Source organism: Ensifer sp. R-19 (assembly GCF_049905105.1).
In the GTDB taxonomy this organism is placed as follows: Bacteria; Pseudomonadota; Alphaproteobacteria; order Rhizobiales; family Rhizobiaceae; genus Ensifer.
This window is the reverse complement of record NZ_CP184569.1, coordinates 1,460,244-1,516,062: the sequence shown is the minus strand read 5'-3', so window position 1 is coordinate 1,516,062 and position 55,819 is coordinate 1,460,244. Positions and strand designations below refer to the sequence as shown.

The following is a 55,819-nucleotide window of genomic DNA, read 5'->3' as shown; positions in this document are numbered from 1 at the left end:
CCAGATATTTCGCCACCATCCACCGAAGCCAACAAACCATCCGCAACTTGTAGACGAAGGAAACCGGTGGCAAGTTTTGCAGAAACAGCTTTACCTCAACTGCGGTTGAGGTCGTATCAGAACTGCTCCTGCAAAATATCACGAGGAAGCATGGCCCATGGATCTGGCCAAGGATCACCACATCAAGACAGGCCCGAACGCGGAGCCGCAAGCGGATGGCCGCTGGAGCGAACTGCTCCGGCCCGACTATCTGGCGGCAACGGTCACACTTTGCCTTGGGGTCGCACTCTTTGCGTTCAATGAATTTTTCATTTCGACGGCGCTACCGACGGCTGTCGCGCAGATCAGCGGCGCCACGCTGCTTTCATGGGCGGTTACGCTCTATCTCGTCTTTGCGATTCTCGGCGGGGCGCTTGCCGCCAATCTGAAGGCGAGGTTCGGCGCACGTGGCACGCTGATTGCTGCCGCCGTCGTATTTGTCGCCGGAACCATGATCGCGACGACCGCGAGCAGCATGCCGCAGGTGCTTGCCGGACGGGTGTTCCAGGGATTCGGCGAAGGTATCATCGCCGCGGTCTGCTACGCACTGATCCCGGAACTCTTCCCGCCGCGGCTGGTGCCGAAGGTCTTCGGAGCCGAAGCCATCGTCTGGGCGATGGCTGCCTTTGGCGGTCCGCTCGTCTCCGGCTTCCTGACGGAACATTGGTCCTGGCGGGCGGCCTTCGGCGTCAATATTCCGGCAGCCGCAATCTTCGTCGTGCTCGTCCTCGCCATCGTGCCGGCACAGAAGATACCAACCACGAAATCACGTCCGATCCCGCTTCTACGGTTGGTCATCGTCGGCACCGGCATATTGCTGATATCGGTATCGACCACGGCCAGAAGCGTCCCCTTGATGGTCGCAGCGCTAGCGACAGCGCTAACGATCCTCTGGGCGGTGGTCCAGACCGACCGGCGCGCAGAACATTCGATCCTGCCTGCCGGCGCTTTCACGCTCGCAAAACCGCTCGGCACCGGCCTTTGGGTGGTGCTGCTGATGCCGCTGGCGCAGGCATCCGGCTCGATCTACCTCATCTACGGCCTGCAGCACGTGTGGAACTTCAGCCCGACGGCCGCCGGCTTTTCCGGCGCGCTGATGGCGATCTCCTGGAGCCTGACCGCAATTCTCGTTGCGAGCCTGCGCTCACATGATCTGCGCGTGAAGCTGATCCAGGCCGGGCCGGCTCTTCTCAGTATCGGACTTGCCGGCCTGACGATCGCGGTCGCCATCGACGAATTCCGCCTGGTCTTTCCGAGCCAGATCGCGATTGGCGCCGGCTTTGGCATCTCCTGGGGCACGCTCAGCCAGTTGATGATGGATGTGTCGCCGCATAAGGAACGCGACAAGACGTCAGCCTTTTTGCCGACGCTGCAATCGGCCGGCTACGCCATCGGTGCTGCAATCTGCGGGCTTACCGCAAATCTCCGCGGCTTTGACGAGAAGGCAAGCGTGGCGACGATGCATGGCGCATTGTTCACCGTCTTTGTGGTCGCATCCGTGATATCGACGGCATCGCTCTATTTCGGCGTCAGAACCGTGCGGCTTGCAGACAAACGATCACGGCACGCCCAAGGAGGAGCGGCGCTCGGGGCGCTCGCAGGAGACTAGAGCGCCGTGCGTTCAGACAGATGACGTTCTAGGCAGCTGCGTGGAGCGGCGTACCGACGTGACGGCGCCCAAGAAGCGCCCGTTGCTCGCCGCCGCGCCCGATCGATGGCACGATCGTTGCGAGCAGCCTGCGATTGCTGGAGAAGACTTCGACCTTCAGCGATCCATAGTCCGCGTCGCGGCCGATCTTGTCGGCGATGCGCTGACCATAATAGAGGGCCGAGCCCTCATCGAAATGGATGATGCCGTCCTCGTCGACGAAGTGCTCGTCGCCGCAATGCAGATCGAAGAAATAGAGTTGCACGATCTTGCCCCATATCGCGCCATGCCGGAGGTTTCTCCGATCCCGAAGTGCGCAGGCGTATAAGAGCATGGTGCGGAAGAATGCAGGCTGAACCGCTCGTTCATCGGGCATTCAGCCGGAGGTGCCGGACATAGGTCGCGCCATACGGCATCCCACACGGACGATCGTTTCGCGGGGAGCGAAAACGGCGCGCGAGATTGTCGCGCGCCGCTCGTCGTATCAGGCCTTGAAATAGCTCTGCAGCGGACGCACTTCGAGGCTGCCGGCCTTCAGCGCCTTGATCGCATGGGCTGCCGCTTCCGCGCCGGCCATGGTGGTGTAGTAGGGCACCTTCTGCATCAGCGTCGCGCGGCGAAGCGACTTGGAGTCCGAGATCGCCTTGTTGCCGTCGGTCGTGTTGATGACGAGCTGGACGTGACGGTTGCGGATCGCGTCTTCGACGTGCGGCCGGCCTTCCTGGACCTTGTTGACCTTGGTGGCGGCAATGCCGTTTTCACCGAGGAAACGCGCGGTGCCGGCCGTGGCCATGACCTTGAAGCCGATATCGACGAGAATGCGGATCGCCGGAAGAACCCGGGTCTTGTCCTCGTCGCGCACCGAAACGAACACCGTTCCATCGCGCGGCAGGTCGACGCCTGCGCCGAGTTGCGACTTGGCGAAGGCCAGCGCATAGTCGGTGTCGAGACCGATGACTTCGCCGGTCGAGCGCATTTCCGGACCGAGTAGCGTGTCGACGCCGGGGAAGCGGGCGAAGGGGAAGACCGCTTCCTTCACCGCAATGTGCTTCAGGTTGCGCGGATCCGGCTTCTCGCCATAGGCGGCGATCGCGACGTCGAGCGTTTCGCCGGCCATCACGCGGGCTGCGATCTTGGCGATCGGCGCGCCGATCGTCTTCGCGACGAAGGGCACGGTACGCGATGCGCGCGGGTTGACTTCAAGCACGTAGATCGTGCCGTCCTTGATGGCGAACTGCACGTTCATCAGGCCGCCGACATTGAGCGCCTTGGCAAGCGCTGCCGTCTGGCGTTCGAGTTCGTCGACCATGGCCGTGTCGAGCGTATGCACCGGCAGCGAGCAGGCGCTGTCGCCCGAGTGGATACCGGCTTCCTCGATGTGTTCCATGATGCCCGAGACGAAGACGTCCTTGCCGTCGCAGAGGCAGTCGACGTCCACTTCCGTGGCATTCGTCAGGTAGCTGTCGAAGAGCAGCGGGTTCTTGCCGAGCAGCGTGTTGATCTGGCCGGTCTTGTCGTTCGGGTAGCGCTGCTTGATGTCTTCCGGAACCAGGCCCGGAACCGTGTCGAGCAGATAGGTCTGCAGCATGCTTTCCGAATGAATGATCTGCATGGCGCGGCCGCCAAGAACGTAGGACGGGCGCACGACCAGCGGGAAGCCGATCTCGGCAGCGACCAGGCGGGCCTGCTCGACCGAGTAGGCGATGCCGTTGCGCGGCTGGTTGAGGTCGAGCTTCATCAGCAGCTTCTGGAAGCGGTCGCGGTCCTCGGCAAGGTCGATCATGTCGGGTGCCGTGCCGAGGATCGGGATGCCGTTCTTTTCCAGCGCTTCGGCCAGCTTCAGCGGCGTCTGGCCGCCGAACTGCACGATGACGCCGACGAGTTCGCCATTTTCCTGTTCGGCGCGCATGATCTCGATCACGTCTTCGGCCGTCAGCGGCTCGAAATAGAGGCGATCGGAGGTGTCGTAGTCGGTCGAAACCGTCTCCGGGTTGCAGTTGATCATGATCGCTTCGTAGCCGGCATCCTTCAGCGCGAATGCCGCGTGGCAGCAGCAGTAGTCGAACTCGATGCCCTGGCCGATACGGTTCGGACCACCACCAAGGATAACGACCTTCTTGCGGTCGGAAACCCCAGCTTCCGACCGGGCGGCACCGACGAAGGGCGTTTCGTAGGTCGAGTACATGTAAGCGGTCGGCGAGGCGAATTCGGCGGCGCAGGTATCGATGCGCTTGTAGACCGGGCGAACATTCAGCGCGTTGCGCAGTTCGGCCACTTCCTTCGGGCGCTTGCCGCCGAGCGTAGCGAGGCGCGCATCGGAGAAGCCCATGGCCTTCAGCATGCGCAGGTTCTCGGCATCCTGGGGCAGGCCGTGCTCGCGGATGCGTGCCTCCATGTCGACGATCGCCTTGAACTGGGCGATGAACCACGGATCGATCTTGCTCGCCTCGTGAACATCTGCCTCGCTCATGCCGAGGCGGAGCGCCTGGGCAACCATACGCAGCCGGTCCGGCGTCGGCGTGCCGATCGCGGCGCGGATGGCGTTGCGGCCATCGCCGTTGTCGTCCATGTCGGGGATTTCGATTTCGTCGAGGCCGGTGAGGCCGGTCTCAAGGCCACGCAGCGCCTTCTGCAGCGATTCGGCAAAGGTGCGGCCGATCGCCATGACTTCGCCGACCGACTTCATCGCGGTGGTCAGGACCGGCGAGGCGCCCGGGAACTTCTCGAAGGCGAAGCGCGGGATTTTGGTGACGACGTAGTCGATCGAGGGCTCGAAGGAGGCCGGCGTCGCGCCGCCGGTGATGTCGTTGTCGAGTTCGTCCAGCGTGTAGCCGATGGCGAGCTTCGCCGCGATCTTTGCGATCGGGAAGCCGGTCGCCTTGGAGGCGAGCGCCGAGGAGCGCGATACGCGCGGGTTCATTTCGATGACGACCAGACGGCCGTCCTTCGGGTTGACGGCAAACTGCACGTTCGAGCCGCCGGTCTCGACGCCGATCTCGCGCAGAACCGCGATCGAGGCGTTGCGCATGATCTGGTATTCCTTGTCGGTCAGCGTCAGCGCCGGAGCAACGGTGATCGAATCGCCGGTGTGCACGCCCATCGGATCGATGTTTTCGATCGAGCAGATGATGATGCAGTTGTCCGCCGTGTCGCGGACGACCTCCATTTCGTATTCCTTCCAGCCGAGCACCGATTCTTCGATCAGCACTTCGGTGGTGGGCGAAGCGTCGAGGCCACTGCCGACGATGTCGAAGAATTCCGTGCGGTTATAGGCGATACCGCCACCGGTGCCGCCGAGCGTGAAGGACGGGCGGATGATCGCGGGCAGGCCAACATCGTCGAGCGCCTGCGCGGCGATCGCCATCGCATGGTTCAGATAGCGCTGCTTGCGGTCGCCTTCACCGAGGTTCCACTGGTTCTCCAGCTCGTCGAGCGCCTTGTCGAGGTCCGGGCCGGACAGTCGGCCCTTCAGTTCGGCGCGCTCGGCCTCATGCACCTTGCGGTCATGGTCCTTGATGTCGGTGGCGTTCGCCAGCCGCGACTTCGGCGTCTCCAGGCCGATCTTCGCCATCGCCTCGCGGAAGAGGGCACGGTCTTCGGCCTTGTCGATCGCGTCGGGCTTGGCACCGATCATCTCGACATTGTAGCGGTCGAGAACGCCCATACGGCGCAGCGACAGTGCGGTGTTGAGCGCGGTCTGGCCGCCCATGGTCGGGAGCAGCGCGTCCGGGCGCTCCTTGGCGATGATCTTGGCGACGACTTCCGGGGTGATCGGCTCGACATAGGTCGCATCGGCGAGGCCCGGATCGGTCATGATCGTCGCTGGGTTGGAGTTGACGAGGATGACGCGGTAGCCTTCCTCCTTCAGCGCCTTACAGGCCTGGGTGCCGGAATAGTCGAATTCGCATGCCTGACCGATGACGATCGGCCCCGCGCCGATGATAAGAATGGACTTGATATCTTGGCGCTTCGGCATGGTCGGTCATCCGTTTCTAGCTGCGCGAAAAACCGGCCAAAGTGGGAGGTCACCGGCCGGGCACGCATTGATGGTCTTTTCAGGCTAGAAGCGGCTTATAGGCAAATGTATCTGCAAGCGAAACCCCGAAAATACCGGAATCGACAAGAAGCCGGCATATTTGCGCGTCCTCTGCTTTATCGCTCGCTCGGCGGCACTAAAACCGCGCCAAAGCGTCAGGCGCCGACGGCGCGCACTGGCGGCTTCGACCCGGACGAGCAGGTCGTGCGGATCGGGCCGGGGCTTGTGCACTTCTTCCACGCCGAGGCGACCGATTCCTTCAAGCCGCAACGCCTTCACGAAGGCTCCGCCTCGTCCCGCTCTGCGGGTGGCTTAGGAGCGGCAAAGCGACTTTATGTCAAGGAGAGCGGAGCAGACTTCAGCCGGCGGAGTTTTCGCTGCCGATATCCGTAGCGGGAGCTAGCAGCCGCAGCAAAAAGTTTGGCCAGATCGCGAACTTACGGGCGGCGATTGCGTTTTACAACGACGTTGGGCGCATCTTATAAAAGAGCAAACCGACAACGCCCTTTTTACAGAGGCTGGGAGGACAGATCATGGAATGGAAAGGCCGCCGCCAATCCGAAAACATCGAAGACCAGCGCGGCGCGAGCCCGGGTGGCGGCAATCCGTTCGGGCGCGGCGGTGGTTTCCGCATGCCGGGCGGCGGAGGCGGTATGCGGCGCGCCGGCGGCGGCATGAGCTTCGGAACGATCATCTTCCTCGTCATCCTCTACTTTATCCTCAAGGCCATGGGCATCGACATGCTGCAGGTGCTGGAAGGTGGCGGCGGTCAGGTACAGTTGCCCGGTTTCGAGCAGAGTGACGGCTCGCCGGCACCGCGCGGTTCGGCCCAGGAAGAGGAAATGAAGTCTTTCATGGCGACCGTGCTCGCCGAGACCGAGGATACCTGGAACGGCATTTTCCAGGCGAGCGGCAAACAGTACGAAGAGCCCAAGATGGTGCTCTTCCGCGGCCAAGTGCGCTCCGCCTGCGGCTTCGCGTCTGCCGCCTCCGGGCCGTTCTATTGCCCGGGAGACCACAAGGTCTATCTCGACATGAGCTTCTTCGATGAACTCGCCCAGAAGTTCGATGCATCCGGCGACTTCGCCCAGGCTTATGTGGTTGCGCACGAGGTCGGCCACCACGTCCAGAACCTGATCGGCGTCTTGCCGAAATTCAACCAGATGCGCCAGTCGATGAGCGAAACCGAAGCCAATCAGATGTCGGTGCGTGTCGAACTGCAGGCCGATTGCTTCGCCGGCGTCTGGGGCAAATTTACCGAGCAGAAGGGCCTGCTCTCGCAAGGCGACCTCGAAGAGGCGCTGAACGCCGCCACCCAGATCGGCGACGACACGCTGCAGAAGCGGATGCAGGGCTACGTCGTTCCGGAGAGTTTCAACCACGGCACCTCCGAACAGCGCATGCGCTGGTTCAAGCGTGGCTTCGACAGCGGCAAGATGTCGGCCTGCGATACCTTATCGGGCGCCGTCTAGCCGCTTCTAAACAAGAAAACCGTCAGGGCCGGCACGATTGCCGGCCCTTTCGTTTGTCGGGTCAGCGTTCGCTGTCCATATGGGCGAGTTGGGCCTCGGGATAGCGGGCGCCCGAGGCGGCATCTTTCGGAACCGCCTGTTCGATCACCGCCAGATCGCCGGCACTGAGATCGACATCGCGCGACGCGAGGGCTTCCGCCAAGCGGTCGCGCCGGCGTGCACCGATCAACGGCACGATGTCCTTGCCCTGGGCGGCTACCCAGGCAATCGCGATCTGAGCCACCGAAACGCCCTTCTCTTCAGCGACCTGCCTCAGCGCTTCGACGAGGGCGAGGTTCTTGTCGATGTTGCCCTCCTGGAACCGCGGGCTCATGGCGCGGAAATCGCCCTTGCCAGCCGCGCCTTTCTGCCAGTGGCCACTGATCAGGCCGCGCGACAGCACGCCATAGGCGGTGACGCCGATACCGAGAGCGCGGCAGGTCGGCAGGATCTCGCTCTCTATGCCGCGTGAAATCAGCGAATACTCGATCTGCAGATCCGAGATCGGGTGGACGGCAGCGGCGCGGCGGATGGTCTCGGGCCCAACCTCGGAGAGGCCGATATGGCGGACATATCCAGCCTTCACCATGTCAGCGATCGCACCAATGGTATCTTCGATCGGAACGTCGGGATCGAGCCTTGAGGGACGATAGATGTCGATATGATCGACGCCAAGCCGCTGCAGCGTATAGGCGAGAAAGTTGCGAACCGCCTTCGGCCGGCAATCATAGCCAGCCCAGTTGCCCGCAGCATCGCGCAATGCGCCGAACTTCACACTCAACAGCGCCTTGTCGCGCCTACCGCCCTTCAGCGCCTCGCCGATCAGCATCTCGTTGTGGCCCATACCATAGAAGTCACCGGTATCGAGCAGCGTGATGCCGGCCTCCAGCGCGGCGTGGATGGTGGCGATGCTTTCGGCACGGTCGGCCGGGCCGTACATGCCGGACATGCCCATGCAGCCGAGTCCGAGCGCCGACACCGAGGGGCCGGTCTTTCCGAGTGAAACGTAATCCATTCTCGTTCTCCTTCGACATGGCCGAAATCCGCCGGCCGTTGATCGGTCTCTTGTTTACTTCCTTTGGCGTCGTGCGATAATCCGACCTCAATCGAACGACTTGTACGAAATTCCGCACAATGAACGACCTGCCGCTTGCAGATCTCGATGCCTTTACCGCCGTTGCCGCGACGCGCAGCTTCCGCGCCGCTGCCAAGAAGCGCGGCGTTTCCGCGTCGTCGCTGAGCGAGGCGCTGCGACGGCTCGAAGCCAAGCTGCAAGTGCGCCTGCTCAACCGCACGACCCGCAGCGTGACACTGACGGAGGCGGGCATGCGGTTGCTGGATCGGCTGACGCCGGCGCTCGGCGAGATTGCCGGCGCGCTCGATCAGGTCAACGAGATGCGCGACAGTCCGGCGGGAACGCTGAAACTGAATGTCCCGACCATCGTTGCCCGCGAAATCCTACCACCGATCGTCGGCCGCTTCCTCAGCAAGCATCCGGCAATCTCCTTGGAAGTGACGGCGGAAGATGGGTTCGTCGACGTTCTGGCGGCGGGTTTCGACGCTGGCGTTCGCTATGAGGAACGGGTCGAGCGCGACATGATCGCCATACCGATCGGGCCGAGCCGGCAACGCTACGTCACCGCGGCGGCACCGGATTATCTCGCCAGGCACGGCGTGCCCCAACATCCACGCGATCTGCTTGACCATGGCTGTATTCGCCACCGTTTCGCCAGCGGCATTTCTCTTCCCTGGGAGTTCGGTGAAGGGGAGGCGGCGCTGACGATCGCGCCTCCTGCCGTCGTGACCGCCAATACGATCGACCTCGAACTCGGCGCTGCCCTTGACGGGCTTGGCATCATCCGGACCTTCGAGGAGTTCGTCGCGCCGGCCATCGCGGCAGGACGGCTCCGGCCCATTCTTGAAGACTGGACGACGAGTTTTTCCGGACCGTTTCTCTACTATGCGAGCCGCAGGCATATGCCGACGCCGCTGCGCGCCTTCGTGGATTTCTTGAAGCTTGAACAGCGGCGCGACAACGGGTGAAGGCAGATGCACGTCACCCGTCACTTCAACCATTGCGATAGTCCCATCAGATAATTTGAGACGTTCACGGATTGTTTCGCGCGAAATGATCCGTTACACCTAAATTGGTAGCGTTGTTCACGTTCTGTCCCGCATCCCGGGGCAGGCCGCTCGGGGGAAGGGATCGCATGCGCGACGAGAAGTTTGTGCGACGCGGCCTGTTCCTCGTCTTCCTCATCCTGTTCCTGGATATCATCGGCATTGCGATCATCGTTCCAGTGCTGCCGACCTATCTGGAGGAACTGACCGGCTCCGATATCAGCGAAGCGGCAATCGACGGTGGTTGGCTGCTGCTCGTTTATGCGGCGATGCAGTTTCTCTTCGCGCCGCTGATCGGCAACCTCAGCGACCGATTCGGCCGCCGTCCGGTGCTGCTCGCATCGGTCTTCACCTTCGCACTCGACAATCTGATCTGTGCGCTCGCCACCAGCTATTGGATGCTGTTCATCGGCCGTGTGCTCGCCGGCATCAGCGGTGCAAGTTTCGGCACCGCATCGGCCTATATCGCCGACATCAGCCATGACGGAAACCGCGGCAAGAATTTTGGGCTGATCGGCATCGCCTTCGGGACCGGCTTCGCCCTCGGCCCGGTGCTTGGCGGTCTGCTCGGCGAATTGGGGCCACGCGTGCCGTTCTACGGTGCCGCGGCGCTCTCCTTCGTCAGTTTCATTCTCGGCGTATTTCTGCTGCCCGAGACGCTGGATCGCGCCAATCGCCGTCGCTTCGAGTGGAAGCGCGCCAATCCGCTCGGCGCCCTCAAGCAGATGCGCAACTACCCAGGCATCGGCTGGGTTGGGCTCGTCTTCTTTCTCTTCTGGCTCGCCCACTCCGTCTATCCGGCGGTCTGGTCCTTCGTATCCAACTACCGCTATGGCTGGAGCGAGGGGCAGATCGGGCTATCTCTCGGTATCTTCGGCATCGGCGGCGCGTTCGTCATGGCCGTCATACTGCCGCGCGTCGTGCCACGGCTTGGCGAGTGGCGGACGGCGGTACTGGGACTGACCTTCACCACCCTTGGCGCCATCGGCTATGCGGGTGCCTGGCAGGGGTGGATGATCTATGCGGTGATCATCGCAACCGCGATCGAAAGCCTCGCAGATCCGCCATTGCGCAGTATCGCTGCCGCCCACGTGCCGCCATCGGCACAGGGAGAACTTCAGGGCGCGCTGACCAGCATCGGCAGCATCACCACGATCATCGGCCCGCCGGTCTTCACCCAGGCTTTCGGCTATTTCACCAGCCCTAGCGCTCCCGTCGCCTTCGCCGGTGCGCCCTATGCGCTCGCGAGTTGCTTCCTCGTCGGCGCGCTCGTCGTGTTCCTGTTGAAGATACCCAGAAGCAGGGCGGTAGGACCGCAAGGGCTGGAGGAGGCTATCGAGCCGGCTGCGGTTGCAGCAGCGGAAGAGGCTGAAGGGATCGAACAGCCAAGAATGCACGGAAATTGATCAATTTTCGTGATCTATCGATGAAAGTTTGAGCAACCTCGCCCTTGCGGCTGGCTCTTTGCCCGGGGGTATTCTATCTCCGGTTTTCCTCCCTCCGACCTTTAGTTGCGGCCGAGGCCGCATCGACCGCCAGGAATCTGCCATGCTGACCGCGAATGCGAGCCCGAAGCCGTTGACGACCGACAACTCCTGGCGGATGCATTATCGCGCGATCTTCTATCTCGGCGTGCCCTTTATCGGCGCCCAGCTCGCCCAGCTCGCGATCAACACGACGGACGTCCTGATGGTGGGCAAGCTCGGCGCCACCGAACTCGCGGCGATCATTCTTGCGACGCAGATGTATTTCACCGTCTATGTTTTCGGGAACGGCTTTGCCAACGCGGTGGTTCCGATGGCAGCCCAAGCCGTTGGTCGAGGCGACAAGGTTTCGGTGCGCCGCTCCGTGCGCATGGGCATGTGGGTCGTGCTGCTCTACGGGGTGCTGACGGCGCCGGTGCTCTGGATGGCCGAACCGATCCTGCTTTTCGCCGGTCAGCAACCCGAGGTCGCAGCCCTTGCAGGGGAATACATCCGCATCGCCCAGTGGGCGATCTTTCCCGGCCTGATTTTCATGGTGCTCAGAGCCTTCTTGAGCGGCCTCGAGCGGGCAGGAATCATTCTCTACGTGACGCTGGCGACTCTCGTACTCAATGCCGCTCTTTGTTACGTGCTGATCTTCGGCCATTTCGGCTTCCCGCAGCTCGGCATCTTCGGTGCAGCGGTAGCGGCGCTCGGCGTTGCGTTGCTCGGCGCGGCGCTGACGATCGGCTACATCAAGAGCAAGCCTGAGCTCAACCAGTACCAACTGTTCGTCCGATTCTGGCGGCCTGACTGGACGGCGTTCTGGGAGGTCGTGTCTCTCGGCATTCCGATCTCGCTGACGATCCTTGCCGAAGTGAGCCTCTTCACCGTCGCTTCGCTGCTGATGGGCACGATCGGCACGATTGAACTTGCCGCGCACGGCATCGCCCTGCAGTTCGCCTCACTCGCCTTCATGATCCCGCTCGGGCTCGCGCAAGCCGCCACGGTGCGTGTCGGCCTTGCCTACGGCCGAAACGACATGCTGGGCGTCCGGCGCGCGGCGGTTGCATCACTCGTGCTCGGTGCGGGCTTTGCCGTCGTCGGGAGCGCGATCTTTGCCCTGTTCCCGAGCCATCTCGCCGCCCTTTATCTCGACACCAACCGCCCGGATGCCGCGGCAGTACTGGCCTTCGCCGCGCCGCTCATCGTCATTGCCGGCGCCTTCCAGCTCGTCGACGGCATGCAGGCGATCGCCGCCGGCATGCTGCGCGGGTTGAAGGACACCAAGGTGCCGATGCTGCTGGCGTTGATCTCCTATTGGCCGATCGGCTTCGTCTGCGCCTGGGCCTTCGCCTTTCCGTTCAACTTCGGCGGCATGGGCGTCTGGTTCGGCTTCGTCCTCGGGCTCGCGGCAGCCGCCGTGCTTTTGAACTGGCGCTTCTTCCGGATGATCGGCGCGATTTCGACCACGCCCCCGAGGCACACCGCGATTTAGCGATAGGCTCCAGGCTGCGGGCAAAGAAAAAGCCGGACGGGCAGGGGATGCCGTCCGGCTTACAATGGCGACCGCCTCAGGGGAAGGGAACGGCGTCGCCTACTACCAAGCTTCGATTACGAAGCCTCGAAACCGCTAGACGTTGAAACCGTCAAGCCGCTCCGAACCCTGGCGATCGCGCTGGAGGTCGCGTATCGTCCGGGCAAAATCGATCAAAAAAACGAAACTGATGACCGCTGCCGCGATCATAAACAGGGTGGCCATGACGCCCTCCATCAACGGAAGATCTTCTGGGTCACGAATTGCTCGCGCCGGGCACGGGACTCATTGCGAAGTCCATGTATCGTCGCAAACAGCATCGCGAAAAACATCGCCATCGAAAACAGAGCAAGTCCCATAGCCGTAATCCTTTCGCATCCTAAACGGCAGTACGTTCGAAAAGTTCCGTTGTTTACTGCGCTACACTAGCGTTCTGCGTGTGAAGCACCGTTGAACATGGCATTCATTTAGCATTCATTCTTTCTGTCCCGCTGTTTCCCAGGGAACAGCTCTAGCCATCGGCACAACTCTTGCGATCCGTCGCCGTCCGTGACAAAAGGCTTCACCAAACGGAAACAGGTGCGATGACCACGGCATTTTATCCCGGCTCCTTCGATCCGATGACGAACGGCCACCTCGACGTACTCGTGCAGGCGCTGAACGTGGCGGCGAAGGTCATCGTCGCAATCGGCATCCACCCGGGGAAGGCGCCGCTTTTTACCTTTGATGAACGCGCCGAACTCATCCGTCGCTCGCTTCAGGAATTCCTGCCCGACCGGGCCGGCGATATCGACGTCGTCGCCTTCGACAATCTGGTCGTCGACGCGGCACGCGCGCGCGGCGCGAAACTGCTTGTGCGCGGGCTTCGCGACGGCACGGACCTCGACTACGAAATGCAGATGGCCGGCATGAACCGGCAGATGGCCCCCGACATCCAGACGCTATTCTTGCCCGCAGGCACGGCGTCGCGGCCCATTACGGCCACATTGGTCCGCCAGATCGCGGCCATGGGCGGTGACGTCAGCGCCTTCGTGCCCGCGGCAGTTTACCAAGCACTGCAGGCCAAACGCCGCGCTTGAGGCGCGGCCCTCTTTACACCACGCAGGGAGAAACCATGAAAATCCTCCACCTCGCTTTTGCCGGCGCCCTTGCGCTTGCCTCCTGGACGGGAACGGCGATCGCACAATCGGCCGACAACTTCATCACGATCACGCTCAAGGATGGGCCGGTCGTCGTTGAACTGCGTCCGGACATTGCCCCGAAGCATGTCGAGCAGATCAAGGCGCTTGCCGCCGCCGGCGAGTATGACAACGTTGCCTTCCATCGCGTAATCAAGGGCTTCATGGCCCAGACCGGCGACGTGCAGTATGGCGATATGGAAAACGGCTACCAGCCACAGGCTGCCGGCACCGGCGGCTCGTCGAAGCCGGATCTGCCGGCCGAGTTCTCCGACGTTCCGTTCGAACGCGGCACGGTCGGCATGGCGCGCTCGCAGGATCCGAACAGCGCCAACTCGCAGTTCTTCATCATGTTCGCTCCGGGCGACTTCCTGAACGGCCAATACACGGTCGTCGGCAAGGTCGTTTCGGGTATGGAGAACGTCGACAAGATCAAGCTCGGCGACGATGCCAACAACGGCTCCGTCACCGATCCCGACCGCATGATCAACGTCAAGGTCGGCAAGTAAAGTCAACAGAAGGAGAAAACCCATGGCCGAGATCAAGGATCCGGAAAACACGATCATCATGGAGACCACCAAGGGCAAGATCGTCATCGAGCTTCTGCCTGACGTCGCTCCGGGTCATGTCGCCCGCATCAAGGAACTGGCTCGCGAAGGTGCCTATGACGGCGTGGTATTCCACCGCGTGATCGAGGACTTCATGGCGCAGACCGGCGACGTTCAGTACGGCAAGACCGGCGGCGAGCACTTCAACCCGGCGCGTGCCGGCATGGGCGGCTCCTCCAAGCCGGATCTGAAGGCCGAATTCTCGAACGTCAGCCACGTTCGCGGCACCTGCTCGATGGCCCGCAGCCAGATGCCGAACTCGGCAAACTCGCAGTTCTTCATCTGCTTCACCGATGCCCCCTGGCTCAACAAGCAGTACTCCGTTTGGGGTCAGGTCATCGAAGGCATGGACAATGTCGACAAGATCAAGCGCGGCGAACCGGTGCGCGATCCCGACTCGATCGTCACGATGCGGGTTGCCGCAGACGCCTGATTTGCGCTAATGCACGGACCCGCCCCGGTCGCCAACTGCGCCGGGGCGGGTTTGCTTTTGTCTGAAGATAACAATGCGCGTAGACCTGTTCGACTTCGACCTTCCGGAAACCTCGATTGCGCTTCGGCCCGCAAGCCCGCGCGACAGCGCCCGCATGCTTGTCGTTCGCCCTGATGGCGCGGAAGTTCTGTCCGACAAGGGTGTGCTCGATCTGCCGTCGTTCCTCAGGGAAGGCGACGCACTGGTCTTCAACGACACCAAGGTGATCCCGGCGCAACTGGAAGGCATCCGCCGCCGCGGCGAGGAGATCACCACACCGGTTTCGCTGACGCTGCACATGCGCACGGCACCCGATTGCTGGAAGGCTTTTGCCCGCCCGGCGCGGCGCCTCAAGGTCGGCGACCGCATCGCCTTCGGCCATGGCGGTTCGAGTTGCCTGCTGGGCACACTCGACGCGACGGTCGAGGAAAAGGGCGATGCCGGCGAGGTGACGCTGCGCTTCGACCTCTCGGGCCCGTCGCTCGACGAGGCGATCATGGCGGTCGGCCACATTCCCCTGCCGCCCTACATCGCCTCCAAGCGCGCCGAGGACGCCCAGGATCGCGCCGATTACCAGACGATGTATGCCCGGGAGGAGGGCGCCGTAGCCGCGCCCACCGCCGGACTGCACTTCACCGACCGTCTCTTCACCAAGCTCGACGAGGCCGGCATCGAACGGCATTTTGTGACGCTGCATGTCGGGGCGGGCACGTTCCTGCCGGTCAAGGCCGACGACACCGACGACCATGTGATGCACCAGGAGATCGGCCACGTCGACGCCCGCACCGCCGAGCGGCTGAACGCCGTGAAGGCGAGAGGTGGCCGCATCGTCTGCGTCGGCACGACTTCGCTCCGGCTGATCGAAAGCGCGACCTCGGCAGAGGGTATCGTCAAGCCGTGGTCCGGGCCGACCGGCATCTTCATCACGCCCGGCTACCGCTTTCGCGCCGTCGACATGCTGATGACCAATTTCCATCTGCCGAAATCGACGCTGTTCATGCTGGTTTCGGCCTTCTCAGGCCTGGAAACTATGCGCGCGGCTTACGCACATGCGATCGAAACCGGCTACCGCTTCTATTCCTATGGCGACGCCAGCCTGCTTTTCCGGAAAGACTAGATGACCGAGACCTTCCAGTTCAAGCTTCACAAGACCGACGGCAAGGCCCGTCGCGGCGAAGTGTCCATGCCGCGCGGCACGATCCGCACGCCGGCCTTCATGCCGGTTGGCACGGTCGGCACGGTCAAGGCGATGTATCTCGACCAAGTGAAGGATCTCGGCGCCGACATCATTCTCGGCAATACCTACCACCTGATGCTACGCCCCGGCGCCGAGCGCGTCGCACGGCTCGGCGGTCTGCACGGCCTGATCCGTTGGCAGGGACCGATCCTTACAGACAGCGGCGGCTTCCAGGTCATGTCGCTTGCGGGCCTTCGCAAGCTCGACGAGCAGGGCGTCACTTTCAAGAGCCATGTCGACGGCGCGCTCTTCCACATGTCGCCGGAACGGTCGATCGAGATCCAGGGCCTGCTCGACAGCGATATCCAGATGCAGCTCGACGAATGCGTGGCGCTGCCGGCCGAGCCCAAGGAAATCGAGCGCGCGATGGAAATGTCGCTGCGCTGGGCAGAGCGTTGCAAGGTGGCCTTCGGCGACCAGCCAGGCAAGGCGATGTTCGGTATCGTGCAGGGCGGCGACATTCCAAAGCTGCGCGAACGCTCGGCCGAGGCGCTGAAGGGGCTCGATCTCAAGGGCTACGCTGTCGGCGGTCTTGCCGTCGGCGAGCCGCAGGAAGTGATGCTGCGCATGCTCGACATTACCTGCCCGATCATGCCGGTGGACAAGCCGCGTTACCTCATGGGGGTCGGCACGCCCGATGATATCCTGCGGTCGGTGGCCGAGGGCATCGACATGTTCGACTGCGTGATGCCGACCCGCTCGGGGCGCCATGGCCTCGCGTTCACGCGTCATGGCCGCATCAACCTGCGCAATGCGCGGCACGCCGAAGACATGCGCCCACTCGACGAAGAATCCTCGTGCCCGGCGGCGCGCGACTATTCGCGCGCCTATCTGCATCACTTGATCCGTTCGAACGAGTCGCTCGGCGGCATGCTCTTGAGCTGGAATAACCTGGCCTATTACCAGGAGCTCATGGCCGGCATCCGTCTGGCGATCGACGAAGGTCGCTTCGCCGACTTCATGGCGGAAACCCAGGAAACCTGGCGGCGAGGGGACCTTCCGCCGGTCTGACGGTTGGAGGACGCTTGGCGCTTTGTGCAGGGCCTAGATCGCCGGCCCCGGTGCTGCCTGCAGCATCATGACGCCGTTGATCTTGTAGCTCCCGTCCGGTTGCTTCACCAGTTGGTAGATTGCCGTCCAGTCCTTGCCATCAGGGGCCGAGATCAACACCTCCTGCAGGACCTGATCGCCGACGACCTTCGACCGGCCAAAGGCGAAGTTGCCGGGCCGGTAGACGGGCTGGTAGCCGCGTTTGACCATGTCGAAGAATGTGGTCTTGTCGGGAAACTTGCCGCGGACCGCCGGTGAGGCGAAGAAATAGGCGGTTTCTGCATCATCATGCAGAAAGGCTGCGATCTGCTCCTGAATGATCGCGCGCGCGGTATCGACAGGTTCATCGGCGCGGACCGCACTTGCAGTGAAAAGTTGGGTCGTCAGTCCGAGGGCAATGGCAAAGGTCCTGAACATCGCCGATCTCCATGCAGCCAGCTTCCAAAGAGCATAGGACAGCGGTGCGCTTTGGAAACGGAGGCGCCAGTCTCTTTAGGCGTCTTCGCAACGCACGCAAGACAATACATGTGTTCAAATTCAATCACTTATATCACAGTTTATGTATATTACTTTAAATATCATAAATTGGTGATATTTGGCCGGGGGCGCTCCTGCTGGCAAGCGACGTTTTCGGGGAGAGTTGGCGCGGGATTGCCTTCAACGCGACTGTGATCGCATGTATCGGCGGCATGGTGTGTGGCGAGCACAAAGACCGAGTTGGACCCTGCCGCCACATCGCGGCCGTCGCCTTGGCTCGCGCTCTTGCTTGGCTCGGGGGCGAGCCTGTTGTGGGGCGCGGCGACCTGAACATATGGTGATCCTGTAACCTGCAGTGATGATTGCCTCGAAATGCCCGTATGGAGCGATTGCGATGAGCGCGAAGACAATCGAAATCTACCAGCCGCGTCCTGTTTTGAATTTGGGTGAATGGGACATCGGCGGTCTCAAGCTCAAGGCCTATGGCCTCGTTGCCGATGGCAAGGAAATCGATGGGCCGATGGTGGCGTTGGCGCAGTCCTTCATCCGACATGACGTCTTGCCGCGTGTCACGGATGAAGGTGATAGCAACGGCATGGGCTTTGTGATCGTTCATGCCGGCACCCTTGGTATCTCCATCTCGGCCCATTGGTGGATACAGGGTTCGGTTCTTTGCCAGCATATCTATCGGAAGCTTTATTCGGCTGCTGAACCCTTGGACACCGTACGGAGACCTGTTGTTGCCTGTGTTTGGGAACTGGCTCTGATCAATGCCGAGCAGGAAGCCTGGCGAAAAACGATGATGAAAAGCGCGCCCAGTCCGTCGGCCTATATGGCGAATCGCGCCGAGGTCGAAACGGCATAAGCTGAACGGGGCGAAGGTGAGACCCGCACCAGACTGCTTCATTTGCATCGGCTCATTGCGTTCGACAAAGTGGTGAGGGTGGAATCGATTGGCATGTTGCATTTGAAAATGGAACCCGCCCGGCTACACACAATGTGGCGGCCAGGTTGAACTGTCCGCTTTGGCGCAAAGTAGAAATGTCACTTGAGCTGCCCTACTGCACAGCGACCAGCCCCGATCTGACCGGCTGATCCGGTTGCAAGATCAGATCGGGGCGGGTGGGGAGCACTCCTTCGGCTTTAGCTTTGAGAGCTCGGTCAGGGGATCATTCCGCAGCATCAAGTCGGGACAGGGCCTGCTCGCGCCGAGCAATCACCACCGGATCGTTCATGAAATCCGTCCGCTTGCCCGGCTTGCGGCCCCGCGGTTTGTAGCCAATCTTCTCGCTGTTCGTCTTTAAGGCCGGCTTCGTCTGCTGCTCCTGACGCTCCTTGATGTAGGCCAGGACATCACCGAGCCGCTTGTTCTCGGTGATCGCCGCATGCGTCACCCGCTGGTCCTTGTCGAACACCCGGTAGGTTAGGGAATGCCCCTTCCAGCGCACATCCAGCCTGCCGTCGGCAAGCGCGTAGGTCTCGACATAGCGACCAGCCAAGCCGCGTGTCACCTCGGTCTCCTCGAGCATGATCCGCTGGCGCTCGAACGAAAACGTCAGCTGCGATCCAACATAGCGCTGCTCACGTTTGCACAGGACGTCGCGCAGCCGATCCGGGGCAAGGTTCAGCGGCCGATGCAGATCATCAGATCGGGCAGGGGTAATGGCAAACTGGCGGTTATAGCGCTCCATGAACCGAGGCAGGAAAGCGTTGCCGTCGTCCATGCCGCAGATGCCCTCCAGGCGCAGATCCTTGATCAACCGGTCCTGTAGCGTCCGGTTCATCCGCTCGACCCGGCCCTTGGCTTGGCTCGAGTTTGCGCAAAGAATCTCGATGTTTAGCTCGCAAAGTGCACGCCCGAACTGGGTCATGCCCTGACCGCCCTTGGCATCCTTCTTCGCAACCCGAAACACTGAATGCTTGTCGGAATAGAAGGCGACGGGAGCCCCATGCGCCTTCAGATAGAGCTCGAGCGCCTCGAAATAGCTGAACGCACTTTCCGAGCGTACAAACCGCAACTGCATCAGCTTGCCGGTCGCATCATCGATGAACACCAGCAATGAACATGGGTCACCGCGATCCTCGAACCAGCGATGCTCGGATCCATCGATTTGCACCAGTTCACCGTAGGCCTCGCGCCGCAAGCGTGGCTGATGAAACGTCCGCCGCTGCTTGCGCGACAGCCACAGGCCGGCCTCAGACATCCATTGGCGCAGGGTCTCGCGCGACACCGTCAGACCATCACGCTCGGCAAGCTTCTCGGCCGCCAGCGTCGGACCAAAGTCCACATAGCGTTCGCGAACGACCGTCACCGCATAATCCCGAACACCGTCGCTGATCCGATTGTTCGAGGGCCGGCCGATTGCCTTATGCCGGATCGAAGCCGCACCGCCGGTGTTGATCCGCTCCAGCAACCGACGCACCTGGCGGGTGCTCAGCTCAAGCACGCGCGCCGCCGACGCCAACGTCATCCGCCCGGCGGTCACTTTCGACAAAATCTCGATCCGCTGCAGGTCACGCTCGCTCATCGCAATCAATCCCATCCGCAATCTCCCAGGTCAGCAAAACCCGGGGAGAGTGACATTCCAACTTTGCAGGATCAGGACACTTTAACTTTGCGGCTACACACAGTGTCAAAGCTGAATAGGGCTGCGACGTCGCCAGCCATTTAGAAATGCGACACTGCCCGCCGGCTTGCTCTGCCAGTCAGCCCCCGATCCGACCGGCTGGTCCGGGTTGAAAGGGCGGAGCGGGGGCGGGTGATGACACTCTCCTTCGGCTTTAGCTTTCTCAGTAGCAATTGTTTTGTCGCCGGTTGATACTCGCTTGCACCTGCATAGGGCGAGGTAGGGATCACAGCCGCACGATGCTTCCGGAAATCAAGCTGCATGGTGACGTCGATGTCGCCGCACTGTCCCCACTTCTTCGCGGTATGCTTCTTTCGGTTGCCTATGCTGACGGTGAGGGCGGCATAGGATTGACGGCGACCGGCGCCATGAACCGCAAGTTCGTGCATTGGGCCGCTGTGCACTTCCTTTGGCCAGGCTTCACAGCCGAAGACCTCTACAGCATGAACAAGGTGCTCAATGAAAGCGACATGCCGCCGCTTTGGGTCGTGCGCGACATGACCCGTCATCTGAAGCTTCTTCGTCGGAAAAAAGATGTGCTGCTGCCAACCAGACGCGGCCGGGAGTTCCTGGTGAACCCGCAAGCCTTCTTCGATCTGGTCGCCACGGATTATCTCTATTCGTATGTCCATACCACCGAGCGGGAAGAGGAGGTCCGAGCGCGGTTACGCTGGTGGCGCATGTTCCTCAATCTTCTCAATATCAAAGCCAGGGAAGGGTGCACGCCAATAGACGTTGTCAAGATCCTCTATCCAGACTTGGCGCCTCTGTCGGACACCGAAATGACCATAGAAGCCTGGAAGTTGAAATCCGATCTCCAATATGGCGTCTTTCGGCGCTTGTGCTGGCTCGGTGTGCTCTATGAGGCACGAGAGGGGCTCACGCTCCTCCAGGATGGAGCCTTCCACAAGACGCCACTTTGGCCAGCTTGCCTGCAGTTGGAATCGGATACGCAGAGCGACATCGGCGTGCATTGACGCTCTTTATTCCGCCGCTGGCCGCCTCATCAACGCTTTCTCTCGTCGCGCAATCACCGCCGGATCGTTCATGAAATCCGTCCGCCGGCCAGGCTTGGGACCACGCTTCTGGTAGCCGTTGGCTGTGCTACCGTCTCGAATGCCGAACATATGACCCGTTTGGCCCGTTCGGCTCGGACCACTCTTGCTGCGCTGCTGTTGGCGTCCGGCCTGCATCTCGGCGACGATTGACAGCATGTCGTCCAGCCGCTTGTTGTCGACGACCTCGGCGCGATGTACCGAGCGCAACGTATCGAAGGTCTTGTAGGGCAGGGCGAAGCTCTCGTGCATGATCTCAAGCCGACCGTCCGGATAATCGCAGACAATCACCTTCTGGCCCGCCAATGGCCTGGAAATCTCGGTCGGATCGAGAATGAACAGCACCTTGTCGTAACGCAGCGTCAGGGATTGCGACAGCGTGCGCACTTCTTTGCGGCACATGGCACCATCGAGGTTCTCATGGTCAGCCAGCGGCCGGTGCATGTCCTTCGGATTGCGTGCGTGCTTGCCGAAACGAGTGTTGAAATCTGCAATGAACTCAGGCGCATAGACATTCGCAGCCTCGATCGTATCGATGCCGCAGGCGCATCTCCTTGACCAACCGATCCTGTAATGTCTGGTTGGCACGCTCCACCCGACCTTTGGCCTGCGGGGTGTTGGCACAGATGATGTCGATATTGAGTTCATAAAGCGCCCGTCCGAACTGCGTCAGGCCGCTTGTCCGGTCATTCTTCGACCCATGGAGTGAGCGGAAAACGCCGTGCTTGTCGCTGTAGAAGGCCAGCGGCTTGCCCCATTGCTGCAGGTAAGCCTTGGTCGCATGCAGATAGTCGAACGTATTCTCCGATCCAGCAAAGCGCAGATGCAACAGCTTGCCGGTGGCGTCATCAATATAGACGAGCAGGGCGCATTTGGGGCCGCGGTTCTCGAACCACCAGTGAAACGACCCATCGATCTGCACCAGTTCGCCAAAGCAGTCGCGCCGGCCACGTGGCTGAAAAACCCGTTTCTTGCGGTCCCGACGCGAGATCCAGATGCCAGCCTCAGTCATCCATTGCCGCAGCGTTTCCTTGGCAACAGAAATCCGGTGCAGCTCGATGAGCTTCTCGCGCGCCAGCGTCGGACCGAAATCCAGATAGCGTTCGCGGATCAGATCCAGCGCCGCATTGCGGAAATCCTCGCTGTGGCGCCGATTGCTCGGCCGGGATCGCTTCTTCGAAACAAGACCGGCCGGACCATCTTGATCATAAGCCTGCAGCAGTCTGTGGATCTGACTTCGACTGAGGTCGAGTAGTTCGGCAGCCTGGACAACGCTCAGGCGCTCGTCACGGATCTTCTGGATGACTTCGAGGCGATGCAATTCTTTCTGCGACATGGTGATCAAACAGGACATGACGACTCCGACCGCTCATGGTCTCGACCAGGCTGAGGGTCGTCATCCTTGCTCCCAACGTTGGCTTTGACCAGTGAGTCGAGAGGCGAGAGGCGAGACTGTCGCATCTCTAACTGGCCCAACTGTCGCATTACTAAATAGCCACTACACACAAAGATCGCATAAGATAGATTATGGAACTATCGGATATGCCGGAAAACATGGATTGCGGCTGATCCTTGCCTTGCCGCGCTTGACCCGGCCTTTCCGGCCTGCTTAGCGTTCCAGCACCGAAGCACCACTTTCAAGGCCAGATGTGATGAGCGAATTGCGCGTTCTTTCAGATGCTTTCATTCCAGAACTGCCAAACCGCTACAAAGGCAAGGTTCGCGAAAACTACGATCTGCCCGATGGCAACCGTATCATCATCGCCACGGATCGGCTGAGCGCCTTCGACGTCATCCTGACCTCGATCCCGAACAAAGGTCACGTGCTGACGCAGACCGCGCGCTACTGGTTCGAGGAAACCGCCGACATTTGCCCTAACCATGTGGTCAGCTATCCGGACCCCAATGTCGTCATCGGCAAGCGGCTCGACATTCTGCCGGTTGAGGTCGTCGTGCGCGGTTATCTTGCCGGCACCACCAGCACCTCGATCCTGACCAAGTACCGCAATGGCGAACGTGAGATGTACGGCATCACCTTGCCGGACGGCATGCGCGACAACGAGAAGCTGCCGCAGCCGATCATCACGCCCACCAGCAAGGCTTTCGACGGCGGTCACGACGAGCCGCTCTCGGCCGAAGCGATCCTCGAGCAAGGACTGCTGACGAAAGAGCAGCTGGATACGGTCTGGCAATATGCGCTGGCTCTGTTTGCCCGTGGCCAGCAGCGCGCCGCCGAACGTGGCCTGATCCTCGTTGACACCAAATACGAGTTCGGTACCGACGAAAACGGCACGATCATTCTTGCCGACGAGATCCATACGCCCGATAGCAGCCGCTATTGGATCGCCGACAGCTACCAGCAGAGCTTCGAACGCGGCGAGCGCCCGAAAAGCTTCGACAAGGATTTCGTGCGCGCCTGGGTCACCGCGCGCTGCGACCCTTACAAGGATCCGATCCCAGAAATTCCAGTCGATCTCATCGAGCAGACATCTGCGGTCTATATCGAGGCTTTCGAGACGATCACCGGTCAGCGCTTTGTCCCGGACCTTTCAGGCGCATCGGTTCTGGAGCGTATCCGCACCAATCTGGCGCCCTATTTCTCCAAGTGAATCCGTATATTAGATAAGAATGCTAATCTGATTTACGCGTCACCAGACGTCGGATCGCCGACGTCGAATTCGAGCCGCATCATGTCGTAGGCCGGCTCGATATGATCGGGCGTTTCGCCCTGAACCGTGTCGTAATCCAGCGGCACATGCATGTGCGTCAGTACCGCCCGCTTCGGCTGCAGTCTGGCGATCCAGCCGAGCGACTGCACTAGCGACAGATGGCTCGGGTGGAACTTATACTGCAGGGTGTCGAGAACCAGCAGATCGAGACCGTCGAGCTTGGCGACGGTTTCGGCGGGAAAGTCGCTGACATCGCTGCAATAGGCAAAGTCGCCGACTCGGAACCCGAGCGAATGGATGTTGCCGTGAAACTGCATCAGCGGCCGGAACGGGATCGGCCCGCCGGCACCGTTGATCACCACAGGCGATAGATCGTCGGGAATGATCCGCGGCTCGACGATCGGTGGGTAACCGCTGCCGGGCGGTGATTCCAGGCAATAGCCGAATCCCTCGCGGATTCGCCCCATCGTATAGGCATCGGCCCAGATCGGCACCCGCCTCCGGTTTTCAATGACATAACCGCGCAGATCGTCGATGCCATGCAGATGATCGGCATGGGAATGGGTGTAGAGCACCGCATCGATGTGGTGCACCCCTGCTGCAACCATCTGCGCGCGAAAATCCGGACCAGTGTCGATGACGACGGTCGTCTTGCCACCATCGGGCGCGGTCTGCTCGACCAGCAAAGCGGCGCGCATGCGCCGGTTCTTCGGATTGTCCGGATTGCAGGCGCCCCAGTCACCGGTGATGCGCGGCACGCCCGGCGACGAGCCGCAGCCGAGAATGGTGAAGGCGCGCCGGAACGCCACGTCAGACCCTCGGCATCTTGGAGAAGATGCGGAAGGCGTTTTCCGTGGTGATCCTAGCGATCTCCTCGTTGCTCACACCGATCGTTTCGGCGAGCACGGCAGCCGTATGGGCGACATAGGCCGGCTCGTTGCGCTTGCCGCGGAACGGCTTCGGCGCGAGATAAGGCGCGTCGGTCTCGACGATCATCCGGTCGTGCGGCACGGTCTTGGCGATCTCGCGCAACTCTTCGGATTTCGGAAAGGTCAGGATGCCCGAGAAGGAGACGTAGCCGCCGAGCTCGACGCCGATACGCGCGAGGTCAGGGCCGGACGAGAAGCAGTGCAGAAGGAAAGGGAAGGCCCCCTTCCCTGTTTCCTCGGTCAGGATCGCCGCCATGTCTTCGTCGGCCGAGCGGCTATGAATGACGAGCGGCAAACCGGTTTCGCGCGCTGCGGCAATGTGCCGGCGCAGGCCTTCGACCTGGGCGTCACGCGGAGCGTTGTCATAGAAATAGTCGAGACCCGCCTCGCCAATCGCGACCACCTTCGGATGCACCGACAGCCGGACAAGATCTTCAGTCGTGATGTCCAGTTCCTCATCCGCATTGTGCGGATGCGTGCCGACGGAACAGAAGACATTCGGATAGGCCTCAGCGATCGCAAGGATCGTCTCGAACCGCTTCACGCGGGTCGAGATCGTGATCATCTGCTCGACACCCGCCTCATGCGCCCGCGCGACGATGGCGTCACGCTCCGCTTCGAAATCGGGAAAATCCAGATGGCAATGGGTATCGATCAGCATGCTCAAAGTGCCTTATTGCGCTTCCGGTGCAATGTAGCGCGGGAACACCGGCTTCGGCGCTTCAAGCGGCGTGCCCGACACGAGACGTCCCGCCTCGCCGAGGGCTGCGAAATCGCGCTTGTCGGCGGGCGCCGCCACCAGGTCGAGCAGCTTTGCCGACGAGTCCGGCATGAAGGGCTGCAAGAGGATGGCGATCTGGCGCACCACTTCCGCCGTTACATAGAGCACGGTTCCCATGCGGGCCGGATCGGTCTTCTTCAGGGCCCAGGGCTCCTGGCCGGCGAAGTAGCGGTCCGTCTCGGAGACGACGGCGATGATCGCGGCCAGCGCCCGGTGGATCATCTGCTTGCCCATCTCGTCGCGCGTGATCTCGTGCAGCGCATCTGCGGCCGCCAGCATCGCCTTGTCCTCGTCGGTCAGGGTACCGCAGACCGGGACCTGGCCGTCGCAATTCTTGACGATCATCGACAGCGAGCGGCTCGCCAGGTTGCCGATGCCGTTGGCGAGATCGGAGTTGATGCGGGTCGCGATCCCCTCCTCGCTGTAGCTGCCGTCCTGACCGAAGGAGACTTCGCGCAGGAAGAAGTAGCGGATCTGATCCAGACCGAAATGCTCGACCAGATTGAACGGATCGACGACGTTGCCAAGCGACTTCGACATCTTCTCGCCCTTGTTGAGCAGGAAGCCATGGGCAAAGACGCGCTTGGGCAGCGGCAGGCCGGCCGATATCAGGAAAGCCGGCCAATAGACTGCGTGGAAGCGGATGATGTCCTTGCCGATCACATGGATGTTGGCTGGCCAGAACTTGGCGCGTGGACCCTTGGGATCGTCGAGATAGCCGGTCGCGGTGATGTAGTTCGTCAGCGCGTCGACCCAGACATACATCACGTGCGCCGGGTCGTTCGGAACCTTGATGCCCCAGTCGAAGGTGGTGCGCGAAACCGAGAGATCCTTGAGGCCCGATTTCACGAACGAAATCACCTCGTTGCGGCGTTCGGCCGGACCGATGAAATCAGGATTTTCCTCATAGTGCTTCAGGAGCTTGTCCTGATAGGCGGAGAGGCGGAAGAAGTAGCTCTGCTCCTCGACCCATTCGACGGGCGTTCCCTGCGGGCCGTAGCGGACGCCATCGTCGCGCAGTTCGGTCTCGTTCTCCTGGTAGTAGGCTTCGTCCCGCACAGAGTACCAGCCGGCGTAGGAATCCTTGTAGAGGTCGCCCGCCTCGCCCATGCGAATCCAGATGTCCTGCGACGCATCGTGATGGCGCTTCTCGGTCGTGCGGATGAAGTCGTCGTTGGACGCATTCAATAGCACGGCCATCTTCTGGAATTCCGCGGAGTTGCGGTCGGCCAGTTCCTGCGGAGTCACGCCTTCCTTGCGTGCCGTCTGCTGCATCTTCTGGCCGTGCTCGTCGGTGCCGGTCAGGAAGAACACGTCACGTCCATCTAGGCGCTGGTAGCGCGCCATGGCATCCGTCGCGATCAACTCATAGGCGTGGCCGATATGCGGCCGGCCGTTCGGGTAGGAAATCGCGGTGGTGATGTAGAAAGGGGACGTGTCTCTCATAGGCGGATTCGATCTATCTCGGATTAAGCTACGCACGCTCTTAGCGCATACGCCGCAAGGAAGAAACATGCGATCCGTGAAAAGCCCGGTCGGAGAGGTCGCCGCTGGCGCTGCCAGCCTTGCATAATCCGCATGCGCGACCTAGAACAAAACAGAAACAAACGAAAGAGGGTGAATCATGCTGGAGCGACTTGGCAGCCAATTTGAAACCGCCTCCGCCGGCTATGCCGGCGCGCACGGAATCGAGCGCGACCCCGACTGGTTCATCCTGAAGATGCAGGAGGAATTGGGGGAGCTGACGCAGGTCTGGAACAAGCTCAGCGGCCGCGGCCGACGCAACGGGAAATCAACGGACGAACTCAGGTCCCTGATGGCCGACGAGACCGCCGACCTGCTCGGGCATGTGCTGCTTTCCGCCCACCACCACAAGCTCGACCTGCAGGCGGCAATCGAGCGCAAGTGGCGCTTCCAGGCGGCGCTATAGCGCCGCTTTCAAATCGTCGAGCAGCGACAGGATGGTCTGCTTGCGGTCGAGATTGTAGGCGTCGCTGACGGTCAGCCGCTCGGTCACGGAAGCCGAAAGCCGCGCGAAGCGCTCGGCGCGCACGATGTCTCCCGCAATCGCGGCCTCCCGCGCGTCGCGCATGATGCGGTCACTTGCGAGAGCCTGGAAGAATTCGAAGATCGTTTCGCTGTCCTTGCCCGAGAGCACGTCGGCCAGCTTGTGCATGTCCTTCCGGACTGCTGGGCCCTGCCCCACGAGGATCCCTTCGAATGTCGCGGCGATCTCCAGCCCACCATAATTGATGAGCTTCAGCGCTTCGGCGACGCTGCCATTGGCGGCCGCGACGATGCGCTCGGCGTTCTCGCCTTCGAGATCGAAACCGAGATGCGCCAGAGCCTGACTGAGCGGCGCGGCGTCGAGCGGCTTCAGCCGCAGCGGCAGGCAGCGCGAGCGGATCGTCGGCAGCAATTTTCCAGGGGCATGCGTCAGCACCAGGAAGAGCGAGCGGCGCGGCGGCTCCTCGAGGATCTTCAGGATGGCGTTGGCCGCATTGCGGTTGAGGTCGTCGGCGGGGTCGATGATGACGATGCGCCAGTTGCCCGTACCGGACGTCTGGCTGAAGAACTTGCCGGCGCGCCGGACCTCGTCAACGGTGATCGCGCCCTTCGCCCTGCCCGTCTTCTCATCGATCGGGCGGCTCAGGTGCAAGAGATTGTGCGAGGCGCCCGAGGCGAGCTGCCGCCCGATGGCGGAAGCCGGATCGGGATCGGAAATCGCTTCAGGCGCTTCCGCGGGTTCCGGATGTTTCAGGATGTGATGCGCAAAGCGAAAGGCAAGCGTCGCCTTACCAATCCCCTCCGGCCCTTCGATCAGGATCGCGTGGTGTCCCTTGCCAGAGCGATAGCTCTGCGCCAGGAAGCTTTCCGCCTGTTCGTGGCCGAACAGTCGATTGTTCTCGGCGGGCGCGATGGCGCCATCCAGGACGCCGGCTCTTTCCGCGCTCATGACACGACTTCCTCGGTCGACGCGTCGGTGCCGTCGCCATGCGGCAGGAGGGCCTCGACGAGGGAAAGCACCTCGGTGGCGATAGCCTCGACAGGCTGCGTCGCATCGACGATCCGGCATCGCTCGGAATCGCGCCTGGCGATATCGAGAAAAGCGTCCCGCCGTTTTTCGTGCGTCTCCAGTTGCTCCTTCTCGAAACGATCAGGATTGTCGTCTCCGGCACGGCGTTGCGCCCGCTCGAGGCCGATGCTGGCCGGCAGATCGAAAATCACGGTCCGATCCGGCACGACGCCGTTGATCGCCACACGCTCCAGACTTTCGACGAAGCTTTGCTCCAGGTTGCCGGTGATGCCCTGATAAACGCGCGAGGAATCCATGAAACGGTCGCACAGCACGATCATACCCTTGTCGAGCGCCGGCCGGATGACCTCTTCGACATGATCGCTGCGGGCCGCTGCAAAGAGGATCGCCTCCATCCTGACCCCGAAGGCCTCCGCTGCTCCCGAAAGAAGCACGTGGCGCACTGCTTCGGCGCCGGCCGAACCGCCAGGCTCACGTGTCATCAGCACCTCGTAGCCGCGCCCGCGCAGGGATTCGGCAAGAAGACGAAGCTGCGTCGACTTGCCGGCACCTTCCCCACCTTCGAATGTTACGAACAGACCTTTTTTCAGCGACACCATGCGTTCCCATATCGGCATGCGACCCAGGTCACGATGATTTCAGGTCGAATCGACCTGAAATCATCGTGACCTGTTCTAATAAGCTAGAGCGGAACGCGGGCGGAAAACCGCGCACACTTTCCTCATTCCGCTCTGGCCCTGTTTAGCCGATTGGTCCGCCGTGTGAAACCGTCAGGTGGCGATGAATTGGCGGGAACCGCCCTCGCCGCAACCAGCTGCGGCTAAATCCAGAAAAACAGCAGTTCCTGCAGCGCATCGAGAGCACGGCTGGTCAGCGTGCCCTTCCCGACGGCACTGGCGGTCTTGACCGGCACTTCGCGCAGCAGCTTCTCGCCGTTCCACAATTTGACGACGCCGACTTCCGTCCCCGCCGTCACCGGCGCCCGCAAGGGCCACTTATAGACGATACGCGCCGTCAGCCGTTCCGGATTGTCGACCGGCAAAAGCACGTCGACCGGACCGCCGGCAACCAAGGCGACGTGGGCGGCATCGCCGCCATAGACGGCCGCTTCGCCAATCGCCTCCCCGTCGGCAAAGATCCGCTTCTTCTCGAAGGCGGTCATGGCCCAATCGAGCACCTTGCGGCTCTCCTCAATGCGCTCCTTGTCGGTTTCAAGACCGGCCATGGCGAGATAGACCCGGCGGTCGCCGCGCTGCAGCGAAGCGGCCAGGGAGAAACCGAAGCCTTCGGCAAAACCGGTCGCCAGGCCGTCCACGCCTATGTTGGCCGAGATCAGCGGGTTCTTGTTGCGTTGCAGGATCTTGTTCCATTCGAACTCCGGCTGCGAATAGAGCCGGTAGAGATCCGGATGGGCCTCATGGAGGTGCCGAATGAGCGTTACCAGTTCGCTCATGGTGATCTGGTTGCCGGGATCCGGAAGCCCCGTGGCATTGCGGAACGTCGCAACCGGCATGCCAAGCTCGCGAGCGCGCGCCGTCATGCGCTCGGCAAAGGCGCCCTCACTACCGGTCATGCCTTCGGCAAGGATGATGCAGGCATCGTTGGCAAGCTGGACCGCGACGCCCTGCAGGAGATCGGCGACGCGGATGCGGGATTTCAATGCGGCAAACATCGTCGAAGTGCCGGCGGGCGCACCGCCGGTGCGCCAGGCGTGCTCGGAGACGTCGAAGGTGGTTTCGGCGGAAAGCGCGCCCTTGCCGAGTGCTTCGGCCACGACCTCCATCGTCATCAATTTGGCGAGCGATGCAGGCGGTATCGGTTGGTTTTCGGCGCGGGAAAAAAGCACGGTGCCGGTTTCGGCATCGACAAGCAGGATCTGCTTTGCCTTGGTGTCGAAAGTGGGCGCCGGTGTCTGCGCGAATACGGCGCCTGTAAACAGCGCAACGCCGAAAAACACTGCCGAGAACATCTTCATGCGCATGGGAAACTCCGGTTTCCCCTTGGGCATAGCAGCGAGGTCATTTTGGCACAACGCCGCCTGCGGTTATCGGACAGAACCGCTTGCTTTCTGGCGTTTGGCGTAATCGACAATCACTTGGGGGTAAGCTGCTTCCGGTCGACCATAATCGCTTCAAACGGCGATTCGGCGTCGCTGACGCGGACTTCGACGTAAGCTGCAGCATACGCCATGTTGCCGTCGGGCATCGGGATGAACTCGGGCCGCTCACGCGGGATCGGGCCGATTTCCGGCAGCATCACGAACTCGTTCAGCGATTGCGGCTGGGCGGACTGCGGCACGGGGGCTGCGAGCGCCGTCACCGGTTCGCCAACATCGAGCGAGGCCTTTGCGGGGACGGTGATCGTGCCAAGGGTCTGATTGCGGAACGGCTCGTTGGAGGCGACCATTACGCCGGTCGCGATCTGGCCTTCCGGCATCACGCTCGGGCCACGTTCGCCCTTCTGAACGTAGGACGCCATCAGATAGGGCATGTCGTTGCCTTCAAGCGGCGCGCGGCCGACATACTGCACGCGCACCTGCGCGCTGCCCTTGCGCTTGATGTCGAGCATGTCAGCCGTCTTCGAGGAGACGTCGATGATGCGGCCGAATTCATAGGGGCCGCGATCATTGACGCGCACGATGACCGACGTACCGTTTTCCATATTCGTGACGCGCGCGTAGCTCGGCAGCGGGAACGTCGGATGGGCGGCCGACAGATGCGCCTTGTCGTAAACTTCGCCATTGGCGGTCAGCCGGCCGTGGAAAGCCGAGCCGTACCAGGAAGCCGTACCGGTCTTGTTGTAACCGAAGTCTTCCTTCGGCTGGTACCACTTGCCCTTGACCTGATAGGCCTTGCCGACCTGAAAGCGTCCGCCGCCCTTGGGAATATTGTTGCCGGTGGCAACACGCGGGCTCGCCTTTACGCCATAGACGGACTCGGGAAAGTATTCCTTGCTACGAGCAGTTTTCTTGACGCTCGATATCGATCCGCAGGCTGCGAGTGTCACGCACAGCATCGGGACCGCCGCAAGGCGCAGTCCCTTGACCAGATATGCCGCATTTTTACTGGAGGTCATCTGTCCCACAACATCGATCGAATAGCCGTACTCGAAACCTTCCGCTCATGCCCCCAGCGGAAATCTCGGCGTCCCGAAACGGAACAGTCGAGTAAACATGACAGCAACAAGGCGAAAATGCGAACTCATCCACAGATCAGCGCCGGATTTCATGCGTTATGGTTTACAGATGATTACCGGCGGAGCGTGCCCGCGCACTCCAGTCCGGCCATCGAGAAAATCTTTCAGCGACGCATGTTAAATCTTGCAAAGCGACAGGGCTTCGCGCAATAACGCCGTGCCCGGTAGGCAGTTGACTGCGACTTCAGGCAAGGACAGGTGGCCGAGTGGTTTAAGGCTCTGGTCTTGAAAACCAGCGTACGGGAAACCGTACCGTGGGTTCGAATCCCACCCTGTCCGCCATTTTCCCAAGGAATATAGTCCGACGATGGACCGCCATCCCTGGCGGTGCTTCACTTTAATGAGCGTACGTCGGCAGGCGTCAGCGCCGTCTGGTTCGCCTCGGGCAGACGACGACTGGGCCCTCCGCCCTTCACTCAAGCCGCGGGTTAGAGGCTGAACGGATCACGCGCTGAGCGTTTCTCGCTCGGCGCGTTGAACGGATCGGACTTCTTCTCCTTGGATTTGCGGCCCTCGTCGGCGATGATCTCATCCACGGCCCGCTGGCATTTCAGGAGTTCTTCCGCCGCCGGGCCGGTGCCGCGCAAACTGAGGTTTGCGACAACGCGATCGTCAAAGGCGATCGCCAACGTCCTTTTGCGCACGAACCCCGTCAGGAATTCCGCATCGGTGACGTTCACGAAGAGGAACTTGCCGCTCTCGTCGCCGGCGACGGTCGCCGCCGCACTCCAGGGATCGCTCTTGTCGAAGCGGAACGTCAGGTCATAGTCCTTGCCGACCTCGAGCGACTTCCAGTCGTCGCTGGCGAAACTCATGTAGAGCGGCGATTCGGAGCCCTTGGGATAGAACCCCAGGCGCAGCCTGATTCCGCCTTCGAACATCGACGTGATGAAACACGAGCCTTCCATCGACGTGTCGGAAGCAACGGTCCAGCGCCGACTTCCTTCCATTTGATGATCTCGGAGTCCTCAGCCACGGCCGGTCCCGTGGCCATCAGACAGCTCACCAATCCGAACAGCAATCTACGCATGCAAATCCCCCGTTTGCCCGCATTTTGATAGGTCGCCGCGTGACTGTCGAGGGTGGGTAACCCGCACCCATGCAAAATCTTAGGAATATTCACCTCCCAGCGGAACGACGCTCACGCCAAGATCACATGGCAAAGGGATCTTTCGACGACTTGGTCTGGCCGCCGCCAGCAAAGGGGTCATTGTTTGGCGCATTCCCGCCAGCGCCCGCAAACGGATCGGCGGCCGCCCCCTGCCCGCCGTTTGGCATCAACGCAATCAGCGCCTCCTGGCATTTGAACATCTCGCTGACGGCCTTCATCGAATCGCGCAGGCTGAGGCTCGCCACCACGCGCCCTTCGAACGCCAGCGCCAGCGTGTTCTTGCGCACGAATTCGGTGAAGAAGTCGGTGTTGGAGAAGTTGACGACCAGAGCCTTCGAGCCTGTGAGGTCCACGCCGAACGCGACAGCCGGCCACTGGCGGCCACGGTCGAGCTGCAAGGCGACGTCATACTCCCTCTGCGGCTCGATCGATTTCCAGTTGGCATTGCCGATCGAAAGAAACGCCAGGTTCGCCGATCCTCTCGGATAAAAGCCGATTCGAAGGATCATTCCGCCGTCGTAGCTCGTGGCCGCATAGCACGAGCCGCCCAAGGACGGATCGGAGCCCACCGTCCAGGCATTGATCTCCTTCCAGATATTCGAACGCCCTTCTTCAGCAGCGGCCGCTCCCGCCGCCACCAACAGACAGAGAACCGCCAACGACAATCTACGCATGCAACCACCCCATTTTTCCCGCAACCTGTCGAGACGTGCGGCATCTTCACAACACGGATTTGTGCACGCCGGCAGCGAGGCCGCGACTTGGCGCAACCCAAGCGATTGCAGCGCGGACGGCGCGCCAGGCTGAGGCGGCTTCGCCGCTGCGTGCCCCTGGCGCAAAACGGCCACAGCCTGCACTCAAAGAGCTGTTGAACACATGACAGTGATCGCCAAGCTTGCTGGACTTCGGAACGAAAGCGCGGTTCACATCGTTAACCGCCCCGTAGTCCCACCCTTGCATCAAAGTGGACGATCACCGTGCTTGCCGCCCTGCTTCTCGCTTCGATAGTCGCGTCGCCTAATATGCCTGACGTCAAGCTCAGCGCCGCCACGGTGGACGAACTTCAGACCGATTTCGAGAGCGCCGTGCCGTGCCATCAGATCGATGGACGCAAGGTGTGGAAGGGTGCGATCGCGTTCTACATCCAGTCGTTCGTCTATGATGGCGACAGGCCGGTCGCGACCGATGCGGCGGATGCCGTACTTCCAGAAGACAACAGCGCCGAGACGGTGAAGGAATTCGAAGACGCCTGCGCCGCCACGCAGCCGGCCTAGCCTCTTTGCACAAAAACGCTCGCGATTCGTTCGAATCGCCGTGCCGTCGCGCAACGCGCTGCCCCACGGCCCTCCGTTTGGGCACGATCATCGCCCAAACCCGCTCTGCTCCCGTAAAAGTGACCAATCGACACGCACAGACGCGCCAATTGTCTGAATTCACGGAATTTTAGGCACTTGCGGAACACATATGGAACAGATAGTGTCTGTTCTTGATTTGTTTCACGCCTCTGGGAGCGACGTGCCATGCTGACCCGCAAGCAACAGGAATTGCTTCTCTTCATTCACGAACGCATGAAGGAGTCAGGCGTCCCACCATCATTCGATGAAATGAAGGATGCGCTCGACCTGGCGTCGAAGTCCGGCATTCACCGTCTGATCACGGCACTCGAAGAACGCGGGTTCATTCGCCGTCTGCCGAACCGAGCCCGCGCGCTCGAGGTCATCAAGCTTCCGGAAGCCTACGCGTCAAGCCAGCAGCAGCCCCGCCGCGGCTTCTCGCCCAGCGTGATCGAGGGCAGCCTCGGCAAGGCGCCAGCGGCCGCTCCTGCCGCACCGCCAAAGCCCACGCCCGTGGCCGACAACACATCGGTTTCCGTCCCGGTCATGGGCCGCATCGCTGCCGGTGTGCCGATCTCGGCGATCCAGAACAACACGCACGACATTACCATACCGCTCGACATGATCGGCAACGGCGAACACTACGCTCTCGAAGTCAAGGGCGACTCGATGATCGAAGCCGGCATCTTCGACGGCGACACGGTGATCATCCGCAATGGCAATACGGCCAATCCCGGCGATATCATCGTGGCGCTCGTGGATGATGAGGAAGCGACGCTGAAGCGCTTCCGGCGCAAGGGCGCATCGATCGCGCTCGAAGCCGCGAACCCTGCCTACGAAACAAGGATTTTTGGGCCCGATCGGGTGAAGATCCAGGGCAAGCTCGTCGGGCTGATCCGCCGCTACCACTGATTCCGAGGGAAACCTGGCATCCGACCGAGCCTCGCCACCGCTTGCGGCTGCGAGGCTCTGTTTATTGAAGGCGACCTGAAGGCACGCCTCTTACTCGTGGATGGTGTACTCGCCGAGCTCGCAGAGGTCCTGCATGTCTTCGGTCGTATCGAGGCCGGAGCCTTCTTCGAACTCGAAGCGCATGTCGTACTTGCAGACCTCCCGGCCGTCGGCGATGGTGATCTCCATGTCTTCCCCTGGGTTCAGCACCTGCCGGCCGAAAACATCGTCTTCCCACTCATTGACGCCCACAGGCGACGTATAGAAGTTCGTCAGCACTGCGTTGGTGTTGTTCTTCAGCTTGAAAACCAGATCCTCTGCCTGCGCCTCAAATGTGGTCGCAGCGAAGAGGGCCAAGGCCGTCAGGACAAGTTTCGTCTTCATATATGCGATTGCCTCCGTTTTGATGATGACGGACGCTACCGATGCGGCTGATGTCAGCGGAGTCATCGTTCCCCCTCTACCGATTTCACCGAAGCGATAAGATCCGATAGTGGCTTAGAAGACGTGGCTTGTGCGGGCGTGTGGAGGCAAACACACACAATCGCTCTGCCCTGAGGCAGAACGTCTATCCGCACTAAAATGAGGTGAGAGTTATTGGAGGCCTCGCCCGGAATTGAACCGGGGTACAAGGATTTGCAGTCCTCTGCGTCACCACTCCGCCACGAGGCCTCACAGCTCGGATAACCGAGCGTTGGCGCGGATTTAGAATGATTGCAGAAAAACCGCAAGAGGCATTTTCCGAAAAACGCGCCGTCGATTTGTAAGACGGATACTTTCCACAGAGCGATCGCGAACCTCCGCCGATCGCATCTGGGGTGGCCTCAACACCAGGGCGTCGCGTGTCCTGTCCACGGCCGCACCAGCCCCTCGGATACGAGCACACGCCCGATAGACTGGTCGCCGCGGGTGACCAGCCGCAGCTTTTCACCGGCCTTGGCATCCTGACGGCCGCTCGCCGTTTCCAGCCTGAAGTCACCCGCATTCAACAATTCGCGCAGGCGCTGCTTGGCATAGAAGCCGCGCGAACGTTCCTTGTCGCAGCTTGCCTGGCGAATACGCGGCGCCTCGACGTCTGCGACGCGGATCGTTTCGCCGTGGTACAGGAAGGTGGCGCCGTCGATCACGCAGTTGTCGTTGCGAATCCCGCAGAAATAAAACTGATCCGTGCGAACGGATGCCGTCTTCACTTCCTCACTGGGCCGCACCACGGGTGTCGGCGCCTTGGCGCCGACGTCAACGGACGGCACCGGAGCGGCAAGGGCAACTCTTGTCACCGGATTCGGCTTCCGCTTCTCCGCCTGTTGCGCGGGACGCTCGTCCGCTTTCTGCGCGACACGAACGGGCTTCGGCCTCGACTCGTGTCGGGACGTGGACGCGACCACGTCCGATACCACCGGCCAATGTTTCAGTTCGGCGCGATGATCGTAAGCGACCACGCCGCCGACAGTGAGTGCGGCGGCCAGATACCACGGCGCCATACCGCCTTGTTTGCCCCTGCTCCGACCGGAATTCCGGCTTCGACGTTTCGTAGTGGCTTTGGCCATGCGTTCCCATCCTGATTCGCGACCGCATTATGCGTTTGATGGGTTGCCGAAAAGTTTTCGGCGGCCTCCCTCAACAAAGGGTTCAGCCGCTTCGCTGGGAATCAATTGGCAGAGAATCGAAGCCGAGGCATCCGGGACGGTTGACCGCAATAGCTCCGGTTCACGAGCCGTTCGAAGAATCGGCTCGTCCGCGCCAGCGCGCCCACCAAACAGCCAGGCGACGCCGGCGACGGCGGACGGATGGGATATCGTGCGAAAGCACGATGAGGCCCAGCGGTATCATCCAGAAGCCGAGCACCGGCAGAAAGCCAAGAAAACCAAAGAACACCAGAAGCGAGCCCAACAGGATACGCAGCAGTGGCGATTCCGGCAGCGTGATGCGCCACTTCCCGAGCACGATCTGACGCGTCTGCGGATCAATCCCGAAATGCGGCTGCTTCCTGTTTTTATTCATCATTCCCTATCCGGCATCTTTTCCCACAATTGGGGACTTCTCCACAGCCTCGCAACCGAACTTGTCATTTTTTTTGAAAAAACCGCTTGGCAAATCGGAAAAGCATGCGTATTAGCAGCCTCACTTCTGAAGCGCACAGCGAAACAGCGGCGCGGATGATCCCTGGTAGCTCAGCGGTAGAGCATTCGACTGTTAATCGACAGGTCGCCGGTTCGAATCCGGCCCGGGGAGCCAGTTTCAAAAAGAGCCATTTGCAGAAAATGCGAATGGCTCTTTTTCATTTTGCACCTAAGTTCCCTCGGTGATCAATCCCAGTCCTAGACGGCACCTATGACAAACGCGGCGCCCATCATCGTCTGGTTCCGCAAGGACCTGCGCCTTGGCGACAACAGGGCCCTTGCGGCTGCGGCCAATGAGGCTGCCGTCATTCCGCTCTATATCCGGGAGCCGAACGAAAGCGGCAACGGTCCGCTGGGCACGGCGCAGCAATGGTGGTTGCACCATTCGCTGGAAGTGTTGGAGGCTCGACTGGGCCGGCTCGGCTCGCGACTCATTCTCCGCTCCGGCGACCCACTGGACGTCCTCAGCGAAGTGTCGCGCCTATCGGGAGCGAAGCGTGTCCATTGGAATCGCCGCTACGACCCGTGTGGCATTGCCACCGATACGGCCCTGAAGAAAGCACTCGCAGCTCAGGGCATCGCGGCCGAGAGCTTTGCCGGGCAATTGCTGCACGAGCCCATGCGCTTGTTGACGACGACCGGTGGGCCCTATCGCGTGTTCACGCCTTTCTGGCGCGCGCTCGAAGCGAAGGTTGAGCCGGCTCCACCGATCGACGAGCCGCAAAAGATCGCGACGCCGGAAAGCTGGCCCCCTTCAGAACAGCTTGACGCGTGGTCGCTTCTGCCAACGAAACCGAACTGGGCAGCGACGTTCAGCGAAATATGGGCGCCGGGGGAAAAAGGCGCGACCACTCGCCTCGACGAATTTATCGACGAAAAGCTTGCAGACTACAAAGTGCGCCGGGACCGTCCAGAGGCTGACGGCACATCCCTGCTCTCTCCTCACCTCGCCTTCGGAGAAATCTCGCCGGCGCAGGTCTGGCACGCGACGCAGGGAATCGAGACCGATGGCGGTGAAGGTGTTGCCACCTTTCGCAAGGAGATCGCCTGGCGCGAATTCTCCTACCATCTGTTGTTTCACTATCCCGAACTCCCGCGTCGCAATCTCGATCGCCGGTTCGATCGTTTCCGCTGGCTGGACCACGAAGGAGATTTTTCCCGCTGGACCAAGGGTTTGACCGGTTTCCCGATCGTCGACGCCGGCATGCGCCAGCTCTGGCGGCATGGCTACATGCACAATCGCGTGCGGATGATCGCCGCCTCGTTCCTCATCAAGGACCTGCTGATCGACTGGCGGAAAGGCGAACAATGGTTTCGCGACACCCTCGTGGATGCGGATCCGGCCAACAACGCCGCAAGCTGGCAATGGGTCGCGGGATCGGGCGCGGATGCTGCGCCGTTCTTCCGGATTTTCAATCCTGTTCTCCAAGGCGAAAAATTCGACCCGGATGGAGCCTATGTGAAGCGATTCATACCGGAACTCGATCGGCTTGAGCCACGCTACATCCATCGCCCCTTTGCGGCTCCGGCTGCCGTGCTTTCGGGCGCCGGCATCGAACTCGGCACAACCTATCCAAAACCGATCGTCGACCACGCCCTTGCGCGGGATCGGGCGCTTGCAGCGTTCCGCGAGATCACAAGCCCGCCAAGAGAACCGTAACGGATACGCGCACCCGGTAGAAATCCATGGTTGGCGTCTCGGGCGATTGCCGCTAGGCTCACCTTACGGATGCAACAGCTGAGGGGGTGGTGTATGCGTGAGCTGGAAGCAAGTCTCGCCGCGTTCAACGGCGCACAGGAGCTTTCCGCCGAGAATCTCTCGATGGTCCTGCGGGATTTCCCATTGAAGGCACGCATGGTGCTCAGCGCGCTCGTGCATCTTCAGGCCGGGACATTGATGCTCACGGTGCCGGATGGCCGCAAACTGGTGATGAGGGGTAAGAGAGCGGGCCCAAGCGCGATTCTCACCTTGAACAACTGGAACCTGCCGCAACGCGCCGTGACAGGCGGCACGATCGGGGCTGCCGAAAGCTATATCGACGGCGACTGGGACAGTCCCGATGTCGGCGCTTTTCTCGAGCTCTTCCTCGTCAATGCCGAGATCGGCAAGCACTTCCCGAACCGGGCGCGCGGCCTGCTTCATCTTGTCGAAAAGTTCCTGCACTGGCGCAACGCGAATACGAAAACCGGCGCACGCCGCAACATCTCCGCTCACTATGACCTCGGCAACGCCTTCTACAGCGAATGGCTGGATCCGAGCATGACCTATTCGTCCGCACTCTACGCCACCGGCGCCAACGACCTTCGCTCCGCGCAGGCGGCCAAATATCGCGCTCTGGCGGAAGCCACCAACCTGCGCGCTGGCGACCACGTGCTGGAGATCGGCTGCGGCTGGGGCGGCTTTGCGGAATTTGCAGCGAGCGAGATCGGCTGCAAGGTGACCGGGTTGACGATCAGCCGCGAGCAACTGGCCTTCGCCCGCGAACGCATCCACCGGGCCGGCCTTGCCGACCGCGTCGAACTGAAATTCCAGGACTACCGCGAGGAAAAAGGCACCTATGACCGCATCGTCTCGATCGAAATGTTCGAAGCGGTCGGCGAAAAGTTCTGGGCGACTTATTTCTCGCAGCTCAAGCGGTGCCTGAAGCCCGGCGGCAAGGCCGGCCTGCAGATCATCACCATCAAGCCCGAAGCCTATGAGGAGTACCGCTCCAATCCGGACTTCATCCAGAAATACGTTTTCCCGGGTGGAATGCTGCCGACGCGCGAACATCTCATCGACCTTGGCCGCCATGTCGGCCTGCGCATGATCAACGATTTCGGCTTCGGCATCGATTACGCCCGGACACTCGGCGAATGGCGCGAGCGCTTCTGGTCGGTCTGGAACAGGATCGAGCCGTTGGGCTTCGACCTGCGCTTCAAGCGGCTGTGGGAGTTCTATTTCTACTACTGCGAAGCCGGCTTTCGCGCCCGCAACATCGACGTCCGGCAGATCGTCTTCGAATAGGAACGCGCATGGCGCGTCTTTACCGCGTCACGGGTTGCGCTTAAGAGGCGGTCGTTCCAATTCTCTTTTGAAGGTTCCGCATGCGCCTTGCATGGTTTTTCCTCGCGCTCGCCATCGCGACCGAAGTGGTGGGCCTGACGGTGATGAAGGCCGCCTCTTCGAGCGGCTCTTATCTCGGCCACATCGTCATGTATGTCTCGATCGCGCTTTCCTACGTCTTCCTGGCCAAGGCCGTGAAGACGATCTCCGTCGGTGTCGCCTATGCAATATGGGAAGGTTCTGGCGTCGCGATCATCACGCTGGTTTCCGTTTTCGTCTTCGGCCATGTGTTGACCGGACGCGAAATGCTGGGGCTTTCGATGGCGATCGTCGGCATATTGCTTGTCAATGCCGGCGAACGCCATGACGAGGACGAGGCCGCGGTGGAAGGAGCAGCCAATGAGCGCGCCTAGCATCTACTTCGCCTTGGCCGTGATGGCAGGCATCCTCGATGTCGCCGCCAACCTCGCCTCGACGAAATCGGAAGGGTTTGCCCGACGCGGCTGGGGCGCCCTCTCCATCCTGCTGGTGCTTGCCGCCTTCGCGCTGCTTGCCGAGGCGATCAAGGGCATGGAACTCGCTATCGCCTATGCCGTGCTTGGCGCGACCGGCATCTTCGGAACGGCCATCTGCGGACGGCTGCTCTTCGGACAGAAACTGAAGCCGATCGGCTGGGTCGGGCTTGGCCTCATCTTCGGCGCCGTGCTGGTGCTTCACACGGCCTGACGCCGATGCTCGCCGGAGCCGGCGTGCTTTTTCGCTTCTCTTGCCTCGGTCACGACACCCGTCAGCCGCCTGATAAGAGCGAAATAGAGGCTATAGGGCAGCAGACGCATCAGCTTCACCGCATAGGTGAAATGCCGCGGGAAGGTGATTTCGAAGCGCCTGGACTTCAAACCCGCGATGATGCGATCCGCCGCCTGTTCGGAGGTGACGAGAGCCGGGCGCGGAAAGCGGATTCGTGCGGTGCCGGGCGTATCGACAAAACCGGGGCAGATGATCTGCAGGCGGATGCCGATCCGATCGAGATCAAACTTGAGGCTTTCGGCCATATTGATCAACGCAGCCTTGGAGGCGCCGTAGGCGGCGCTGGTAGGCAACCCGCCATAGCCGGCAACGGAAGACACGATGGCGATGTGGCCAAAGCCCTGCGCCTTCATATGCGCAACGGCCGGCAGCAGGCAGTTGACCACCCCATTGAGATTGACTGCGAAACTCTTCTCGAAGGCTTCGCGATGGAGATCATCGCCTCGCACCGGGACGGCCACTCCGGCATTGAGGATCACCAATGACAGGTGGCCATGATCGTACTCGATCGCAGCCAACACGCGCTCCATGTCCTTTGGGTCGGTGACGTCGCCGTCGAGAACCGTGATCCTTCCGTCACCCGCCGCCTCATGCTGCAGGTCCACCAGCTTCTCGTGACTTCTGGCGGTGACGACCACCGAATAGCCTTCACGCACCAACTTGAGCGCCAGCGCCCGCCCGATACCCGCGCTCGCGCCGGTAACCCAAGCCAGTTTATGTTCGGATTTCGCAGACTGAATACTCATCACTCACTCCTCGGCACGCGCCGGAAACACGCACGCATCTCCTTGTGGGCGAAAAAGTCTTGCCCGGCCCTTCATCGCGGCAACGCTCTTTGCCGCTGAGCCCCACATGCCTTGGAGACGATTTTTGTTCGGGACAGAGCGGCGGCGAAACGCTATTTCTTGCCTGAAGTGCAGGCTGAGCCGAAAACACGCCAACATTTCGGCGGTCCGGGATCGTTGTTGATTTTCGTCAGCCGCCGTTCGTATTTCCCTGGTACGTGTCGCCCTGCCCCGGCGCCTGTCCTCAAACACGAGGTTCTGAAAATGGCCATCCTACCGTCCGTCCTCGAAGCGATCGGCAACACACCCTTGATTCGGCTGAAGGCCGTGTCGGAGGCCACGGGCTGCGACATCCTCGGCAAGGCCGAGTTCCTCAATCCGGGGCAATCGGTGAAAGACCGCGCCGCACTCTGGATCATCCGGCAAGCGGAACGGAGCGGACAGTTGCGCCCGGGCGGGGTCATCGTCGAAGGCACGGCCGGCAACACCGGCATCGGGCTGGCGCTGGTCGGCCAGGCACTTGGCTATCGCACCGTCATCGTCATTCCGGAAACCCAGAGCCAGGAAAAGAAGGACGCCTTGCGGCTGCTTGGCGCCGAGCTCGTCGAAGTGCCGGCCGTTCCCTACAAGAACCCCAACAACTACGTGAAGATCTCCGGCCGGCTCGCCGAGCAACTGGCGAAGACCGAGCCGAACGGCGCCATCTGGGCCAACCAGTTCGACAACGTCGCCAACCGTGACGCGCATGTGGAAACCACGGCGCCGGAGATCTGGCGCGACACGGACGGCAAGGTCGATGGCTTCATCTGCGCCGTCGGCTCCGGCGGCACGCTCGCCGGCGTTGCACAGGGGCTGAAGGCGAAGAACCCGGCGATCAAGATCGGCCTTGCGGATCCGCAAGGGGCGGCACTCTACAACTTCTATACCAACGGCGAACTGAAGTCCGAGGGCAGCTCGATCACCGAGGGCATCGGCCAGGGCCGCATCACCGCCAATCTCGAGGGCTTCACGCCGGATTTCTCCTACCAGATTCCCGATTCGGAAGCGGTCCCCTATGTCTTCGACCTGATCGAGCGCGAAGGCATCTGCGTCGGCGGTTCGACGGGCATCAACATCGCCGGTGCGGTTCGTCTCGCCAGGGAGCTCGGTCCAGGACATACGATCGTGACGATCCTCTGCGACTATGGTAACCGCTATCAGTCGAAGCTCTTCAACCCGGACTTCCTGGCCTCCAAGGGACTGCCTGTACCGACCTGGTTGAAGACGTCTTCCCACATTGCAGTGCCATACGAATCAGTTGGATAGGAATGCGATGACCAGGACCGTGACCGCCCTTTTCCGAGACGATTTCTACCTCTCGACCTGCGAAGCAAGCGTCACCGGAATTCTGGAAGATGGCGGGATCGAGCTGGATCAAACCTGCTTCTATGCAGCCTCCGGCGGCCAGCCCGGCGACACCGGCTTTCTGGAGCGGGCCGACGGCAGCCGGATCGACATCGCGGTCGCCCGTCACGGCGAAACCAAGGACATCATCGTCCATGTGCCGGCCGAAGGGCAGCCGGTACCCGCCGTTGGCGAGAAACTCGTTCTGCATATCGACTGGCCCCGCCGCTATCGCCTGATGCGAATGCACACCGCCTGCCATCTGCTCTCGGTCGTCTGCCCCTTCCCGATCACCGGAGCCTCGGTCGGCGAAGACGAGAGCCGTGTCGATTTCGACATGAGCGAGACGATCGACAGGGACGAAGTCACCACGGCGCTGATGAAGCTCGTCGAAGAAAACCATCCTGTCTACGTCCAGTGGATCACCGACGACGAACGCGCCGCCAATCCCGGCATCGTCAAATCGAAGAATGTGCGCCCGCCTGTTGGCCTTGGGCGCGTCAGCCTCGTTTGCATCGGCGAAAACTCGGCGATCGACAGCCAACCCTGCGGCGGTACCCATGTGTCGGAAACGCAGGAAGTGGGCGCCATCCACATCGCCAAGATCGAGAAAAAGGGTAAGGAGAACCGTCGGTTCCGTATCCGCTTCGGCATGCCCGAAGATCGCGCATCAGTTTGAGTAGGGAGTTGCGACCGTGACCAACAACAAAAGCGCCTTTGTCGTATCGGCTGATTGGCTGCAGGAGCGCCTCGGCGATCCCTCGATACGGATCCTCGACGCCGCCTGGTACCTGCCGGCCCAGAACCGCAACCCGAAGGCGGAATACGATGCCGGGCACATTCCCGGTGCCGTCTTCTTCGATCAGGACGTTATTGCCGACCACACGAGTGGCCTGCCTCACACCCTGCCCTCGCCGGAAGCCTTTGCCTCGGCGGTTGGTGCGCTGGGCGTCAGCGAAAAGGACACGATCGTCGTCTACGACGGTCCCGGCATCATGACCGCTCCACGCGTGTGGTGGATGCTGCGCATCATGGGCGCCAGGAACGTCTACGTGCTCGACGGCGGCATGGACGGCTGGAACACGGAGGGGCGCCCCGTCAGCACCGCGGTCCCCTCACCGAAGCCGGTAACGTTCAACGTCAATTTCAATCCGGCGGCCGTGACCTCCTTCGCACGGATGACGGAAATCGTTGCCGATGGCTCGATCCAGATCGCCGATGCCCGCGGTGCCGGACGCTTCTATGGCGAGGAGCCGGAGCCGCGTGCCGGCATGCGCTCTGGCCATATGCCCGGGGCGTACAGCCTTCCCTCCGGCACTTTCTCGGAAAACGGAACGTTCAAGGATCTCGCGACGCTTCGCCAAACCTTCGCCGACGCCGGCGTCGATCTTTCCAAACCTGTCGTTACGACCTGCGGCTCCGGTGTCACCGCCGCCATCATCACGCTGGCGCTGCAATCGCTCGGCCACACGGACAACACGCTCTATGACGGTTCCTGGTCGGAGTGGGGTGGCCGCGCAGACACGACGATCGTAACCGGTCGAGAGTGATATCATGCGCTCGCCAAAGCTCGCCTCCCTCACAGCACATGTAACCGAACTCGAGATGACGGCGCCGCCGAAGCAAAGCCTGCCGATGCCCGTCAATATCCAGACCGCCATCCTGCGCGTCTCCGACATTCCGCTCAGCTACTATCGATTCCTGTACCTGCGTGTCGGCCGCCGCTGGCACTGGACCGAGCGGCTGCGGATGAACGACGAGGAACTCGCTGCCGTGCTCGGCGACAAGCGCACGAGTGTCACGGTGCTCTATGTGAACGGCGCGCCGGCCGGTTTCTTCGAGCTGCACCAGGGCGAGGATGACGTCGTCGAGCTTGTCCATTTCGGGCTGATGGAACATGCGCTCGGCCTTGGCCTCGGCAAGTGGTTCCTGCTCCAGACGCTGTTTGCCGCCTGGGCGCTGAACCCGAGCAAGCTGACGGTAACGACCAACAATCTGGATCACCCCCGCGCACTGCAGCTTTACCAGCAATTCGGCTTCTCGCCGGTCGCCACCCGTGAGACCACGGTGGAACCTCTGACCGACGACGAACTGCTGACCCTGGCGAAAAATCTCTGACGCATCTCGCCCGGCAAGTTCCGGGTGTCGAAACGATCGCGACCGGTGCAATCTCCTGATCGAACAATCGAACCCATCAAGGAGATGCGCCATGACGTTGCGCTACATTCCGATGTCCGACGACGAAGCGCGGCGGATCCGCGAGGGCGGGCCGGATGCCTATGGCAACCGGCCGGAGCGAGAGATTTCCGATGGTGACGGCGTGCCCTGCCGGCACTGCCTGCGCAATGTCGGAGCCGGCGAGCCCTATCTGATCTTCGCTCTGCGGCCGTTTTCGACGTTGCAGCCCTATGCGGAGACCGGCCCTGTGTTCATGCATGCCGAGGAATGTCCGGCGCATGACGGCGATACGCTTCCGCCGATCTTGGCTTCGAGTGTCAGCTATCTGCTGCGCGGTTATGGCGAGAGCGAACGGATCGTCTACGGGACCGGCGGTGTCGTTCCGACGGAGCAGTTGCAGGCGCGAGCGGAAGAACTGCTGGCCCGACCGGACGTTTCCTCCGTGCATGTGCGTTCGGCCAAGAACAATTGTTACCAGTGCCGGATCGAGCTGACCTGACCACCAAATTCGGCCCGGCATTGCTGCCGGGCCGAAAGCATCTTTCCGTCAGGCGACGCTCAGCACCGCCTCGGGTGCAAAGGCATCATAACCGAGCGCTTCGGCCACCGGCGCGTTGGTGACGCGTCCGCGATGAACGTTCAGACCGGCACGCAGATGCCGGTCCTCGGCGATCGCCTTCAGGCCCTTATCCGCGAGCTGCAGGCCGTAGTGCAGCGTGGCGTTGTTGAGCGCATGCGCAGAGGTCACCGGCACGGCGCCCGGCATGTTCGCCACGCAATAGTGCACGATGCCATCGACCTCGTAGGTCGGGTCGGAATGCGTCGTCGCGTGGGACGTCTCGAAGCAGCCGCCCTGGTCGATCGCGACGTCAACGATGACGGCCCCCTTCTTCATGCCGGTCAGCATTTCGCGGGTCACGAGCTTCGGCGCTGCAGCCCCCGGGATGAGCACTGCCCCAATTACCAAATCGGCGGAGAAGACTTCCTCTTCCAGTGCGTCGATGGTCGAGTAGCGTGTGTGCACGCGGCCGGCGAAGAGATCGTCGAGTTGGCGTAGGCGCGGGATCGAGCGATCGATAATGGAGACGTCGGCGCCAAGCCCGGCAGCCATGCGCGCCGCATGCAGGCCGACGACGCCACCGCCGATGACGGTCACCTTAGCCGGCAGCACACCCGGCACACCGCCGAGCAGGATACCGCGGCCGCCATTGGCCTTCTGCAGCGACGTCGCGCCCGCCTGGATGGCCAGGCGTCCGGCAACCTCGGACATCGGCGCAAGCAGCGGCAGACCGCCGCGATCGTCCGTGACGGTTTCATAGGCGATCGCCGTGACGCCCGAATTGAGCAGACCCTTGGTCTGTTCCGGATCGGGCGCAAGATGCAGATAGGTGTAGAGAATCTGGCCTTCGCGGAGCTGCACCCATTCGGAGGGCTGTGGCTCCTTGACCTTGACGATCATGTCCGATTTTTCGAACACTTCCTTTGCCGTCGCGACAATCTTCGCGCCAGCGGCACGGTAAGAATCGTCATCCGCGCCGATCCCTGCCCCGGCCTTGGTTTCCACGATCACCTCGTGGCCATGGGCAACATATTCACGCACCGAGCCGGGCGTCAGGCCGACTCTATATTCATGGTTTTTGATTTCCTTCGGGCAACCGACACGCATCCTCGCGTTCCTCTCCTGTTATGGGCTTTTCGCCACTTTTGACGAGGCATTCAGCAAAACACGCCGTGAATCGAATGTCCTTGCAAAGACGAAACCCGGGGCGCATTGATTTCGAAGAATATTGCGTGAAGTGACGCATGATTGGGGGAAAACACGAATGAGCGAACTCGATGCCATCGATCATGCGATTCTGCGCATTCTCCAGCAGAACGGCCGCATCTCGAATGCCGACCTCGCGGCGAAGGTCGGGCTCTCTCCGTCCGCCTGTTCGCGACGAGTCGATATCCTGGAAAAATCAGGAACGATCGCCGGCTATCATGCCCGCATCGCCCATAAGGCGCTCGACTACCAGATCATGGTGATCGTCCATATTTCGCTGTCGGGCCAGTTCGCCAAGACACTCGCCGAGTTCGAAGCGGCGGTGAAGCTCTGTCCGAACGTGCTCGTCTGCTACCTGATGTCAGGCGAGTACGACTACATCCTGAGGGTGGCGGCCAAGGACCTTCAGGACTACGAGCGCATCCACCGCGACTGGCTCTCGGCGCTGCCCCATGTGGTCAAGATCAATTCCAGCTTCTCGCTGCGGGAAGTGATCGACCGGCCGAATGTCGGCATTTGAAGGAATGAATGCAGCCTAACGGCCGACGACGCAGTCGCGGCCCCGTCCCTTGGCGGCGTAGAGCCGAAGATCTGCCTCCGACAACAGGCTCTCGATCGCCGCCCCGTCGTCCGGCGTCGACGATAGACCGATGCTTGCGGTCACCGGCCGTCCGTCCGGGGTCGAGACGCGATCCGACACGGCAACGCGAATCTCGTCCGCGCGCCGCAAGGCATCGCCATGGGCCATTGCCGGGCAAAGGATCACGAACTCCTCGCCACCATATCGAAACAGTCGGTCGACCGGACGCAATTTCGACTTCACCGTCTCGACCAGCCGCTGCAGGACGCGGTCGCCCTCCTGGTGGCCGAAGCGGTCGTTGACGCCCTTGAAATGGTCGACGTCGATGATCATCAAGGTGACGGCCGCATTGTCGGCGCTCGCCGCGCGCAGCATTGCCGGCGCTTCGATCTCGAACCGGCTGCGATCGAGCGAACCCGTCAGCGTATCCTGACCGGACCGTGACAGCAGGTCCTCGTAGCGTTCGCGGAACGTCAATGCATTGAAGATATCGCCAAGCGGCCGGTCCGACATCGCCAGGAACGGATGGCGCGAGGCATTGAGATAAAGTCCGATCGCGATCGCATAGAAGGGTGCTGCCAGCATCTTCGCCATCCAACCACCCCAGAAGACCTCGAAGGGTGCACCGTTCCACCAGCGAAGTGCCGCGTAGAAGGCAGCCTGATCGAATGTCAGCACGACAACGCCGCAGATGAGAAATCGGAGCGTCACGAAGCGCCGCAACCACCGGCCCAGCCGCTCGTAAAGCAGAATGATCATCAGCGAATCGAAATAGAGGATGGTCGTGCCCCAGACCATCAGCCAGCCCATCTCATCGATGAAGGCGAGGTCGGCGGACCGCTCCGCCACGATCGCTACGGTGTCGTGCTGGCGCAACAGAAGGCTCAGTGCCACCGTCAGGAAGTTGCCGGCGAGCAGCCCGTAGATCGGCTGGCGAACGGTTGCCGCGTCTTCCTTCACATAGAGCAGCAGGATCATCATCAGCTTGCCGGAGAAAAGCACAGCAGAGCCTGGCGAGATCACGCCGTACGGCAATTGCACATAGAAGACTGCGGCGAGATAGGTCTCGATGAAGTGCATGACGCCGAGTGCGGCGACGAAGACGCCAAGCCCCAAACGGGCGCGAAGATGCAGCAGCCCGATCATCGCCGTAACGTAGACCAGCGCCTCGCCGACGAAGAGAAGAAGGTTGGCGTTTGGCATGTGCTTGGAAAAAGTTCCGTTTCCCGAAGCACGGTTAAACAGGAAGTTTGAAGAAAACTTTAGCGGAACCCGCGGCTGTCAGCCGCCGGAATGCGAAAATCTGCCGCTTTCGAAAATGTCGCCTTTCCGGCATAGTCGCCGCCAACCCACCATGGTTCGCGCAGCCGCGAACAAAACTCCGGATTGCACTCGTCTCGGAAAAACCGGGATCCTTGATAAATGGAGGACCGCATGCCATCGATGACATCCCCGCTCCACCTTACGCGCCGTTCGCTTCTCGCGGGGGCCGCGGCTTCTTCGGCGCTTGTCATGCTGCACCCCTTCTCCGTCCGCGCCGCCGCCAACCAGGCGCATCTCAGAATCATGGAAACGACGGACCTGCACGTGCACGTCTTTCCCTACGACTATTACGGCGACAAGCCCAACGATACGGTCGGCCTTGCGCGCACCGCCTCGATCATCGACGCCATCCGAGCCGAAGCGACAAACTCCATCCTGGTCGACAATGGCGACTTCCTCCAGGGCAACCCGATGGGCGACTACATTGCCTATCAGCGCGGCATGAAGGACGGCGATATCCACCCTGTCATCGCCGCCATGAACGTGCTCGGCTATGATTGCGGCACGCTTGGCAACCACGAATTCAACTATGGCCTGGACTTCATGTTCAAGGTCCTGGACGGCGCGAACTTCCCGCTGGTCTGCGCCAACCTGACGAAGGGCGCACTTGCCGCCAACGGACGTCAGGATGAGCTGTTTCTCAAGCCTTACGTCATTCTCGACCGAAAAGTGAAAGACGGCTCCGGCGCGGAACATCAGGTTCGCATCGGCCTCATCGGCTTCGTTCCACCACAGATCATGACCTGGGACGCCAAGAACCTCGAAGGCAAGGCCAACGCCCGAGACATCGTCAAGGCCGCCGAAGCCTGGGTGCCGCAGATGCGCGAGGAAGGTGCTGATATCGTCGTCGCTCTCTCGCATTCGGGCATCGGCCAGCAGGGCTATGCCGAGAACCTGGAGAACGCTTCGGTGCCGCTTGCGGCGGTCGCAGGCATCGATGCGATCGTGACCGGCCATAGCCACCTGGATTTCCCCGGGCCGAAGTTCGACGGCATCGCGGGGGTCGATAACACGAAGGGCCTGATCTCCGGCAAGCCCGGCGTCATGGGTGGCTTCTGGGGCTCGCATCTCGGCCTGATCGACCTGCTGATCGAACGGGAGGGTGGCGCCTGGCGTGTCGTCAGTTCAACCAGCGAGGCGCGGCCGATCTACCGTCGCGAAGAGAAGAAGGTGATCGCCGAGGTCGCCGACAAGCCGGAGGTCCTGGCCGCCGCGAAGAAGGACCACGAGGCAACGCTCGCCTATGTGCGCACGCCTGTCGGCAAGACCAGTGCGCCGCTCTATTCCTACTTCGCCCTGGTCGCCGACGACCCGTCCGTGCAGATCGTCAGCCAGGCGCAGACCTGGTACATCAAGGACATGCTGAAGGCGACCGAGTATCGCGACCTGCCGGTACTTTCGGCCGCCGCCCCCTTCAAGGCCGGCGGCCGCGGTGGCGCGGACTACTACACCGACGTCCCCGCCGGCGACATCGCGATCAAGAACGTCGCCGACCTCTATCTCTATCCGAATACGGTGCAGGCCGTCGTCATAACCGGCGACCAGGTGCGCAACTGGCTGGAAATGTCAGCCGGCATCTTCAACGAAGTCAAACCAGGCGCCTCGGACGCGCCGCTGATCAACGGCGGTTTCCCGTCCTATAATTTCGACGTCATCGACGGCGTCACCTATCAGATCGACCTTTCCGTGCCGCCGAAGTTCGACAAGGACGGCAACACGATCAATGCGTCGTCGAACCGTATCAAGAACCTGCAGTTCAACGGGCAACCGATTGACGCAGCGCAGAAATTCGTGGTTGCGACCAACAACTACCGGGCCGGCGGCGGCGGCAATTTCCCCGACATCGCCGCCGACAAAGTGGTGTTCGTAGCCCCCGACACCAACCGCGACGTCGTGGTGCGCTACATCATCGATCAGGGCACGATCAACCCATCTGCCGACGCCAACTGGACCTTCGTGCCACTCGCCAATACGACCGTGACCTTCGACAGCGGCCCGAAGGCCCGGCAGTTCCTGGCACAGGTGAAGGGCGTGACGATCGAAGATGCCGGTGACTCCGCCGAAGGCTTTGCCCGCTTCCGGATCAAGCTCTGAGCTTCAGGCGAACCAGGGTCGGGCCGCCCTGCTTGTGGCGGCCTATCATTTTGAGCGGACGATGCAGATTTAGCTGGTCCGGTGATCCGTACGCAGACCGATGAAAATTAGCACGAGACATTAAGAATGCCCGCTAACCATCTGAGACAATTTAGCTACGTTGCAGGCGGCGTCTGATCAAACCTGACGCGACTGGGCGTCGTCGGAAAACAGCGACGGGCCGGTCTGGTCGATGATCTGGCGTCCCTTGCGCAGAGCGGCATCGATCGCGTCCTGCTCCGAGGTGAAGAGATCGGCGCGGATGAAGCTGCGGGTCTTGGTGCCGCCATCCGCCGAGGCCTTCTCGATGCTTCCAGCCAGACGAAACTGCGAGCCTTCACGCATGGGCGTCGCGCGGATGGTGCATTCGGCATAGGCCTCGGTCTTTCCAGGCGCAGCCTGCGTCTGGTTTTCAGAAGAGCCCGAACGGCCGAACAATTTCGAGAAAAACGATGCCATGCCCAAGACTTAGACGCCGCGGCCGACACTGTCAAAGCCTGAGTGCCGATAATCAACCGCAGCGCCCTGATCCGTTTAAATGATGAGATTGGAGAGGATTTCGTTCTCGGTGATGTCCTGGTAGCGAAGCCCCGCGGCGTCGAAGCGAGCCTTCAAGACCGGGAAGTTCTCGGCGTGTTTGGTCTCGATGCCGATCAGAATGGAGCCGAAGTTGCGCGCCGATTTCTTCAGGTATTCGAAGCGCGAGATGTCGTCCTCGTCGCCGAGCAGATTGAGGAAGTCGCGAAGCGCGCCGGGCCGTTGCGCCATGCGCAGAATGAAGTACTTCTTGAGCCCGGCATGGCGCATCGCCCGCTCTTTGACGTCGGGCAGACGATCGAAATCGAAATTGCCCCCGGAGACGACGGCAACCACCGTCTTGCCCGCCAGTTTCTTGGGGCCGAGTACGTCCAGGGCTGCAACCGAAAGCGCCCCTGCCGGCTCCAGCACCACACCTTCGACATTCAGCATGTCGACGATCGTCAGGCAGATTGCATTCTCCGCTAGAAGCATCACCTGATCGGCAGAAAAGCGCCGAAGCGCTGCAAAATTGAGGTCGCCAATCCGTCCGACGGCGGCACCGTCGACGAAGTTGTCGACCTGATCGAGGGTCACGACGCTGCCGGTTTCGAGGCTTTCGCGCAGGCTCGGTGCACCGACGGGTTCGCAGAAGATGAAATGATCCGCTTCAACCACGTCCTTGAAATAACCCGTCACACCGGCAGCAAGGCCGCCGCCGCCAACGGGCAGGACAACGAGATCAGGCGTGACACCGTCAGGCAGCTGCCAGGAAATTTCGGCGGCAACGCTTGCCTGGCCTTCGATGATATCGGCATGATCGAAGGGCGGCACCATGACGCCGCCGATCTCTTCGACGTGATCGCGCGCCGCTTTGTAGCACTGGTCGAAGATATCGCCGACGAGGCGGATGGTGATGAATTCGCCGCCAAACATGCGGGTCTTGTCGATCTTCTGCTGCGGCGTCGTCACCGGCATGAAAACGACGCCCGGCACGCCGAAATGACGGCAGACAAAGGCAAAGCCCTGGGCGTGGTTGCCGGCCGAGGCGCAGACGAATGTCTTGCCGGATGCGTCGGCGCCCAGCGCCTTGCGGAAGAAGTTGAAGGCGCCGCGGATCTTGTAGGAACGGACGGGCGACAGGTCTTCGCGCTTGAGGTAGATGTTGGCGCCGTAGCGCGCGCTCAAGTGTTCGTTGAGCTGCAGCGGCGTCGGCGGGAAGATCTCCCGCAAGGCTTCGGTTGCGGCTTCAACATCCTGCTTCATCGCGTGCTGTCTTCCGTTGAGTTGGCTAGAGCATCCCGCTCTCAAGTGGAATCACTTGAGGCGGACAGATGCTCTAGAATCAAAATGCTAGAGCGTCCTTAGTGCGTTCATCTGAACGCACGGCGCTCTAGTGGCTGTGGCTATTGCACATTGCAACGCCCGAAGCCATCGCTTTGACTCGAATCGGACCGCCGTGAACAATGCAGCCGCATCCCCAACGGCTGGGACGTCCGCAACGCTTTCCGGGAAATTGAACGCTTGAACGCAACTCTGATCCGGCATGCTGTGCACATCGCGGCAATCCTCGGCATCTATCTCGCATGCGCGATGCTGGTGCCGGCGATGGTCGATCTCTACTACGGCCATCCCGACTGGCAGATCTTCGCCGCTTCGGCCTTCCTGGTCGGCGGGTTTTCGCTTGCGACCTTCATGGCGACCCGCATGGGGCCGCCGCCCTTCTCCAAGAAGTTCGGGTTCGTCCTCGTCAACCTGCTGTGGGCCGTGTTTTCGGTGGTCGGCGCGATCCCGCTCTGGCTGTCGTCGCTCGACCTCGATTTTGCCCAGGCGCTGTTTGAGTCCGTATCGGCAATCACCACGACCGGCGGCACCGTCATCGTCGGGCTCGACGTCGCGCCGCCCGGCCTGCTCGTCTGGCGCTCGCTACTCTGCTGGCTCGGCGGCATCGGCATCGTCGTGCTCGGCCTCTTCATCATCCCCTATCTCAGGGTCGGCGGCATGTCCTTCTTCAAGATGGAATCCTCCGATACCAGCGACAAGCCGTTTGCACGCCTCGCCAGCTTCAGCCGCGCGTTCCTGATCGTCTATGTCGTCATCACGCTCCTCTGCACCATCGGCTACTTCCTGACCGGCATGAACCGCTTCGACGCGATCAACCACGCGATGTCGACGGTGGCGACCGGCGGCTTTTCCACCCATGATGCATCCTTCGCCTATTTCGGCAGTATTCCACTGCTCTGGACGGCGACCTTCTTCATGGCGCTTTGCAGCCTGCCGTTCTCGATCCTGATCGTGCTGGTGGCGCGCGGCCGGCTTGACGCGCTGCGCGATCCGCAGATCATCGTCTTTCTCGGCTATCTCTCTGCCTTTTCGGTCGCAGTGGCGGTCTATCACCGCCTGGCGAATGGCGTCGAATTTCACCTGGCCCTGGCGCATTCCTTCTTCAACATCACCTCGATCCTCTCGACCAGCGGCTATGCCAGCCAGGACTACAGCCTCTGGGGGCCCTTCGTCGTCATGGCCGCCTTCATCGCGACCTTCATGGGCGGTTGTTCCGGATCGACGGCAGGCGGCATCAAGGCATATCGGTTCATCGTGCTCTTCAACGCGATCCGCTCGGGGCTCAACAAGCTCGTCTATCCCAATGCGATCTACGCCGTGCGCTATGGCAACAACACCGTCGATGCCGACACGCAGCGCGCCATCTTCCTGTTCTTCATCACCTATATCCTGCTCTGGGTCTTCGGCAGCCTCGCCATGGGTGCGCTCGGCTACGACCTGGTCACAGCGACATCGGCTGTCATCACCTGCCTTTCGAATGTCGGCCCCGGGCTTGGCCCCATCATCGGGCCGGCCGGCAACTTCTCGACGCTCGGCGATCCCGAGCTCTATCTGCTGTCGCTGATGATGCTGCTCGGCCGTCTGGAAGTGCTGACCGTGCTCGTGATCCTGACGCCGGTGTTCTGGAAGCATTGACCATTGGCCGGCCAGCCCTATCGTCTTGACTTGATGCGGCAGATGCCGAAAGTCGGTGTCATCCGGCGATGGGGGAACGTCATGGTGAAACATATTCTTCTTCTGGCGACGCTGAGCGCCGCCACGACACTATCCGGACACTCCATCGCCCACGCCGGACCGCTCACCGACGCGGCGGCGCAGGCGGAGAAACTTGCCGCTTCGGGCGATGCGGCAAAGGCGCGAGACCTGCTTCTCAAGGCGATGAGCGACTTTTCGCAAACGCTGCCCTTCGCGATCGGCAAGGCGATCTTCGTCTCCAAGCAGCCGACTGGTTATGCGATGTACCAGCCGCGAGACGGCTCGGTCTTCAAGGAGGGAGAGTCGCTGATCTCCTACATCGAGCCGATCGGCCTCTCCTGGAAGGATGCGGCAGAGAAGGGCAAGCTCGAGAGCCATTTCACCGTCGACTTCGATATCCTCAATCCGAAGGGTGACGTTCTCGCCGGCCAGAAGGCCTTCGGCGACTTCACCTTCACCGGTTACCTCAGGAACCAGGAAATCTATTCGACGCTGACCATCGATGTTTCCGGCGCGCCGGCCGGCGACTACGTGCTGCGCTTCCATTTCAATGACGTCAACAGCGGCAAGACCGCTAGCGTCGACCAGCCCTTCAAGATTGCCGGACCGTAAGATCATGCCCCATGCAATAACGACTGTTGGTTTCGATGCCGACGATACGCTTTGGCAGAACGAACAGTTCTTTCGCCTGACCGAGGCACGCTTCGCCGAACTTCTGAGCCCCCACACCGACACCGAGCATCTGTCCGAACGGCTGCTTGCCGCGGAGAAACGCAATCTCGCTCTCTACGGTTTCGGCATCAAAGGCTTCGTTCTGTCGATGGTCGAGACCGCGGTGGACGTGACGGATGGGAAAGTCCCCTCATCCGTGATCGCCGAAATCCTGGCGGCCGGCCGCGACATGCTTGTCCATCCGGTCGAACCCCTGCCCCATGTCCAAGAAACACTCAGTGCCCTTCACGGCACCTTCCGCCTTGTCATGATCACGAAAGGCGATCTCTTCGACCAGGAGCGCAAGCTCGCGGCCTCCGGCCTTGGCGATTATTTCGACGCCGTCGAGATCGTCAGCGACAAGAAT

53 protein-coding genes, 3 tRNA genes and 2 pseudogenes (1 of these 58 running past the window's edge) are annotated in these 55,819 nt (G+C 61.4%); 32 read left to right on the top strand and 26 right to left on the bottom strand.

The features are described 5' to 3' along the window. Nucleotides 1-157 precede the first annotated feature (157 nt). The gene (locus tag ACN9MO_RS07455; RefSeq protein WP_057250293.1) at nucleotides 158-1,648 is read left to right on the top strand and encodes an MFS transporter; all 1,491 of its coding nucleotides are present in this window, start codon (nucleotides 158-160) and stop codon (nucleotides 1,646-1,648) included. 28 nt (nucleotides 1,649-1,676) lie between these two features. On the opposite strand, the gene ACN9MO_RS07450 is transcribed toward ACN9MO_RS07455, so the two are convergent. The 3 genes from ACN9MO_RS07450 to ACN9MO_RS07440 all read right to left on the bottom strand — a co-directional run bounded on the left by ACN9MO_RS07450 (nucleotide 1,677) and on the right by ACN9MO_RS07440 (nucleotide 6,002). Beyond that, complete coding sequence (locus tag ACN9MO_RS07450; protein ID WP_063893379.1) at nucleotides 1,677-1,952, bottom strand: DUF6894 family protein; 276 nt, start codon at nucleotides 1,950-1,952, stop codon at nucleotides 1,677-1,679. Between the two features lie 219 nt (nucleotides 1,953-2,171). Beyond that, a complete protein-coding gene (gene carB / locus ACN9MO_RS07445; RefSeq protein ID WP_057250295.1) occupies nucleotides 2,172-5,663 on the bottom strand; it encodes a carbamoyl-phosphate synthase large subunit in 3,492 nt (1,163 codons plus the stop codon). 84 nt (nucleotides 5,664-5,747) lie between these two features. Then, nucleotides 5,748-6,002 carry a hypothetical protein gene (locus ACN9MO_RS07440; protein ID WP_057250297.1) on the bottom strand — a complete coding sequence of 85 codons (255 nt, stop codon included), beginning with the start codon at nucleotides 6,000-6,002 and terminating at the stop codon, nucleotides 5,748-5,750. A gap of 254 nt (nucleotides 6,003-6,256) precedes the next feature. Between ACN9MO_RS07440 and ypfJ the strand changes: the two genes are divergently transcribed. After that, a complete protein-coding gene (ypfJ, locus tag ACN9MO_RS07435) occupies nucleotides 6,257-7,195 on the top strand; it encodes a KPN_02809 family neutral zinc metallopeptidase (RefSeq protein ID WP_057250299.1) in 939 nt (312 codons plus the stop codon). Between the two features lie 61 nt (nucleotides 7,196-7,256). Here ypfJ and ACN9MO_RS07430 read toward each other — a convergent pair whose 3' ends face one another. Then, nucleotides 7,257-8,249, bottom strand: a complete 993-nt coding sequence (locus tag ACN9MO_RS07430; RefSeq protein ID WP_057250300.1) for an aldo/keto reductase — start codon at nucleotides 8,247-8,249, stop codon at nucleotides 7,257-7,259. A gap of 119 nt (nucleotides 8,250-8,368) precedes the next feature. Between ACN9MO_RS07430 and ACN9MO_RS07425 the strand changes: the two genes are divergently transcribed. The 3 genes from ACN9MO_RS07425 (at nucleotide 8,369) to ACN9MO_RS07415 (ending at nucleotide 12,316) form a co-directional block, all read left to right on the top strand. After that, entirely contained in the window at nucleotides 8,369-9,277 is a 909-nt protein-coding gene (locus tag ACN9MO_RS07425) for a LysR family transcriptional regulator (RefSeq protein ID WP_057250302.1), read from the top strand. 167 nt (nucleotides 9,278-9,444) lie between these two features. Beyond that, nucleotides 9,445-10,761 carry a TCR/Tet family MFS transporter gene (locus ACN9MO_RS07420; RefSeq protein WP_113132338.1) on the top strand — a complete coding sequence of 439 codons (1,317 nt, stop codon included), beginning with the start codon at nucleotides 9,445-9,447 and terminating at the stop codon, nucleotides 10,759-10,761. Nucleotides 10,762-10,903: 142 nt separating this feature from the next. Beyond that, on the top strand, nucleotides 10,904-12,316 hold the full coding sequence (locus ACN9MO_RS07415) for an MATE family efflux transporter (RefSeq protein WP_113132337.1): 1,413 nt from the start codon (nucleotides 10,904-10,906) through the stop codon (nucleotides 12,314-12,316). A gap of 135 nt (nucleotides 12,317-12,451) precedes the next feature. Here ACN9MO_RS07415 and ACN9MO_RS07410 read toward each other — a convergent pair whose 3' ends face one another. After that, entirely contained in the window at nucleotides 12,452-12,580 is a 129-nt protein-coding gene (locus tag ACN9MO_RS07410) for a hypothetical protein (protein WP_255571450.1), read from the bottom strand. Nucleotides 12,581-12,939: 359 nt separating this feature from the next. On the opposite strand from ACN9MO_RS07410, the gene coaD reads away from it, so the two are divergent. The 5 genes from coaD (at nucleotide 12,940) to tgt (ending at nucleotide 16,861) form a co-directional block, all read left to right on the top strand. Beyond that, complete coding sequence (coaD, locus tag ACN9MO_RS07405; protein ID WP_057250308.1) at nucleotides 12,940-13,434, top strand: pantetheine-phosphate adenylyltransferase; 495 nt, start codon at nucleotides 12,940-12,942, stop codon at nucleotides 13,432-13,434. Nucleotides 13,435-13,469: 35 nt separating this feature from the next. Next, a complete protein-coding gene (locus ACN9MO_RS07400) occupies nucleotides 13,470-14,042 on the top strand; it encodes a peptidylprolyl isomerase (RefSeq protein ID WP_057250310.1) in 573 nt (190 codons plus the stop codon). 22 nt (nucleotides 14,043-14,064) lie between these two features. Continuing rightward, complete coding sequence (locus ACN9MO_RS07395) at nucleotides 14,065-14,574, top strand: peptidylprolyl isomerase (RefSeq protein ID WP_057250311.1); 510 nt, start codon at nucleotides 14,065-14,067, stop codon at nucleotides 14,572-14,574. 73 nt (nucleotides 14,575-14,647) lie between these two features. Continuing rightward, nucleotides 14,648-15,730: a tRNA preQ1(34) S-adenosylmethionine ribosyltransferase-isomerase QueA gene (gene queA / locus ACN9MO_RS07390; protein WP_057250312.1), complete on the top strand. Its 1,083-nt coding sequence runs from the start codon at nucleotides 14,648-14,650 to the stop codon at nucleotides 15,728-15,730. After that, nucleotides 15,731-16,861: a tRNA guanosine(34) transglycosylase Tgt gene (tgt, locus tag ACN9MO_RS07385; protein WP_057250314.1), complete on the top strand. Its 1,131-nt coding sequence runs from the start codon at nucleotides 15,731-15,733 to the stop codon at nucleotides 16,859-16,861. A gap of 33 nt (nucleotides 16,862-16,894) precedes the next feature. On the opposite strand, the gene ACN9MO_RS07380 is transcribed toward tgt, so the two are convergent. After that, on the bottom strand, nucleotides 16,895-17,317 hold the full coding sequence (locus tag ACN9MO_RS07380; RefSeq protein WP_057250316.1) for a DUF4864 domain-containing protein: 423 nt from the start codon (nucleotides 17,315-17,317) through the stop codon (nucleotides 16,895-16,897). A gap of 454 nt (nucleotides 17,318-17,771) precedes the next feature. Between ACN9MO_RS07380 and ACN9MO_RS07375 the strand changes: the two genes are divergently transcribed. Then, the gene (locus ACN9MO_RS07375; RefSeq protein WP_057250318.1) at nucleotides 17,772-18,242 is read left to right on the top strand and encodes a hypothetical protein; all 471 of its coding nucleotides are present in this window, start codon (nucleotides 17,772-17,774) and stop codon (nucleotides 18,240-18,242) included. Nucleotides 18,243-18,546: 304 nt separating this feature from the next. On the opposite strand, the gene ACN9MO_RS07370 is transcribed toward ACN9MO_RS07375, so the two are convergent. Beyond that, complete coding sequence (locus ACN9MO_RS07370) at nucleotides 18,547-19,920, bottom strand: ISNCY family transposase (protein ID WP_425986995.1); 1,374 nt, start codon at nucleotides 19,918-19,920, stop codon at nucleotides 18,547-18,549. Nucleotides 19,921-20,243: 323 nt separating this feature from the next. Between ACN9MO_RS07370 and ACN9MO_RS07365 the strand changes: the two genes are divergently transcribed. Then, nucleotides 20,244-20,981 carry a hypothetical protein gene (locus ACN9MO_RS07365; RefSeq protein WP_057256053.1) on the top strand — a complete coding sequence of 246 codons (738 nt, stop codon included), beginning with the start codon at nucleotides 20,244-20,246 and terminating at the stop codon, nucleotides 20,979-20,981. A gap of 6 nt (nucleotides 20,982-20,987) precedes the next feature. Here the strand turns inward: ACN9MO_RS07365 and ACN9MO_RS07360 are convergent. After that, a pseudogene (locus tag ACN9MO_RS07360) lies at nucleotides 20,988-22,413 on the bottom strand (ISNCY family transposase). A 307-nt stretch (nucleotides 22,414-22,720) separates the two neighbouring features. Between ACN9MO_RS07360 and ACN9MO_RS07355 the strand changes: the two are divergent. Then, nucleotides 22,721-23,668 (top strand): phosphoribosylaminoimidazolesuccinocarboxamide synthase, encoded by a 948-nt coding sequence (locus ACN9MO_RS07355; protein WP_057256106.1) that lies wholly within the window; start codon nucleotides 22,721-22,723, stop codon nucleotides 23,666-23,668. A 32-nt stretch (nucleotides 23,669-23,700) separates the two neighbouring features. Here ACN9MO_RS07355 and ACN9MO_RS07350 read toward each other — a convergent pair whose 3' ends face one another. From ACN9MO_RS07350 to metG, 3 genes are read right to left on the bottom strand one after another with little or no spacing between them, the layout of a single operon-like run. Continuing rightward, nucleotides 23,701-24,537: an MBL fold metallo-hydrolase gene (locus ACN9MO_RS07350; RefSeq protein WP_057256049.1), complete on the bottom strand. Its 837-nt coding sequence runs from the start codon at nucleotides 24,535-24,537 to the stop codon at nucleotides 23,701-23,703. A gap of 1 nt (nucleotide 24,538) precedes the next feature. After that, nucleotides 24,539-25,318 carry a TatD family hydrolase gene (locus ACN9MO_RS07345; RefSeq protein WP_058328207.1) on the bottom strand — a complete coding sequence of 260 codons (780 nt, stop codon included), beginning with the start codon at nucleotides 25,316-25,318 and terminating at the stop codon, nucleotides 24,539-24,541. Between the two features lie 12 nt (nucleotides 25,319-25,330). Continuing rightward, nucleotides 25,331-26,884, bottom strand: a complete 1,554-nt coding sequence (metG, locus tag ACN9MO_RS07340; protein WP_057256045.1) for a methionine--tRNA ligase — start codon at nucleotides 26,882-26,884, stop codon at nucleotides 25,331-25,333. Between the two features lie 178 nt (nucleotides 26,885-27,062). Here metG and ACN9MO_RS07335 point away from each other — a divergent pair, with 178 nt between their 5' ends. Further along, entirely contained in the window at nucleotides 27,063-27,368 is a 306-nt protein-coding gene (locus tag ACN9MO_RS07335) for a pyrophosphatase (RefSeq protein WP_112996165.1), read from the top strand. On the opposite strand, the gene ACN9MO_RS07330 is transcribed toward ACN9MO_RS07335, so the two are convergent. The 4 genes and pseudogenes from ACN9MO_RS07330 to ACN9MO_RS07315 form a co-directional block, all read right to left on the bottom strand. Next, nucleotides 27,363-28,394 carry a DNA polymerase III subunit delta' gene (locus ACN9MO_RS07330; RefSeq protein ID WP_110878395.1) on the bottom strand — a complete coding sequence of 344 codons (1,032 nt, stop codon included), beginning with the start codon at nucleotides 28,392-28,394 and terminating at the stop codon, nucleotides 27,363-27,365. The two genes, ACN9MO_RS07335 and ACN9MO_RS07330, sit on opposite strands and share 6 nt — an antisense overlap. After that, the gene (gene tmk / locus ACN9MO_RS07325) at nucleotides 28,391-29,071 is read right to left on the bottom strand and encodes a dTMP kinase (RefSeq protein ID WP_425986991.1); all 681 of its coding nucleotides are present in this window, start codon (nucleotides 29,069-29,071) and stop codon (nucleotides 28,391-28,393) included. Before tmk ends, ACN9MO_RS07330 begins: the two co-directional genes overlap by 4 nt. A 224-nt stretch (nucleotides 29,072-29,295) precedes the next feature. Beyond that, nucleotides 29,296-30,456 carry a D-alanyl-D-alanine carboxypeptidase family protein gene (locus ACN9MO_RS07320; RefSeq protein WP_112996167.1) on the bottom strand — a complete coding sequence of 387 codons (1,161 nt, stop codon included), beginning with the start codon at nucleotides 30,454-30,456 and terminating at the stop codon, nucleotides 29,296-29,298. A 63-nt stretch (nucleotides 30,457-30,519) separates the two neighbouring features. Then, a pseudogene (locus ACN9MO_RS07315) lies at nucleotides 30,520-31,550 on the bottom strand (septal ring lytic transglycosylase RlpA family protein). 312 nt (nucleotides 31,551-31,862) lie between these two features. Between ACN9MO_RS07315 and ACN9MO_RS07310 the strand changes: the two are divergent. Then, a tRNA-Ser gene (locus ACN9MO_RS07310) sits at nucleotides 31,863-31,952 on the top strand. Between the two features lie 146 nt (nucleotides 31,953-32,098). On the opposite strand, the gene ACN9MO_RS07305 is transcribed toward ACN9MO_RS07310, so the two are convergent. Beyond that, entirely contained in the window at nucleotides 32,099-32,620 is a 522-nt protein-coding gene (locus ACN9MO_RS07305; protein WP_425986989.1) for a hypothetical protein, read from the bottom strand. A gap of 202 nt (nucleotides 32,621-32,822) precedes the next feature. After that, complete coding sequence (locus tag ACN9MO_RS07300; RefSeq protein WP_162728123.1) at nucleotides 32,823-33,629, bottom strand: hypothetical protein; 807 nt, start codon at nucleotides 33,627-33,629, stop codon at nucleotides 32,823-32,825. 129 nt (nucleotides 33,630-33,758) lie between these two features. Here ACN9MO_RS07300 and ACN9MO_RS07295 point away from each other — a divergent pair, with 129 nt between their 5' ends. Continuing rightward, complete coding sequence (locus ACN9MO_RS07295) at nucleotides 33,759-34,055, top strand: hypothetical protein (protein WP_093232472.1); 297 nt, start codon at nucleotides 33,759-33,761, stop codon at nucleotides 34,053-34,055. 246 nt (nucleotides 34,056-34,301) lie between these two features. Beyond that, nucleotides 34,302-35,027, top strand: coding sequence for a transcriptional repressor LexA (lexA, locus tag ACN9MO_RS07290; protein ID WP_112996220.1), 726 nt, complete (start codon nucleotides 34,302-34,304; stop codon nucleotides 35,025-35,027). Between the two features lie 90 nt (nucleotides 35,028-35,117). On the opposite strand, the gene ACN9MO_RS07285 is transcribed toward lexA, so the two are convergent. From ACN9MO_RS07285 to ACN9MO_RS07270, 4 genes are all read right to left on the bottom strand, one after another. Continuing rightward, nucleotides 35,118-35,450, bottom strand: a complete 333-nt coding sequence (locus ACN9MO_RS07285; RefSeq protein WP_065373759.1) for a hypothetical protein — start codon at nucleotides 35,448-35,450, stop codon at nucleotides 35,118-35,120. 214 nt (nucleotides 35,451-35,664) lie between these two features. Beyond that, nucleotides 35,665-35,738: transfer RNA gene (locus ACN9MO_RS07280), tRNA-Cys, on the bottom strand. 152 nt (nucleotides 35,739-35,890) lie between these two features. After that, nucleotides 35,891-36,613 carry a thermonuclease family protein gene (locus tag ACN9MO_RS07275; RefSeq protein ID WP_425986986.1) on the bottom strand — a complete coding sequence of 241 codons (723 nt, stop codon included), beginning with the start codon at nucleotides 36,611-36,613 and terminating at the stop codon, nucleotides 35,891-35,893. Between the two features lie 160 nt (nucleotides 36,614-36,773). Then, nucleotides 36,774-37,070: a hypothetical protein gene (locus ACN9MO_RS07270; protein WP_375293108.1), complete on the bottom strand. Its 297-nt coding sequence runs from the start codon at nucleotides 37,068-37,070 to the stop codon at nucleotides 36,774-36,776. A gap of 156 nt (nucleotides 37,071-37,226) precedes the next feature. On the opposite strand from ACN9MO_RS07270, the gene ACN9MO_RS07265 reads away from it, so the two are divergent. The 5 genes from ACN9MO_RS07265 (at nucleotide 37,227) to ACN9MO_RS07245 (ending at nucleotide 40,958) form a co-directional block, all read left to right on the top strand. After that, nucleotides 37,227-37,301: transfer RNA gene (locus tag ACN9MO_RS07265), tRNA-Asn, on the top strand. A 96-nt stretch (nucleotides 37,302-37,397) separates the two neighbouring features. Beyond that, a complete protein-coding gene (locus ACN9MO_RS07260; protein ID WP_112996222.1) occupies nucleotides 37,398-38,846 on the top strand; it encodes a cryptochrome/photolyase family protein in 1,449 nt (482 codons plus the stop codon). Between the two features lie 93 nt (nucleotides 38,847-38,939). After that, nucleotides 38,940-40,193 (top strand): SAM-dependent methyltransferase, encoded by a 1,254-nt coding sequence (locus tag ACN9MO_RS07255; protein WP_110878387.1) that lies wholly within the window; start codon nucleotides 38,940-38,942, stop codon nucleotides 40,191-40,193. Nucleotides 40,194-40,273: 80 nt separating this feature from the next. Continuing rightward, nucleotides 40,274-40,645, top strand: a complete 372-nt coding sequence (locus ACN9MO_RS07250) for an SMR family transporter (protein WP_057255994.1) — start codon at nucleotides 40,274-40,276, stop codon at nucleotides 40,643-40,645. Continuing rightward, entirely contained in the window at nucleotides 40,632-40,958 is a 327-nt protein-coding gene (locus ACN9MO_RS07245; RefSeq protein WP_057255992.1) for an SMR family transporter, read from the top strand. Before ACN9MO_RS07250 ends, ACN9MO_RS07245 begins: the two co-directional genes overlap by 14 nt. Here the strand turns inward: ACN9MO_RS07245 and ACN9MO_RS07240 are convergent. Continuing rightward, the gene (locus ACN9MO_RS07240; protein ID WP_058322484.1) at nucleotides 40,946-41,785 is read right to left on the bottom strand and encodes an SDR family NAD(P)-dependent oxidoreductase; all 840 of its coding nucleotides are present in this window, start codon (nucleotides 41,783-41,785) and stop codon (nucleotides 40,946-40,948) included. The two genes, ACN9MO_RS07245 and ACN9MO_RS07240, sit on opposite strands and share 13 nt — an antisense overlap. A gap of 303 nt (nucleotides 41,786-42,088) precedes the next feature. On the opposite strand from ACN9MO_RS07240, the gene ACN9MO_RS07235 reads away from it, so the two are divergent. From ACN9MO_RS07235 to ACN9MO_RS07215, 5 genes are all read left to right on the top strand, one after another. Then, on the top strand, nucleotides 42,089-43,129 hold the full coding sequence (locus ACN9MO_RS07235) for a cysteine synthase A (RefSeq protein WP_057255987.1): 1,041 nt from the start codon (nucleotides 42,089-42,091) through the stop codon (nucleotides 43,127-43,129). 7 nt (nucleotides 43,130-43,136) lie between these two features. Continuing rightward, nucleotides 43,137-43,886, top strand: a complete 750-nt coding sequence (locus ACN9MO_RS07230) for an alanyl-tRNA editing protein (protein WP_112996223.1) — start codon at nucleotides 43,137-43,139, stop codon at nucleotides 43,884-43,886. A gap of 16 nt (nucleotides 43,887-43,902) precedes the next feature. Further along, complete coding sequence (sseA, locus tag ACN9MO_RS07225) at nucleotides 43,903-44,757, top strand: 3-mercaptopyruvate sulfurtransferase (RefSeq protein ID WP_425986981.1); 855 nt, start codon at nucleotides 43,903-43,905, stop codon at nucleotides 44,755-44,757. 4 nt (nucleotides 44,758-44,761) lie between these two features. After that, the gene (locus ACN9MO_RS07220) at nucleotides 44,762-45,325 is read left to right on the top strand and encodes a GNAT family N-acetyltransferase (RefSeq protein ID WP_058322480.1); all 564 of its coding nucleotides are present in this window, start codon (nucleotides 44,762-44,764) and stop codon (nucleotides 45,323-45,325) included. A gap of 91 nt (nucleotides 45,326-45,416) precedes the next feature. Then, nucleotides 45,417-45,884 (top strand): DUF1203 domain-containing protein, encoded by a 468-nt coding sequence (locus ACN9MO_RS07215; RefSeq protein WP_093232463.1) that lies wholly within the window; start codon nucleotides 45,417-45,419, stop codon nucleotides 45,882-45,884. Between the two features lie 48 nt (nucleotides 45,885-45,932). Here the strand turns inward: ACN9MO_RS07215 and ald are convergent, their stop codons facing one another. Next, nucleotides 45,933-47,051: an alanine dehydrogenase gene (gene ald / locus ACN9MO_RS07210; RefSeq protein ID WP_093232462.1), complete on the bottom strand. Its 1,119-nt coding sequence runs from the start codon at nucleotides 47,049-47,051 to the stop codon at nucleotides 45,933-45,935. Between the two features lie 157 nt (nucleotides 47,052-47,208). On the opposite strand from ald, the gene ACN9MO_RS07205 reads away from it, so the two are divergent. Continuing rightward, nucleotides 47,209-47,670, top strand: a complete 462-nt coding sequence (locus tag ACN9MO_RS07205) for an Lrp/AsnC family transcriptional regulator (protein WP_057255972.1) — start codon at nucleotides 47,209-47,211, stop codon at nucleotides 47,668-47,670. A gap of 15 nt (nucleotides 47,671-47,685) precedes the next feature. Here ACN9MO_RS07205 and ACN9MO_RS07200 read toward each other — a convergent pair whose 3' ends face one another. Continuing rightward, nucleotides 47,686-48,933 carry a GGDEF domain-containing protein gene (locus ACN9MO_RS07200; RefSeq protein ID WP_113133128.1) on the bottom strand — a complete coding sequence of 416 codons (1,248 nt, stop codon included), beginning with the start codon at nucleotides 48,931-48,933 and terminating at the stop codon, nucleotides 47,686-47,688. 240 nt (nucleotides 48,934-49,173) lie between these two features. Between ACN9MO_RS07200 and ACN9MO_RS07195 the strand changes: the two genes are divergently transcribed. Beyond that, nucleotides 49,174-51,147 carry a bifunctional 2',3'-cyclic-nucleotide 2'-phosphodiesterase/3'-nucleotidase gene (locus ACN9MO_RS07195; protein WP_162728130.1) on the top strand — a complete coding sequence of 658 codons (1,974 nt, stop codon included), beginning with the start codon at nucleotides 49,174-49,176 and terminating at the stop codon, nucleotides 51,145-51,147. A 177-nt stretch (nucleotides 51,148-51,324) separates the two neighbouring features. Here ACN9MO_RS07195 and ACN9MO_RS07190 read toward each other — a convergent pair whose 3' ends face one another. Then, on the bottom strand, nucleotides 51,325-51,645 hold the full coding sequence (locus ACN9MO_RS07190) for an HlyU family transcriptional regulator (RefSeq protein WP_058322476.1): 321 nt from the start codon (nucleotides 51,643-51,645) through the stop codon (nucleotides 51,325-51,327). Between the two features lie 75 nt (nucleotides 51,646-51,720). Continuing rightward, nucleotides 51,721-52,968: a threonine ammonia-lyase gene (gene ilvA / locus ACN9MO_RS07185; protein WP_112996225.1), complete on the bottom strand. Its 1,248-nt coding sequence runs from the start codon at nucleotides 52,966-52,968 to the stop codon at nucleotides 51,721-51,723. A 258-nt stretch (nucleotides 52,969-53,226) separates the two neighbouring features. On the opposite strand from ilvA, the gene ACN9MO_RS07180 reads away from it, so the two are divergent. From ACN9MO_RS07180 to ACN9MO_RS07170, 3 genes are all read left to right on the top strand, one after another. Continuing rightward, complete coding sequence (locus ACN9MO_RS07180) at nucleotides 53,227-54,681, top strand: TrkH family potassium uptake protein (protein ID WP_112996226.1); 1,455 nt, start codon at nucleotides 53,227-53,229, stop codon at nucleotides 54,679-54,681. Nucleotides 54,682-54,762: 81 nt separating this feature from the next. Continuing rightward, nucleotides 54,763-55,353, top strand: coding sequence for a hypothetical protein (locus ACN9MO_RS07175; protein ID WP_057256090.1), 591 nt, complete (start codon nucleotides 54,763-54,765; stop codon nucleotides 55,351-55,353). Between the two features lie 4 nt (nucleotides 55,354-55,357). After that, on the top strand, nucleotides 55,358-55,819 hold the 5' portion of the coding sequence (locus ACN9MO_RS07170) for an HAD family hydrolase (RefSeq protein WP_057256088.1). 243 nt of this gene lie beyond the right edge of the window; the window shows 462 of its 705 coding nt (coding positions 1-462); it begins with the start codon at nucleotides 55,358-55,360; the stop codon falls past the right edge of the window.

Coding starts and splice junctions, on each gene's coding strand:
- ACN9MO_RS07215 (WP_093232463.1), top strand. CDS start 45,417: ATGACGTTGCGCTACATTCCGATGTCCGACGACGAAGCGCGGCGGATC.
- ACN9MO_RS07335 (WP_112996165.1), top strand. CDS start 27,063: ATGCTGGAGCGACTTGGCAGCCAATTTGAAACCGCCTCCGCCGGCTAT.
- ACN9MO_RS07285 (WP_065373759.1), bottom strand. CDS start 35,450: ATGAAGACGAAACTTGTCCTGACGGCCTTGGCCCTCTTCGCTGCGACC.
- ACN9MO_RS07370 (WP_425986995.1), bottom strand. CDS start 19,920: ATGGGATTGATTGCGATGAGCGAGCGTGACCTGCAGCGGATCGAGATT.
- ACN9MO_RS07260 (WP_112996222.1), top strand. CDS start 37,398: ATGACAAACGCGGCGCCCATCATCGTCTGGTTCCGCAAGGACCTGCGC.
- metG (WP_057256045.1), bottom strand. CDS start 26,884: ATGAGAGACACGTCCCCTTTCTACATCACCACCGCGATTTCCTACCCG.
- carB (WP_057250295.1), bottom strand. CDS start 5,663: ATGCCGAAGCGCCAAGATATCAAGTCCATTCTTATCATCGGCGCGGGG.
- ACN9MO_RS07400 (WP_057250310.1), top strand. CDS start 13,470: ATGAAAATCCTCCACCTCGCTTTTGCCGGCGCCCTTGCGCTTGCCTCC.
- ypfJ (WP_057250299.1), top strand. CDS start 6,257: ATGGAATGGAAAGGCCGCCGCCAATCCGAAAACATCGAAGACCAGCGC.
- ACN9MO_RS07190 (WP_058322476.1), bottom strand. CDS start 51,645: ATGGCATCGTTTTTCTCGAAATTGTTCGGCCGTTCGGGCTCTTCTGAA.
- ACN9MO_RS07320 (WP_112996167.1), bottom strand. CDS start 30,456: ATGCGCATGAAGATGTTCTCGGCAGTGTTTTTCGGCGTTGCGCTGTTT.
- coaD (WP_057250308.1), top strand. CDS start 12,940: ATGACCACGGCATTTTATCCCGGCTCCTTCGATCCGATGACGAACGGC.
- ACN9MO_RS07345 (WP_058328207.1), bottom strand. CDS start 25,318: ATGCTGATCGATACCCATTGCCATCTGGATTTTCCCGATTTCGAAGCG.
- ACN9MO_RS07250 (WP_057255994.1), top strand. CDS start 40,274: ATGCGCCTTGCATGGTTTTTCCTCGCGCTCGCCATCGCGACCGAAGTG.
- ACN9MO_RS07200 (WP_113133128.1), bottom strand. CDS start 48,933: ATGCCAAACGCCAACCTTCTTCTCTTCGTCGGCGAGGCGCTGGTCTAC.
- ACN9MO_RS07330 (WP_110878395.1), bottom strand. CDS start 28,394: ATGAGCGCGGAAAGAGCCGGCGTCCTGGATGGCGCCATCGCGCCCGCC.
- ACN9MO_RS07270 (WP_375293108.1), bottom strand. CDS start 37,070: ATGATGAATAAAAACAGGAAGCAGCCGCATTTCGGGATTGATCCGCAG.
- ACN9MO_RS07375 (WP_057250318.1), top strand. CDS start 17,772: ATGAGCGCGAAGACAATCGAAATCTACCAGCCGCGTCCTGTTTTGAAT.
- ACN9MO_RS07415 (WP_113132337.1), top strand. CDS start 10,904: ATGCTGACCGCGAATGCGAGCCCGAAGCCGTTGACGACCGACAACTCC.
- tgt (WP_057250314.1), top strand. CDS start 15,731: ATGACCGAGACCTTCCAGTTCAAGCTTCACAAGACCGACGGCAAGGCC.
- ACN9MO_RS07410 (WP_255571450.1), bottom strand. CDS start 12,580: ATGGCCACCCTGTTTATGATCGCGGCAGCGGTCATCAGTTTCGTTTTT.
- ACN9MO_RS07455 (WP_057250293.1), top strand. CDS start 158: ATGGATCTGGCCAAGGATCACCACATCAAGACAGGCCCGAACGCGGAG.
- ACN9MO_RS07240 (WP_058322484.1), bottom strand. CDS start 41,785: ATGAGTATTCAGTCTGCGAAATCCGAACATAAACTGGCTTGGGTTACC.
- ACN9MO_RS07365 (WP_057256053.1), top strand. CDS start 20,244: ATGCTTCCGGAAATCAAGCTGCATGGTGACGTCGATGTCGCCGCACTG.
- ACN9MO_RS07175 (WP_057256090.1), top strand. CDS start 54,763: ATGGTGAAACATATTCTTCTTCTGGCGACGCTGAGCGCCGCCACGACA.
- ACN9MO_RS07275 (WP_425986986.1), bottom strand. CDS start 36,613: ATGGCCAAAGCCACTACGAAACGTCGAAGCCGGAATTCCGGTCGGAGC.
- ACN9MO_RS07245 (WP_057255992.1), top strand. CDS start 40,632: ATGAGCGCGCCTAGCATCTACTTCGCCTTGGCCGTGATGGCAGGCATC.
- lexA (WP_112996220.1), top strand. CDS start 34,302: ATGCTGACCCGCAAGCAACAGGAATTGCTTCTCTTCATTCACGAACGC.
- ACN9MO_RS07380 (WP_057250316.1), bottom strand. CDS start 17,317: ATGTTCAGGACCTTTGCCATTGCCCTCGGACTGACGACCCAACTTTTC.
- ACN9MO_RS07395 (WP_057250311.1), top strand. CDS start 14,065: ATGGCCGAGATCAAGGATCCGGAAAACACGATCATCATGGAGACCACC.
- ald (WP_093232462.1), bottom strand. CDS start 47,051: ATGCGTGTCGGTTGCCCGAAGGAAATCAAAAACCATGAATATAGAGTC.
- queA (WP_057250312.1), top strand. CDS start 14,648: ATGCGCGTAGACCTGTTCGACTTCGACCTTCCGGAAACCTCGATTGCG.
- ACN9MO_RS07235 (WP_057255987.1), top strand. CDS start 42,089: ATGGCCATCCTACCGTCCGTCCTCGAAGCGATCGGCAACACACCCTTG.
- ACN9MO_RS07220 (WP_058322480.1), top strand. CDS start 44,762: ATGCGCTCGCCAAAGCTCGCCTCCCTCACAGCACATGTAACCGAACTC.
- ACN9MO_RS07305 (WP_425986989.1), bottom strand. CDS start 32,620: ATGGAAGGAAGTCGGCGCTGGACCGTTGCTTCCGACACGTCGATGGAA.
- ACN9MO_RS07195 (WP_162728130.1), top strand. CDS start 49,174: ATGACATCCCCGCTCCACCTTACGCGCCGTTCGCTTCTCGCGGGGGCC.
- ACN9MO_RS07205 (WP_057255972.1), top strand. CDS start 47,209: ATGAGCGAACTCGATGCCATCGATCATGCGATTCTGCGCATTCTCCAG.
- ACN9MO_RS07255 (WP_110878387.1), top strand. CDS start 38,940: ATGCGTGAGCTGGAAGCAAGTCTCGCCGCGTTCAACGGCGCACAGGAG.
- ACN9MO_RS07230 (WP_112996223.1), top strand. CDS start 43,137: ATGACCAGGACCGTGACCGCCCTTTTCCGAGACGATTTCTACCTCTCG.
- ilvA (WP_112996225.1), bottom strand. CDS start 52,968: ATGAAGCAGGATGTTGAAGCCGCAACCGAAGCCTTGCGGGAGATCTTC.
- ACN9MO_RS07425 (WP_057250302.1), top strand. CDS start 8,369: ATGAACGACCTGCCGCTTGCAGATCTCGATGCCTTTACCGCCGTTGCC.
- ACN9MO_RS07420 (WP_113132338.1), top strand. CDS start 9,445: ATGCGCGACGAGAAGTTTGTGCGACGCGGCCTGTTCCTCGTCTTCCTC.
- ACN9MO_RS07430 (WP_057250300.1), bottom strand. CDS start 8,249: ATGGATTACGTTTCACTCGGAAAGACCGGCCCCTCGGTGTCGGCGCTC.